Raw genomic sequence first — 55438 nt, forward strand, 5'->3', positions numbered from 1 at the left:
TTTACGAGTATGGGCGTTGGAACGCCCGTCCCCGCCTCGCGGAGGAGGTCGTCTATCCTGTAACGGTAGAGGCCGCGCTTGTCGGGGTAAAGCTTGGCCCGGACGCGGTTGTGTATCTCCCGTATCCTGCCGATGGCCTCCCTGATGTCGTCCTTCGTTCCCTGGACGTTTATCTTGAGGCCGTTGAGCTTGGCGTGGACGTAGATGAACGCGGGGAGGCGAAGCCTTCCTATCTCCCTCAGGAGTTCCTCCTTCTCCCTCTCGTCGTGAACGTGAATCGTTATTACCCTCTTCGCCCTTGCCATGCTCACACCTTCAGCTTCCGGTATAGGGAGGAGAGCTTTCTCGTCTCGACGTGGCCACAGCGGGGACATATCAACCGCTCGCCGCGCCGAACCAGCGCCGTTCTGCACCTCGAGCAGAGGGCGTAGACGACCCCCAGATCTGGCCCCTTGGTCGAGAGCTGTATGGGGCTCTTCTCGTTGGCTATGACCCTGGCCCGGACCACGTCTCCCACCCTGAACTCGTTTGACATGTTCTCGACGTAGCCCTCCCTGACCTGGGAGACGTGAATGCCGGCGAGCTTTGAGGTGGCTATCTCCCTGTCGTTCCTCCCCTCTATCTTAACGAGCTGGACTATGGCCGTCTGGGGCTTGACCTCTATGACCTTGGCGATTACTACATCCCCCACCTGCGGGAGGGGAGGCGTGTCCGTTACGGGCTCAACCCTGATTTCCATCCGCCCGGGGTCGATCCTTACCCTGCCCGCCCTTATGGCGTAGAGCTCTCCGTTCTCCTCCTTAACTCCCTCGCCGGGGAAGTACTCCTCGATGACACCGAGATGGTCTCCCGGAAGAACGAGATCGCCGTCTTTCACGCCTTTCTTATCATCCATCCTTCCACCTCCATGAGAGTTCCAGCTCTGATTTTTTAAGCCTTTGCCATCGGGGAGGATTTATAAAGGATGGGGAAAAGTTTTAGTGATTCCAATTGAGCCCACGGTGGTGGTTAGGATGAGAATGCTTCTGATACACAGCGACTATTTGGAGTACGAGGTCAGGGATAAGGCCATCAAGAACCCCGAACCGATAAACGAGGAGCAAAGGAAGGGCCGCCTCGATGAGGTTCTGGCGGTCTTTGCGAGCGTCGAGAAGGTCGACGAGGTCAACCCCGATGAGGTCGTCGAGAAGGCCCTCGCGGAAATAAAGGACGTCGCGGGTCAGGTTAAGGCCGAGAGGGTCTTCGTATACCCCTTCGCCCACCTCAGCAGCGACCTGGCGAAGCCCGACGTTGCCCTCGATGTCCTCAGGAAGCTCGAGGAGAGGCTTAAGGAGGAGGGTTTCGAGGTCAGGCGCGCCCCCTTCGGCTACTACAAGGCCTTCAGGCTGAGCTGCAAGGGGCACCCTCTGGCGGAGCTCAGCAGGACGGTGGTTCCCGAGGGCGAGGTGAACAAGGAGGAGCGCAACGTGGCCCTCGAGAAGGAAGAGGAGCTTAAGAGCTACTGGTACGTCCTCACGCCCGAGGGCGAGCTCATCGACGTGGAGAAGTTCGACTTCACGGGGCATGAGAACCTCAGGAAGTTCGCCAACTACGAGATAAGCAAGAACAGGGTGGCCGATAGGGAGCCGCCCCACGTTAAGCTGATGCTCGAGCACGAGCTGGTGGATTACGAACCCGGAAGCGACGCCGGAAACCTCAGGTACTATCCGAAGGGCAGGCTCATCAAGGGTCTCCTCGAGCAGTACGTCACCGAGAAGGTCGTCGAGTACGGGGCGATGGAGGTCGAGACGCCGATAATGTACGACTTCGAGCACCCGGCCCTCGAGAAGTACCTCAACAGGTTCCCGGCGAGGCAGTACGTCGTCAAGAGCGGCGACAAGAAGTTCTTCCTGCGCTTCGCCGCCTGCTTTGGCCAGTTCCTCATAAAGAAGGACGCCACGATAAGCTACCGCAACCTGCCTCTCAGGATGTACGAGCTCACGCGCTACTCCTTCAGGAGGGAGAAGAGCGGCGAGCTGTCCGGGCTGAGGAGGCTCAGGGCCTTCACGATGCCCGATATGCACACCGTCGCCAGAGACCTCAAGCAGGCCATGGACGAGTTCAAGAAGCAGTACAAGCTCAGCATGGAGGTTCTAAAGGGAGTCGGGCTAACGCCCGAGGACTACGAGGTGGCGATACGCTTCACGAGGGACTTCTGGGAGGAGCACGGGGACTTCATCGTCGAGCTGGCCAAGATAATCGGCAAGCCCGTCCTCGTGGAGATGTGGGACCAGAGGTTCTTCTACTTCATACTGAAGTTCGAGTTCAACTTCGTGGACAACCTCGACAAGGCCGCCGCGCTGAGCACCGTCCAGATAGACGTCGAGAACGCCGAGAGGTTCGGCATAACCTACTACGACGAGGAAGGGAAGGAGAGGTACCCGCTCATCCTCCACTGCTCGCCGAGCGGTGCCATAGAGCGGGTTATGTACGCGATACTCGAGAAGCAGGCGAAGCTCCAGGCCAGGGGGGTTAAACCAGCCTTCCCGCTCTGGCTCAGCCCGATACAGGTTAGGGTGATCCCGGTCAGCGACGAGGTCCTCGACTACGCGCTCTACGTTGCAGGAAAACTTGAGGGGGCGAAGATAAGGGTCGACGTGGACGACACCGGCGACAGGCTCAACAAGAAGATAAGGAAGGCCGAGAAGGAGTGGATTCCCTACATAATCGTCGTCGGCAGGAATGAAAAAGAGGGGGACACGATAACCGTCAGGAGGAGGAGCGACGGGAAGCAGGTAGAGATGAGGCTCGAGGACCTCGTAAGGGAGATAAGGTCCCAGACGGAGGGGTTCCCCTACAGGGCAAGGCCCCTGCCGCTTCTCCTGTCGAGGAGGCCGAAGTTCAGGGGTTGAGCTCTCTCATCTTCCGTATTTTAAGTTTTTCCACGCCCTTCTCCTTTGTAACGCGGAACGAGTACGTCTCGGGTTCAAAGTCCTCGTAGGGGGCGGATATCAGGTACAGGGTCTCCTTGAGACCGTTCTCCTCCAGCCAGGACCTGGCGACGATTACGTAGTCGCTCACCCCCGAGGCCCACGCCACGAACCTCTCCGAGACGACGTCCCGGTTTATCGACTGCGCCAGTACCGAATCCGGGAGTTCCTGACTTTTGGAAGCGAGGGTCTGGTTGAGGAGCCTGAGGGTGCTCTCCTCACCGAGGAGGAGCGAAACTCCATCGAGCGTGTGGATCAGTCTGAAAACTGGTCTTCCCTCCATAAACTCCCGTAGATGAGTGAAGTAAATCCGGTCTATCTTCGGGTTGAGGGTCTCCGGCTCGACATTGTCCAGGTAGAATACGTTCGGGAGGGGTTTCTTTGACCCGTACCTTGTACCGAAGAGGTCTATAATCGCAAGGTTTCCGTTCTCCAGTTCCCTCTCCACGTCGAGGCCAACCGTGCCGGCTTTCCTCATGAAAAGGCTCAACGGTCCCGAGTAGTTGGACACGATGGCAAAGTAACCCCTTTCAACCGCATGCCTGAGGAGAAGGAGGGGGATCCTCCACGCGGAAGAATAGGCATCGTAGATGATGCTTATGGTGGAACCCGGGAGGTACTCCCCTCGGAAGAGGTCGAGGATGTTCTTCTCCATTCATATCCCTCCCGGAGTTGGGGGAATGGGTGGCTCACCCGTTCTGGTTAGCCGTAACTTTTGTAAACATTGTTACGGTTAACCTTCCCTCCTCAGGCTTCATTGGAGGGCTTTCGGGGGGAACGGAAACTCCCCACATCTTCCGTTTCCAGCCCCCATTCGGGCTTAAAACCCCACATATCGGGGACATCAACAGTTAAACACGGAGCTATTTAAAGTTTTTTTGAAAAACAAAAATATTCAAATGTTGTGACAGTTACTATTTAGAGAACAGCCCCCTTCACGCCCTCTTTTATCTCGTTGAGGAAGTCCTTCGCCTCCTCGCTGAACTCCTTCAGGGGTACCTCCCTGCCGGACGTATCGTAGACCTTCCCGTCCTGGAAGTTTATCTCGAAGACCTCGTAGCGTTCCTCGCTCTGCTCGTAATGCTTTATCCCGTGTCCCTTAAGGTGTGTCTCGAGGCTCTCGACGTCAACGTACTTCCCGCACTTGGGGCACCTGTAGAACTGCCAGAACACGTAGTCCTGTCCCGCGAGCATGTTGTTCTTTACGTGCTCGAGGAAGGCCCCACCGAGGTACTCGTAGAAGTCCTCCTGAATCAGCCTTCCATCACCCTCGACCACCCTGAACCCGCTCCAGATGATGTGGTCGTTTATGTCCGCGAGCGTCGTCTTGAGGTAGCGGTAGGTGAGGATGAAAACCCCGTTGTGAACCAGGAAGACGCTCCTATCGGGAACGGCTATTATCCTGATGCCATCGCCGTTACCGTTCTCGGCCATCTCCCTGGCGTGCTCCCTGTTATCCGCGACCTCTATGATAACCTTCACGTTGCTCTTCTTGTGAACACCGATTATGCTCTCTCCCGTGATCTCCCAGTGGTAATCGTCTATGTACCTCACCTGGGCGTAGACCTTTTTGATCCTTGGACTCAGCTCACCGTAGGTCATTAATCACCACCGTTGGAAAAATCGCGCCCAACGTTAATAAGTTTAGCGAAAAATTTTAAAACGGGTCCTCAACGGTGAGGCCGGAGAGTCAGGAGAATGGACGCTACCTTCCGAAACGTCTCCCCCTCTTCTGGTACTCGCGGATTATCCTCAGAAAGTCGATCTTTCGGAACTCTGGGAAATAAACGTCAACGAAGAAGAGTTCGCTGTAGGCTATCTGATACAGGAGAAAGTTGCTTATCCTAACCTCGCCCCCGGTTCTTATGACGATGTCCGGGTCGGGCATTTTGGGGTAGTAGAGGTACCTCTTCACGAGGTCCTCGTCCACATCTTCCGGTCTGATCCTCCCGGCCAGGGCGTCCCTGACGATGTCCCTGACGGCATCGGTTATCTCGCTCCTTCCTCCGTAGGCCAGGGCTATGTTGAGGACGTAGTCCCCGTACTTCCTCGTGACCCTCTCCGCCTCTTCCGCGGCCTTCCTCACGTTCTCCGGGAGCATCTCCTTCCTCCCGAGAACGTTGACCCTGATTCTGTACCTGTGAACCCTCTCGTCCTTTACCAGCTCCCTGAACTTCTCCTCGAAGAGGTTCATGAGGGCCCTCACTTCCTCGGGGGTCCTCCTGAAGTTCTCCGTGGAGAAGGCGTAAACGGTGAGCGTCCTTATCCCGAGCTCCCGGCACCACTCGAGTATCTCCTCGAGCTTCCGGGACCCAAAGAGATGGCCGTACCACGGCGGTTTCTCCATCTTCCGCGCCCATCTCCTGTTCCCGTCCATTATTATGGCGACGTGCCTCGGAATGCTCCCCGACTTAACCTTATCCAGGAGGTAGTCCTCGTAGAGGTCGTAAACGGGCTTGAATAAAATACGGGGGACGTGGGAGACGAGACGGAAAATCATTCCCATCACTCAATTTTCTTCCTGCTCGAGGCGTGCATCTGAGCGAGCCTGATGTATATCTCGGCGTTCTCTTTCGTCCAGGCTATCTCTTCCTCGCTTAACTGCCTGACGACCCTGCCCGGAACGCCAACGACGAGGCTGTAGTCGGGTATCTCCTTACCGGGCGGGACGAGAGCCCCGGCGCCGATTATGACGTGGTTGCCTATCTTAGCCCCGTCGAGTACGACCGCGCCCATGCCGATGATGGTGTAGTCCCCTATCCTCGCCCCGTGGACGACGGCGTTGTGGCCGATGGTGACGTACTTACCGATTATCGTTGGCATGTTGTCGGAGGTGTGTACGCTGACGTTGTCCTGGACGTTCGAGCCCTCTCCGACGTAGATCTGCTCTATATCGCCCCTAAGAACGGCGCTCGGCCAGACGCTCGTCTTCGCCTCGAGGACGACGTCGCCTATGACCGAGGCTGTCTCGTCTATGAAAGCGGTCTCGTGAACCTTGGGCCTCTTCCCGGCCAGTTCGTAAATCGCCATCTCCATCACCGGGCTTAAATCTTTGGCATGGCTTATAAACCTAACCGGGTAACTTGGGGTGAGGGAGTCCCATGAAGTACCGGAGGGGAGCGAGCGCTGAGAGGGAGCTCATAAGGATGCTCGAGAAGGCGGGCTTCGCGGTGGTGCGCTCCGCCGGGAGCAAAAAAGTGGACATCGTGGCGGGCAACGGGAGGGTATACCTCTGCGTAGAGGTCAAGAGTACCCGCTCGGAGAGACTGTACTTCAGCGAGGAGGACTACGAGAAGCTCGTCTCCTTCTCGGAGAGGTTCGGCGCGAAACCCGTCATAGCTGTGAAGTTCGTGAACAACGGCTGGCGCTTCTTCCTCCCGGAGGACCTCGAGAAGGGCGGCAAAAACTATAAGCTTGGTCTGCAGACTAAGAACTACCTCACGTTTGACGAGGTCATCGGGAGGCAGAGGTCCCTGCAAGGGGTGATAAAGGGTGAAGCTTAGAGGTTTATTGCTGATAATCCTACTGATTCCGATTCTCCTTCCGCGGGTTAGCGCCCAGTCGCCGCTCGTAATCGTTCCGCTCAACGATGAGTTCTCAGGGGTTCCCGGTGATACGATAGTGATCCCGTTCCAGCTCAGGAACCTGGGGAACGAGACGGTATCCAACGTCACGGTCTACGTTACGGGCCCGACGAAGGGCTTTCTCTACGGGAGCAGGGTCATCCGGGAACCCATTGAACCCAACGGCACGATCTCGGAAAAGATATCCATCAAGATCCTCAACGTCAACCCCGGGGAGTACAACCTGACCCTGGTGGCCAGGGCGGGCTCGAGCTATTCCGAGGCCAAGATAAAAGTGCACGTCAAGACCTTCGTTGATTACACGCTCAGGGTGGACGTTAACGACGAGTACATCTACGGTAACAACGTCACGATACCCCTGAGGGTAACGTCCAGGGCGAACGCCGTCATCATCGGCAGACTGGGGTACACGCTCTCACGCGATGGAACCGTCCTGGAAAGGTTCGCCACGACGATCTACCTGAGGCCGGGGGAGAGCTGGGTTAAGGAGCTTAGACTAACGAAGCCCGAGGTCGGCAATTACTCCGTTTACTTCTGGGCCAACTTCGGGGGTGTTTTCAAGAGCAAAACCGCGGAGTTCAGGGTTTACCAGAGAAACCTGGGATACGACGCTTACTTCGAGAACGGGGCCATATACGTCCGCGTTTACGACGAGAAGGGCAGAGGGGTGTCTAATATTTCCGTGAAGATAAACGGGGTGTCCTTTAAGACGGACGACGATGGAACGGTCTCCTATCTCGTCGACGAACCCGGAACCTACGAGCTTGTCCTGAACCTCGACGGGAAGGTGGCGAGAACCCTCATAGATGTCAAAAAGCTCTTTTTGAGCGCGACCCAGGAAAACGAGACCCTCCTCGTTAGAGTGGTGGACTCGGCGGGGAAGCCGGTTCCAAACGTAACCGTGACCGCCTCCGGCCCCCTCGGAAAGGATTACTCAACGACGAACCCCTCGGGTATCGCGGAGGTGAACCTCGAGAAAACCGGCTACGGAACGTTAATGCTCCGTGCCGAAAGCAGCATGTACATAGGAGGAGAAACCACCGTCAGGGTGTCCCCACCGGTCAAACCAACGACCACCTCCTCAACTACCACGCCCACGAACATCCCCTCCGTAACCCCGACGACTCCAGAAAAACCCCCAAAGAACTACGGGCCGCTGGCGGCGATACTGCTGGTATCCGGTCTCCTGTTAGCCGGGACGTCCTACGCCGCCTTCTTCCGGCCGATAGTCCGGGAGGAGATGCTCGAGGGATACTACTTCGTCAAGGTCAAAGCTCCGAGGCTCGTGGGCATAGACGGGTTCAGGTTCGAGAGGGCCGTCAACGCGGTGGGGGTGAGGGCGACCAAAGGAAAGGCGGAGGTAAAGGATGGAGCAGTTGTCTGGGAGATAGAGCACCTCGATCCAGAGGAGGAGGCTTACCTCCAGGTCATCCTGGGCTGATACGGTTTTCTTTCCCTTCGTAAACCTTATTAAGTAATGCAAACACATTCAGATGGAAATCTAAAGGAGGCGAAAGCCATGGTGGACGTTGAACTGCTCAGAAAGGTTGTTGAGGCCCCGGGCGTCTCCGGGTACGAGTTCCTTGGAATAAGGGACGTCGTTATCGAGGCCCTGAAGGACTACGTCGATGAGGTCAAGGTTGACAAACTCGGCAACGTCATCGCGCACAAGAAGGGCAAGGGGCCGAGGGTGATGATCGCGGCCCACATGGACAAGATAGGCCTCATGGTGAACCACATCGACAACGACGGTTACCTTCACATCGTTCCGATAGGCGGTGTTGACCCCAGAACGCTCGTCGCCCAGAGGATAAGGTTCTTCACCGAGAAGGGCGAGCGCTTCGGCGTTGTTGGCCACATACCACCCCACCTCCAGAAGCCGGAGGACAGGAAGAAGGCCGCCGACTGGGACACCGTCGTCGTGGACGTCGGTGCCGATAGCAGGGAGGAAGCGGAGGAGATGGGCTTCCGCGTTGGGACCATCGGAGAGTACGCTCCAGCCTTCGTTCAGCTCAACGAGAACAGGATCGCCACGCCCTACCTCGACGACAGGGTCTGCCTCTACACCATGATAGAGGCGGCGAAGACTGTTGAGAACCACGAGGCGGACATCTACTTCGTCGCCTCGGTCCAGGAGGAGGTCGGGCTCCGCGGCGCGAGGGTCGCGAGCTACGCCATCGACCCTGAGATAGGTATTGCCATGGACGTCACCTTCGCCAAGCAGGTCGGCGACAAGGGCAAGATAGTGCCAAAGCTCGGCGGCGGGCCGGTCATGGACGTCGGGCCGAACATAAACCCGAAGCTCAGGGCCTTCGCGGATGAGGTGGCAAAGAAGTACGGGATCCCGCTCCAGGTCGAGGCTTCACCGAGGCCGACCGGAACGGACGCCAACATCATGCAGATAAACCGCGAGGGCGTTGCCACTGCCGTTCTCAGCGTTCCGATACGCTACATGCACAGCCAGGTCGAGACCGCCGATTTAAGGGACATCGACATGACCATCAAACTCGCCAGGCACCTCCTCGAAGAGCTTAAGGAGATGGACCTCACCCCGTGAGGAACCCTTCCCTTTCTTCGTTCTTTCTCTCCCGTGCTTTTCTTTCAGGGATAAAAGGAAAGATTTATCTTTTCCAAGGTCAATGTACTCCAGGAGGTTAGCCGATGATAGAGGTTGAGGTTAAGGGATACGCGGACGATGGCGTTTTTGAACGCGTCAGAGAGAAGTTTGAGTTGATAAGAAAGGAATACCACGAGGACACATACTTCAGGCATCCGTGCCGCGATTTTGCGGAGACCGACGAGGCCCTCAGGATAAGGGTAAAGCGCTTTGACGGCCATTTTGAGGCGTTTCTAACCTACAAGGGGCCAAAGATGGATACGAACTCAAAAACCCGCAAGGAAATAGAGGTTCCCATAAGCGACCCCGACAGACACGCGGAGATACTGAGGAGCCTTGGGTTCGAGGAGGTTCTCACAATTGAGAAGACGCGGGAGAAGTACTACGTGGACAAGGGGATAGTGATAGACCTCGACGATGTGGAGGGGCTCGGGAAGTTCGTGGAGGTAGAATGCCTAACCGAGAGGAGCGACATCGTCGAGGAGACCGTGAAAAAGCTCAGGGAAATCCTCGAGTCCCTGGGCGTTAAGAAGTTCGAGAGGCGCTCGTATCTGGAGCTGGCGATGGGGAAGGAGGTGTAGCATGGGGAGGCTGGACGAGTTCTTTAAATCACTGAAAGGCCAAGGGAAAAGGTCCGAACTTGAGGCACTCGAGGACATCGAAAGCGCCCTGGGGATGGGCGATATTGAACGGGCCCTCGAACTCACCGAAGAACTCGAGAGCGAGCCCAACCTGTTCCTCGCCCTGAGAATGATCATGCGCTCCATGAGGGAAAAGCTCCAGGGGGCAGGAGAAAAGGAGGACTCCGGCGAACCGGAGAGAATGAGGGCGAGTTTGAAGGAACTCATACCCCTGGTGAACTCGCTCTCCAATCCGCGTTACAGAGCGCTGCTGCTTGGAGATCTCGCCGTTCTGTTCTATCTTTTGAACGATGAGTTCAACGGAGACCTGGCCGTGAAAACGGCGATAAACCTCGCCGGAGACCGCGCGGATATAATCCGGGACGTGTTGATGATCCTCATAAATTCGAACCTCCTTAAGAAGGCCGGATACGCCATGAAGCTGGTTCGCGACCCCGAGAAGCTCGACGTCGTTCTTGCCCATCTGGCGGAGATCTTCTACCGTGAAGGGGACGTTGAGAAGGTCGCCCCCATCCTCGATCACATATCCAGCCCCTTCCACAGAGCGATGGCGCTCTATTACATGGCCCAGATAGAGAGCGAAAGGGACAGGGATACGGCCCTGAAGATACTAACGGCGGCGTTCAAGGTGGCGGAGAAGATAGAGGATCCCGAGACGCGGTTTGAGGTTATGCTCAAGCTCTACGACCTCAAGAATTCCCTGCTCGGCCAGTCCCTCAGCCTGAAGGACCTCCTATCCGGGAAAGAAGCTCCTCCTCAGTGAAGGCGGGGCTTTCGATAATTCCCCTTTTCCTGAGCTCGTGGGAGATCTCGAGGCTCGCCGGCAGTTTTATCCCGAGCTTCCTCAGGGTCTCGGCTTCCTCAGCAACTTCCCGCGGGGTGCCCTCGAGGACGATTCCCCCATCGTCCATGACCAGGATCCTGTCCGCAAAGCGGAATACGTAGTCCGTGTGGTGCTCAACCAGGACAACGGTCATCCCGTGCTCCTTTCTGAGGAGGGACACCAGACCCAGAACCTCCCTCTTCCCAACGGGATCCAGCTGGCTGGTGGGCTCATCCAGGACCAGAATCGCGGGTCTCATCGCCAGAACCGCCGCTATGGCCAGCCTCTGCTGCTGACCGCCGCTGAGGTTGGGTGGAAACTCCTTCTCGAGCCCCCTCAACCCCGTCACCTCCAGCGCCCAGCGGAGACGCCGGAGTATCTCGTTCCTGTCCAGACCGAGGTTCTCGAGCCCGAAGGCCACCTCCTCCTCGACCGTCATGTTGAAGAGCTGGCTCTCCGGGTTCTGGAGGACGAGACCGACCACCGTTGGGAGCTTTGAGACTGGCGTTTCTTTGGTGTTGTACTCCTCCCCGGTTCTTGGATCCCTTATCACGACATCGCCCGAGAACTCCCCCTTTATCGAGTTCGGGATTATCCCGTTGAGGGCGAGACAGAGCGTTGACTTCCCGCTTCCGCTCGGGCCGATCACTCCCAGCAGCTCCCCCTTCTTCACCTCAAAGCTCACGTCCTTCAATGAATAACTCCTGGCCCTCCGGTATTTGAAGCTGAGGTTCTCAACGCTGATGACCTTCATCTCCTCCTCACCATCCTGGGTGCCAGGAAGAAGACGCTTATTATGAAGACGAGGGTCGAGAAGATCTCCAGCCTTCCTATCCACATGTGGAGTATCAGGAGCACCTTCATGTCGAGGGGTAATGCGGGGGAGGTTATGCCCACGCTGAGCCCCACGTTGCCCTGGGCGGAGGCTATCTCAAAGAAGGAATCCGTGAGGTTCGTTCCCAGCCTTATCATCGTGTAGACCGTGCCTATGAGGAGGAAGGCGAAGTACGTCATGGTGAAGCTCATGACCTCCTGGACGTCCTCCTCGCTGAACACGTAGTTGCCCACCTTCCGCTTTATGACCGCTCCCTTGGGCAGGATGGCGCTCTGGAGGGTCCACTTCAGGCTCTCGTACATAAGGGTAACGCGTATCAGCTTTATACCGCCGGCGGTACTTCCGGCGCCGCCACCTATCACCATGAGGATCCCCAGGAGGAACTTGGAAAGCTCAGGATATTTGCTTAGGTCAGCGATTTCGAAACCGGTACAGGTTATCGCCGAGACTGAATGGAAGATCGCCTGCCTAAGTGCAGTTCCAACGCCGTCCCCGACCTGGGTGAGATTGAAGGCCATCAGCGCTATGACCGGAAGCAGAAAGAAGAACATGTACCTGACCTGAACGTCCTGGAAAAATGGCTTGAGGCGCTTTTCCTTGAAGAGGCGGTAGTGAACCGTGAAGTTCACAGCACCCATTATCATCAGGAATATCGTAACAGCCTCTATCGCGGTGCTATGGAAGTAGCCGATGCTGAGGTCGTGACTGCTCATGCCACCCGTGCCAAGGCCCGTCATGGTGTGCACAACGGCGTCGAACATCGACATGCCGTTGATGTAGTACAGGTAGATGCCCACGAGCGTTAGGGCGAGGTATATCTGGAATATGACCTTCGCCGTGTTGACCATGTTGGGGAGTATCCTCTCACTCCTCGCCTCCGCCCGGTAGAGCCTCGCGGCGGCGACGCCCGGACGGATAAGGACGGTCAGCGCGACTAACACTATGCCTATCCCACCGAGCCACTGCATCCAGGCCCGCCAGAAGAGGATTATACGGGGATAGCTCTCGAGGTGGCTCATCATGGTGAGACCCGTTCCCGTCCAGGCGCTCATGCTCTCGAACCATGAGTCTGTGAATGACATCCTGGCTATGCCCATGAAAGGAACAACGCTTATGAGCGAGGCGAGGAGCCAGGTGAAGGCCGCGGCTATCATGGCCTGTCTCAGGTTGACGTCTTCTATTTTTCCCATGTGCCTCGCCAGCCACGCCCCGAGGAGAATCGAGAAAACGCCCGGAGCCACAAAATAATACACGTAGCTTATTTCATCCGGGTAGAACCATATGAGCAGGATCGGGAAAAGGTAGGCGATTCCAACGCCCTGCAGGATCGCCCCTATGAGATTTTTAACCACGAACACATCGTCCGAGACGTTAACGTACTTCCTGAGCTCTAACATGGGCCCACCGTAGTGGTGGTACCCGTACCCAATAAAAGGTTTTTCATGGAGCGGAAGGTTTAAGGGGGAGTGGGGCCTTCTTATCCCGGTGATAGAAAGTGGACGGAAGGGATGCCCTCGTAAAGGCGGGGGAGATAGCAAGGCAGGTAAAGAAGGAAGTTTCAGGCATGATAAAACCAGGAGCGAAACTCTACGATATCGCCGAGTTCGTGGAGAAGCGTATAGTTGAACTGGGCGGAAAACCCGCGTTTCCCTGCAACCTCTCCCTAAACGAGATAGCGGCTCATTACACCCCCTACAAAGGCGACGGGACGGTTCTGAGGGAGGGTGATTACCTGAAGCTCGACCTTGGCGTTCACATCGACGGGTACATAGCCGACACGGCGCTGACCTTCAGGGTCGGGATGGAGGAAGATGAACTGATGGTCGCATCGAAGGAGGCCCTCGAGAACGCCATTAGCGTGATACGCGCCGGCGTTAAGATCAGCGAGATTGGAAAGGTCATAGAGGAGACGATAAGGGGCCACGGCTTTAACCCGATAGTCAACCTCAGCGGTCACAAGATAGAGCGCTACAAGCTCCACGCAGGGATAAGCATACCGAACATCTACCGCCCCAACGACAGCTACGTGCTGAAGGAGGGGGACGTGATAGCGATAGAGCCCTTCGCGACCACCGGAGCGGGGCAGGTCATAGAGGTTCCCCCAGCTTTGATATTCATGTACGTCCGCGACAGGCCCGTGAGGATGGCCCAGGCGAGGAGATTGCTCATGCACGTAAAGAGGGAGTACAACACCCTCCCCTTTGCCTACCGCTGGCTCCAGGGGGTCATGAACGAGGGAGGACTTAAGATCGCGCTGGCCCAGCTCGAGAGGGCCGGGGCGATATACGGCTACAAGATACTCAGGGAGGTCCGCGGTGGACTGGTGAGCCAGTTCGAGCACACGGTTATAGTCGAGAAGGATGGGGCTTACGTGACCACGTGAGTTCTGTTTTCATGTCCCATCCATTTATTCCTCCATAGAAGATTCTGCAGATCGAGGACCCACGGGTTTTCTCGTGGTATTCAACAGGAAGAACGAATCCGATGGAATCGTAAATGTTGGGGAAGGAGGAGAGAACCCTTTCGGGCCCGGCAGTCTGGCGCCGGGGCAGGGATTTGAACCCTGGTGGGTAAAACCCACGGGATCTCGAGTCCCGCGCCTTCCCAGGCTAGGCTACCCCGGCGCGGTTGGAGGTTCTCGCCAGGGTTTTATAAATCTTTCCGCGAAAAATTTATTAACCATGGTTAACTAAAATTGTCGTGGTTGCAAAAGTTTAAATCCCCGGCCGCCCTAATAGTAAGTGAAGGGAGGTGGCAGAGATGGTCGGTATTCTCGTGCAGGAAGTTATGACCGACAGGTTCCAGAAAATAGACATCGACGCCCCGCTTTCTGAGGCGATCGGAATCTTTGAGAAGGAAGACCCCGACCTGATTCTGGTCTTCGATGGAAACCTGTACAAGGGGGTTCTGACGCAGGATCTGATAGTGCGCTCCCACCTTAAGTGGGACCCAACCCGGGCCAAGGTCAGGGACGTTTACAAGACCGCTCCGGTTATCAAGCCCGATGAGGACCTCAGCAAGGCCGCCAAGCTCATGATGGAGGTTGATCTGCGCTCCCTCCCCGTCGGGGAGAGCAAGGCTGAAATCATCGGGGTTATAAACGATATGGAGTTGCTGAGGAGGATAACCCAGGAGGAGTTCGGGAAGAGGAAGGTCGAGGAGTTCATGACGAAGGACGTCATAACCCTTAGGCCTGAAGACACCGTCGCGAAGGCGTTCGCAACCATGCGCGACAACGCAATATCGAGGATACCGGTGGTCAACGAGGAGGGCAAGCTCGAGGGCCTCGTGACCCTGCACGACCTCATCATAAGGTTCATCAAGCCCCGTTTCAGGGCCCAGTACGGCGAGATCTCGGGTGAGAAGATACCCCCCTTCAGCATGCCGCTGCGTGACGTCATGATGCGGGGTGTTATCACCATATCCCCGGAAGCCACCCTCAGGGAGGCCGTTGACACCATGATGGAGAACAACATCGACGGTCTTATAGTCGTCGACGAGAACAACCGCGTCAAGGGTGTTCTCACCGTCAAGGACATGCTGCTCCCGATATCGAGAATGGTCGAGAAGGAGGCCCGCTTCTACCTCCAGCTGGGCGGTGACGCCTCAGTGCTCAGCGACTTCACCAGGGAGAGAATAATAGAGGATGTGAAACGCTTCGTCGACGGCTACGAGGAGCTCCTCGGACAGGAGGGGATAATCTACCTTTACATAAGGCGCTTCAACGAGCGCTTCAGGGGGGTTCACCTCTACCAGGCGAGGATGCGCGTCGTAACCGACAGGGGGATTTTCGTGGCGACCGGGGAAACGTGGGGTGCAATACAGGCCGTTCACGATGCCCTGCGGGCCATTGAGAAGCAGATACTCCAGAAGGCGGAGCTTGAGAAGGACACCCGCTACTACAAGCGCTTCCTCGAGAGGATGGGGTTGGATTGAGGGGGATCACTCCCCCCGAAATTCTCTCTCCAGGATTTTTCTCTGTGCCGGATCTAACGTGCTTGGATCCGTGACGAGTATCACCGTCCCGTTGGCAACGAGCACGCGGTCCTTCACGTTCAGGAGGAACTTCATGGTTCTCTCAAAGCCGTTCTCTATGATCAGGTACTCCACGGCGTCTATGTACAGAACGCGGTAACCGCTCTCCACGGCCTTGGTTATCAAATCGGTTAGTATTCCTATCTTGGTTGGGCTGATGGCGTATATCCTTGGGGAGTCGTGGATCTCCCCCTCCGCGACCCGTGTAATCCAGAACACCAGCGCATTTGGGTTCAGCCTGTTTCGAATATCGCCCAGGTCCCCCCTCGTTATCGCAAGGAGGTTCGGAAGTTCCTCGATATTCCCAAACTCCTTAACTACAGCACCCCTCGAAGGATAGAGAAAGGTTCCGGGAGGTATTGGCCCCGGTAACATGGCATTGGGGCCCGCCGGGGAGATGAGGATGAAGACGAACTTAAGCGCGCCCACCGCCGCGATCAGTCTGAACAGAGCACCCAGTGAGAATCCTATCGGGACGAACCAGTCAACGTTCCTGGTCACCGGGTAGGTGAAGTTCAGGAGACCCAGGAGTATCAGTCCCCACGGGAAGAGCGAGTCTACACCGCTGGTCGATATCTCTCCCTCCATCAGAATCCAACCGAAGTACACGAGGGCGAAACTATACGAGAAGATCGGAAACGACGATTCCACGGCGAAGTCATCGTGAAAGAGATTAGCCGCCACCAGGAACAGCCACACGTAGGAAGCCGCCAGGAACACCGAGATGTACACGACGTGCTTGAGCTTGCTCGTGGTGTATTTGAGGTGAAGGGCTCCCCATATGAGGAGGGCCGCTATGAAGAAGTTAGGTATCTGAGAGGCGACCCTGTACGCCGCGGGGGCCATGTTAATACCGAGTGGAGTAAAGATGTAGCTCTCAACGTCCAGGGCGTTTATGAAGAACGCCGTGCTCAGCAGGACCCCGCCCTTGTCCCGGGTTTTGTAGGCCTTGTAGGCAACGGCGATGAACAGGGCCCATCGGGACAGGAAGTTGGTGACCGAAACTACGGTTCCCAGATTCATCTCTTCATCACCTTCTTTTCCTGTTTAACGACCACGAGGCTCCCGCTCGGAACGTTTCTATCCACCACGACCCCAGGCCCGATGAACGAGTTGCTCCCTATCTTCCTTCCCGGGTAGATGCTGACGTTTATGCCAACCTTCACGTTGTGGCCGATTATGGCCCCGAGCTTTCTCCTCCCCGAGTCCTCGAGCTTGCCCTTGACCTCGACCCTCACAGAACCTTTGTCGTGCCTCAGGTTCGCCGTGATCGTCCCGGCGCCGAGGTTGGTATCCTCCCCGATTATCGAGTCACCAACGTAGTTCAGGTGGGGGGCGTTGCTGTGGTCCATTATTATCGAGTTCTTGACCTCGACGGCGTTGCCAACGTGGCAGTCGTCGCCGATGCTCGTGTACGGCCTTATGAAGCAGTTGGGGCCTATGCGGGAGTTCCTGCCTATCTTAACGGGCCCGATTATGTAGGCCCCGCTCCTCACGACGGTTCCCTCGCCGATCTCCACGGGGGGGACTATCGTGGCGCCCTCCTCGACGATGCCCCTGATGTCGTGTTTCAGTTTGTTCTTCAGGAGGTACTCGTTCAGCTCGAGCAGGTTCCACGGCCTCCCGACATCGTTCCAGTAACCCGAATAGATCGCGTAAGCCACCCTTTTTCCTTTTCTTATCATAAGGTTTATCGTGTCCGTTATCTCGTACTCCCCGCGTTCGCTGATCGCGGTCTTTTGAAGGAACTCGAAGACGTCCGGTTTGAATATGTAGAGCCCGAGGTTCGCGTAACCCGGGACGTTTCCAGGCTTTTCTCTCACCGCGGAGACGAGGTTCCCCTGAACCTCAACCTTACCGAAGTGGCCCAGGTCATCGAACTCCTTGACGAGAAGGGCCGCGTCCGCCTTCTCCCGCCTGAAAGCTGCCAGGAGTTCCTTCACTCCCTCCATCTCGAAGTAGATATCGCCGTTAGCAACCATGAACTCCTCCCCGTCTATAAGTTCCCTGGCCGACTCTATGGCCTTGGCGGTGCCTTCGCCCGGTAACTGGTCAACGTAGGTTATCGGCTTGCCGTTGAACTCGTCCCCCAGGCCTCGGATGAGCTTCTCCTTCTCGTAGCGGACCACCACAACGAACTCGTCCACGAAGGGGTCGAGGTTCTCCAGCACGTACTCGATTATCGGCCTGTTGGCCACTTTGAGCATGACCTTTGGTCTATCGTCCGTCAGGGGGCGAAGCCTTTCCCCTTTTCCAGCGGCGAGTACAACACCCTTCACAGGATCACCTCCAGCAGGTAGACTATTACGGGTATCAAACCAAAGACCGCGATGAAAGTCCTATCCCCAAGGGCGTCCACGACCCGTAGCAGACCTTCCATCGTAAGTATGCTCGTCACGAACGCCGTCAGGAAAGCGGTAAAGAGCAGTGAAACAGGAAGCGCCGGGACCCATCCGCTCACAAAGGCGAGCTTCACGATGAAATAAACGGGGGCTATGAGGAAGCTCAGTTCGAGGGCTCTTTTTGATGGAAGACCGGTGGCGATCAGGCCGAGGAACACGAACCCGCTCCTCGAGAAACCGTTCACCACGGAGATCCCCTGGAGCAGCCCGGAGATTATCGAGTCCAGGATCGTCGCATCGTCCTTTTCCTCTCCCATCCTCTCCCGGGTTTTCCTTAGAACGGGCCGAAAACGGTCCAGGGAGAGGGCAAGCAGAAGGATCAGCAATCCGGCGATTGCGTTGATGAGGTCAGTGAACGTTGAGCCGGTGAAGTCCTTCAGACTGGTGAGCAGGGGGTAACCGATCAGGATCGTAAAAACGGTGGCGTAGAGGAGGTACCTCATGTCCGAGTTCAGGGTCCCGGTCAGGGCCCTCTGGGAGCCGAGTGAGAGTCTCCTCCAGAAGTAGAAGAGGGGAGCGAAGGCCACACCGAGGTACGCCGGAACGAGATAATCGAGGTAAGCCGGGGTTATAACCCCAAGAAGTTTCATTATCGAATATCCTTCCGGACTGATGGGGAACCACGAGGAGAGCGCCACAACGAGGCCCGATACCAGAGGGGCCACGTATTCACCGATGCTAAACATGGGGACCACACAAGGGTTTTAATCCCTGGAAAAATAAACTTTTCGAGGGAACGCCATGAGGCTCACCGTAATCTACGAAAACCATGCGGGCTTCAAAAAGGGTCTCCTCGGTGGAAAACCCATCAAAGCCCTCATCGGCGGGTTCCACCTGAGGGGAACTGGCAAAGAAGTTCTGGACGATGTCGTTGAGAGAATCGATGCGGAGAGGCTCTACGCCGGCCACTGCACCGGGCTCGACCCTTACGCGTACCTGAAATGGAGACTCGGCGATAGGCTGGAGGCGCTTCACGTCGGAAAGACCATCGAGCTTTAGCGAACCTTTAAATACCGGGCGGAAAAGCTAAGCACCGCGAGAAAACGAGAGGTGAGAGAGATGAAGAACCCCTTCGAGAAGATGCCGACCGTGCTTACCGCTGACGAGCTCATCGACAAGGCCTTCAGGAGGGCCGAGAAGGCCGCCTCGGCCGCAACGCCAAAAGGCGGTCCGAGGGCCAAGGCGAGGGAGAGGGAGGAACTCCGCGTAAGGACGGTCTCAAACGTTGTGAGGGACAACCTCAGGAAGCTCCTCGACAGGACGCCGGGGGTCTCAGAGCTGCCGGCCTTTTACCGCGAGCTGGTCGATACGCTCGTCGATAGGGACCAGTTCCACCGCTCCCTTGGGAGGGTAAACTGGGCGGTGAAGACGATAAGGAAGCTGGAGCAGAGGCACGTGGAGAAGATACGCTACTCCCGCGATCCGGAGGAGATGGCGAGGCTGAGGAGGGCCTTCTACGGCCGCGTCGCGGACGTTCTCCACGACATATCGGACGACCTCGAGTACCTCAACAGGGCGAGGAACGTCCTGAAGGACCTGCCCGTCGTCGACCTCGAGCTCCCGACGGTGGTTATAGCCGGTCACCCCAACGTGGGCAAGAGCACGCTCTTACGCGCCCTGACCAACGCAAAGCCGGAGGTGGCGAGCTATCCCTTCACCACGAGGGGAATAAACGTCGGCCAGTTCGAGGAGCACTACCTCAGGTATCAGGTCATAGACACCCCCGGTCTGCTCGACAGGCCGCTGAGCGAGAGGAACGAGGTCGAGAGGCAGGCGATTTTAGCTTTGAAGCACCTCGGGAAGGTCATCGTCTACGTCTTCGATCCGAGCGAGTACTGCGGCTACCCGATAGAAGAACAGAGGCACCTCTTCGAGGAGATCCACCGTGAGTTCGGCGGGTTCCCCTTCCTCGTCGTCCTCAACAAGGTGGACGTAGCGGACGAGGAGAAGATCAAGGCCCTGGAGGAGTTCATCAGGGAGAAGGGTCTCGAGCCCCTGAGGGTGTCTGCGCTGAACGGAGATGGACTCGACGAACTCAGGAGGAGGGTAATAGAGCTGGTAAGGCCGATGGTCGAGGAGCGGGCGAGGCAACTGATGGAGGACGAGCTCAGGAAGTACAGGGAGGAGCTCGAGCTCTGAGGCCCCACATCGTCCCCGCTCAGGCTCCATACCCTCTCTTTTCTGGAGTCTCTCTCGGAAGACGGGACCGTTCACAAGAAGCGGACCGGATGTTATGCCCAAAATTTTAAGAAACCGCGTTTAAAGATGAGTCCAAAAGGAGAAGAGGTTCAGGCGTTCTCCTCCTTTATGAGAACCGCGTTGACGACGCCGTCCTGGCCGGGCCTCGAGGTGACTATCGCCCTACCCGCCTCGGTCTCGATTATGGCGCCCTTGGTGATGATGTCCCTCCTGACGTACTGCCTGTTGGCCGGGTTCTCAACGACACCGAGTACCTTGACCTTCCTGCCCTTGCCGTTCTCGAAGACGTTGGCGTAGATGGCCTCGATGAGCCTGACCTTTCTGTTCCCGCCGTAGGTTCTTATGATCTTCTTCTTTTCCTTCTCCTCACCGACCCTCGTGAAGGCCGGTTCCCTTCCGAGCTCCCTCTTCCTCTTCTTCCTTGCGAGGATGATCCTTCCACCTGAAGGCTTCTTGAGTGACCTTCCCTGCCAGATAGCCATTCGTCTCACCTCATAAGCTCAATGCTCAACCTATCGCCACTTTGGGGGGTTCGTTTATAAGCTTTTCTGGAAGGATTTTTAAATCCACGCCCTCATTACTCTATCAGGTGGTGGCATGGGAGCGATAGACGCGTTCACGAGGACGTTCTCGATTGTTATTGAAAACAAGAGGCTCTACCTCCTGGCTCTCATCATGAGCCTCGTTCTGGCCCCCATCGGGGCTTACCTGATTCCCAGCGATTTAAGCGGTAGCGTAACCCAGGGGCACAACGTGAGCTCGACCCGGAACGGGAGCGTCATAATCGAGGAGTACGGGACTTCCCTCGGCGGAGAGGAGATGAAGGACTTCGTGGAGCTTCTGGAGGGACTTGCGGTTTACTTCGTCATCGCCCTCATCCTCGGGGCCGTCTTCGAGTACGGGGTCACGAAGGGGATCCTGCTGGGACTTGGCGGTGAGGGGTACTCCCTCGGCGACCTTTTGGTGGAGGGTGTGAAGCACTCGCCCGCCGTCATCCTGATAAACCTCGTCTACGGCCTTGTGATGCTGGCCTTCGTGGGCATCGCGGCCATCCCGATGGTTATAGGAGCCTTCCTAATGCCCACGGGGGCGGTCCTCATCTTCCTCGGCCTGCCCCTGATGCTCGTTGTGGTGTTCTTCACCACCGGCCTCTCCTCCCTCGCGGTTCCCCTCTACGTGGACAGGGGAAAGGTGGGGGCCGCGTTCGAGGCCTTCGGACTGGCCTTCAACAACTTCCTCTCCACGGCCGGCTTCGGGTTTCTGCTCGGAATCGGGGTCATGGCGATAGCCATCGTGGTCGGCCCGGTAGCCTTCGTGGCCCAGACGATCTTCCCGGGGAACGTGGCACTCTACGCCTCGGCCCTCCTTCAGGCGCCCTTCGACGCCCTGATGTACCTCTTCATCTGGGCCGGTGGGGTGGCGTTTTACAGGGAACTGGGGAGAATGGAGGAACTGAAAAAAGCGGACGAAGAGCTAAAAGAACTGGGGATAGAGCTTTAATCCCCGTACTTTTTCTCCTTCGCTGCCTTTACGAGCCCCCTGAAGACGGGGGCCGGGTTCATCGGCCTGGACTTGAACTCCGGGTGGAACTGGGTCGCTATGAAGTACCTCTTCTCAGGGAGTTCGAGTATCTCCATCCTCCTCCCGTCGTCCCCCGCCACGCCGCTGAAGACGAGACCGGCGTTCTCGAACTCTCCGATGTACTCCGGGTTAACCTCCCAGCGATGCCTGTGGCGCTCGTAGATTAGCTCCCTTCCGTAGAGTTTCATCGCGAGGGTTCCGGGCCTTATCCTAACGGGGTAGGCGCCAAGGCGCATCGTCCCCCCGAGCTTATCGAGGTTCTTCTGCTCGGGCATTAGGTCAACGACTGGATGGGGCGTCTCGGGGTCTATCTCCGTTGAGTGGGCCTTGCTCAGCCCGAGGACGTTGCGCGCGAACTCGACGACGGTAAGCTGAAACCCGAAGCATATCCCCAGGAAAGGAACGTCGTTCTCCCTCGCGTACCTGACCGCCATCATCTTGCCCTCGGTTCCGCGCGCCCCGAAACCGCCGGGGACTATTATGCCGTCCACCCCTTCAAGGGGCTTCGTTCCCTTTTTCTCCAGCTCCTCGGCCTCTATCCAGCGTAGCCTCACCTTCACGCCGTTGGCAACGCTGGAGTGTTTGAGGGCCTCCCTTATGCTCAGGTAGGAATCGGCGAGTTTCACGTACTTGCCCACGATGGCGATCTCAACCGTTTCCTCGAGCGATTTGTAGGTCTCCACCATCTTCCGCCACTCGTCGAGCCCCGGCTCCCTCCCCGGAAGGCCGAGCCTTTTCGTCAGGTAATCTGCGAGACCCTCCCTCTCGAGCATGAGCGGAACCTCGTAAGTATCTTCGACGTCGTACGCGCTTATGACGGCCTCGGGCGGGACGTTGGTGAAGAGGCTTATCTTTCTCCTCGCACCCTCCTCGAGAGGCTCTTCTGAACGGGCCACTATCGCGTCGGGCTGAATTCCGAGGGAGCGGAGCTCCTTAACGCTGTGCTGGGTCGGCTTAGTCTTCTGCTCGCCCACGACCCTGAGCTTCGGTACGTATGTTACGTGGACGAAGGCGACGTTGTCCCTGCCCTCCTCGAGCTGCATCTGGCGGGCGGCCTCGAGGAAGGGCATGCTCTCGATATCGCCGACGGTTCCCCCTATCTCCACCACGACGACGTCGTGTTCCCTCGCTATTCCCCTTATGCGCTCCTTTATCTCGTTGGTAACGTGGGGTATGACCTGGACGGTCGCCCCGAGGTAGTCGCCTCTTCTCTCCTTCTCTATGACGGCGGAGTAAACCTTACCGGTAGTTATGTTGTGGTCGAAGGTTAAGCTGGTATCGAGAAAGCGCTCGTAGTTGCCGAGGTCGAGGTCAACCTCCCCGCCGTCGTCGAGGACGAAGACCTCACCGTGCTGGTAGGGGTTCATCGTCCCCGCGTCGTAGTTGAGGTAGGGGTCGATTTTGATGTTCGTGGTTCTGAAACCGCGGGCCTTCAGGAGCATCCCGAGGGAAGCGCTCGTTATACCCTTTCCGAGACCGCTAACGACACCACCCGTGACGAAGATGAACTTTGTCATGGCAAAACCTCCACCGGTTATGGGGTTGGTTGATTGGTGGGTGCTTAAAAGTTTTGTCGAGAGTGAGAAACCCTTAAAAGCTCCACACTGATACTACCATGGGTGTGATTATGGATACTGTTGAGGTGAACCTGGTAGATACACTAAGAAATCAGAAATTCATCTCCCTGCTTCTTCTGGCACTGCTGGTTACCTACGTCCTGCCGTTCCCGTTCATGACGAACTTTTTCCACGATTACTCCAGGGTTAAAGAGCTCAGGGACGATATGATAAAGGAGCATAACGCGATTGTCTGCCACAGGGTCCTCGAGACGGACCCGGACTTCTTCAGCTCACAGGGGATGAAGTGCAATGATAAGTACTACCGACCGGATGAGGAGACCGTTAGCACGGGCGAACTCCTCGTCTACGCGGACACCTATGGGAAGTACCTGGAGGCAAAGAGAGAGCTCCGGAGGGATTTGCCGGGGTTGAAAGTCTTCGCGATTCTCGTTTTCCTCCTCTCCCTCTGGTTTGGCTATTCTCTGATAGACCTGACCGTTAAAGTGAGCAGTGGGTATGAGGGGGGACTTCTCGGGCCACTTCTCGCGGGTCTCCACTCGCTTCCCGCTCTGGTGGCATCGGAGGCGCTGGTCTTCGCCGCGATGTTTGTTCTTCTGACAGTATTCGCGGTGCCGATAGCACTTTTTGGCCCCGTCGGAGTACTTGTAGCGGGATTCATAGTTTCTCCCGCCTTTACTCTCGTGATTCCCGCATACTACTTCGCGAGGAGGGTATTCCCCATCGGGGAGATATGGCGGGTGGCCAGAGGCAATCCCGGGGGTTATCTCTCTCTGGGGCTTGGACTATCGGTCGTTGAGATCCTGACGGTCGTGGCCATGGGATACACCTTGTCCATCGGTCTCGGCGTCCTCTTCCTTGTTATCCTCGCTGCAGGGGCTTTACACTACCTACTTGGAAGTCTCGGCTCACTCTGGGTCTATCTCGGGCATTCCCCCTGAATAAACGCGGAAAAGCTCAGTCCAGCTCAACCCCGTTCCCATCTTCCTCCTCGGTGAGCTCCCTTATCTCATAGACCTTGAGGGGAACCTTCTTGAGGGCCTTTCCGATGACGGCCTTGGCTATCCTTTCGGCGTGCTCGACGGTCTGGGCGTTGTAGACCTTTATCGTCAGGTACATCCCGACCAGGCCTACGGAACCCACCACGAAGGCGCTCTCGAAGTGGGCCCCGCAGACGGGGCACTGGGAGTAGCCTATCTCGACCCTCACGAAGTCGAGCTTCTCCTTGTTGAGGGCCTTGGCGACCTTGCTCACGGCGACGTTTATCGCGTCCTCGCTCGTCTCGACGTCCCTCACGATAATCGGTGCCTCCAAAACGACCACGTAGTCTCCCATAGCTCCCACCTCAACCGAAGGCGAACAGCCTGTCGTCCTCTCCCCTGAAAACCCCCAGCCTTACGCCAGCATCTATAAAACCGTGGGCGTAGTTGAGCGCGGCGAAGGCGGTGACGTAATCACCCCTCTCGTAGTAGTACCTCGCGTCCTCAAAATAGCTCCTCGCCATGGTCAGGAAATCGTCCGCAACGCCCCTCAGAAGGCTCTTCTCGTGGACGGCTATCTCAAGGGTCTCCAGCGCTTCGGCGGTGATTTTAAAGTACTTCTGGAGCTTTTCCTCGGTTATCTCCCGTCCCACCGGTCTCGCCTCAGGGTTGGTTACGGGGGAGTCTTATAAACCTTATCCCGCCCCCGGGCTCTCACCCTTTAGGGATTTTTAGAAAAAGCTTGACCAACGGCCTTTCCCAAAAGGCTGGTGAAAAATATCCCTTCTTTTAAAAAGTTGGAGCGTGATGGTGTGCGTTCTAAAGTTAGGGAATGAAAGGAGGATTAACGTTAAGACCTGCTATTAAACTGGTTTCACTTTTGTTCTGGCGCCCTTCGGGGGTTTGAGAGTACAGAGAGATAAGGGGGCGGAGCCCCCTTGTCTTTCGTTATGGCGGGCCCGGCGGGATTCGAACCCGCGACTACCGGCTCCGAAGGCCGGCGCCATATCCCCTAGGCCACGGGCCCTCGGAAGTGTTTTAAGCTGGGGTAAAATAAAGCTTGCGGTGATTTAGATGATGCTGCCGGACTGGAAGATCAGGGAGGAGATTCTAATCGAGCCTTTTAACGAGGAGTCCCTTCAGCCCGCGGGATACGACCTGCGCGTTGGGAGGGAAGCCTACATAAACGGAGAACTGATCGACGTTGAAACCGCCGGAGGAATATCGCTCCCGCCGAAAACGTACGCCCTCGTTCTGACCCTCGAGCGGGTTAAACTCCCCGTGGATGTAATGGGTGACATGAAGCTCAGGAGCAGTCTCGCCAGGGAGGGGTTAATAGGCTCGTTCGCTTGGGTTGACCCAGGCTGGGACGGTAACCTCACCCTCGCCATCTACAACGCATCTGATAAACCCATCGAGCTCGCCTACAGGGAGCGCTTCGTGCAGATGGCCTTCGTTCGGCTGGAGGGGCCCCCCAGGAACCCCTACCAGGGGACATATCAGGGAAGCCAGCATCTTGCACTCTCGAAGAGGAAGAGAAAATAACCATTCCCCAAACCCTTTTATCTTTTTCAAGGCGTATCACGGCAGGGTAATGTAGCTTGAGGCCCATCGCGGGTTCATGACCAAGTTGCAATTTATATTGCGGGCCTATTTTGAATAGGAGGCACCACCCGGGTACGGCCCCCCTTACCATGTCTGACCGTTAATCCTTTATCTATCCTCTCGAATGCCGACGAAAATAGGTTTCTCAATAAGTCGATGGAACTCAAGGGCGAACGGGCCGTCTAATCGACGCAAATGGCCCCATTTACCGAAAGGTTTATATACCTCCAATTCCCTAAAAAATACCGAAAAACCCTTCCTGGAGGTGTTGTGAATGGCTGAGTTGCCGATTGCCCCGATTGACAGGCTTATAAGGAAGGCTGGCGCCGAGAGGGTCAGTGAGGAGGCCGCCAAGGTTCTCGCCGAGTACCTTGAGGAGTACGCCATCGAGCTCAGCCGCAGGGCCAAGGACTACGCCATGCACGCCGGCAGAAAGACCGTTAAAGCCGAGGACATCAAGCTCGCCATCAAAGAGTGAACGCCCTTCTCTTCTTGATTTTTGTATCATCAGATTTTTAAGCGATCTCTTCTAACGCCGGTACATGCCCGAGATAGCAGTCAGGATGACAAAGCGTAACCACAACGCCTTCGTTCATCTACTCGGTGCCCTCGAGAGTCAGGGCTTCGACCTGAGCGAACTTCTGATAACCAGGGATTTTCGGGAGATACTCCAGGCGAAACCAAAGGTCGTCCTCTACTCCTTCCTCACGGAGGAGGTATGGGGCCCCCTGACGGAGGAGGTGAAACTGCTGAAGGAGAGGGGGGCTCTTCTCATTGCCGGAGGCTACCACGCAATAGCGATGCCCAAACATACCCTCAACCGGCTCGGTTTTGATATAGCCGTTATCGGGGAGGGAGAGGAGGTCCTCTACCGCCTCTTGACCACGCTCAAGAAGGCCCGTTATCGGATCACGAAGGAACTCCTCAACATCAGGGGGCTGGCCTTCCACCTCAACGGCGACTTCGTCTTCACGGGCTTCGCCAGGGTTGAGGACTTCTGGCGCTTTCCCCCATACCCCGAGAGCGTTCGTCTCATCTCCCCGATAGAGATAAGCCGCGGGTGTCCCTTCGGCTGCTACTACTGCCAGACCCCCTACATCAAGGGCTTCAGGATGAGGCACAGGCCGATAGACCAGATAGTCAGGTACTCGCGCAGGATGCGGGACATGCGCTACATAACCCCAAACGCCTTCGCCTACGGGAGTCCCGGGGCTATTCTGAGGCTCGACAAGCTTGAGGCCCTCCTCAAGGCCCTCCAGCCACTGAGGAAGGAAGGTAGAAGGCTCTTCTACGGCACGTTCCCGAGCGAAGTTCGACCGGAGTTCGTCCTCCCGGAGACGCTTGAACTCCTCGTGGACTACGCGGACAACAGGAGACTGGCCATCGGGGCGCAGAGCGGGGACGACGCCATGTTGAAGGCCATGCACAGGATCCACAGGGTTGAACACGTCCAGCGGGCGATTGAGTACATGCTCGAGTACGGCTTCGAGCCCGTGGTGGACTTCATCGTCGGTCTGCCAAACGAAACGGAGGAGAGTCAGGAGAAGAGCATCGAGCTTATGAAGTGGGTGATATCAAAGGGCGGAAGGGTTCGGGCGCACTACTTCATGCCCCTTCCAGGAACGCCATGGGCGCGTTGCAAACCGAGTCCCCTTAGTGATGAGATGAAGCGCTTTCTGGGGAGGATGGCGGCGAAGGGTAAAATAGAGGGCTCCTGGGGCAACCAGATCGAACTCTCGAGGAAGCTCCAGAGACTCATCGAGGAGTTCTACGAGGAGCCGATGAGTCACACGGTACCGGTTCGCAGCGTGTGCTGATATAGGCAGGAACCCGTCAAAAATGGTCCAATAAACTTATAACCCCCCGCTTTGGTTACCTAAATGACGGCGATATGTACGCCGAAAACTATAAAAGATTCCTGGAGCTTATAGATAAACTGCGAGAGTTTGAGGGAGCCCTCATTGTGGAGGGCCCGCGAGACGAGGTGGCTCTGAGGAATCTGGGGGTCAGAGCGGAGATAATAAGGCTCTCACGCCTCCCGTTAACGGAAGTTGCGCTCATCGCGTCATCCCATAAAGAGGTCATGATACTTACCGACTTCGACAGAAAGGGCGAGGAACTCGCGGGAAAGCTCCTCCGTTATCTGGAGGGTTATCCCTGCAGGGTTGATTCAGAGACGCGCAGGGAGCTCAAGAGGATAGCGAAGAAGGACATTAAGGGGATTGAAGAACTCTACGGTCTTTACCTTAAGGTCGTCTCCGTTTCTGGCCCCCACTTGGAGGGGATTCGATGAAGAGGAAGAAGACAGTGTTGCATCATATTTTGGCCGAAAAGGGGAAGTTTGAAAAACGGAAAGAGGGTGATGGTATGTCAGCCAAAGATGAGTTTGGAACCACCAAATACGTAATCTACGCGGAGTTTGAAGCGAACGGAATCGTTGAAAGGCCAGACGTCGTCGGTGCAATCTTCGGCCAGACCGAAGGCCTTCTCGGTGATGATCTCGATTTGAGGGAACTTCAAAAGACCGGAAGGATCGGGAGGATAAGGGTTGAGGTTCACACCAAGGCCGGAAAGACCTACGGAACGATAACCGTTCCATCGAGCCTCGACAGGGTCGAGACGGCCATACTCGCGGCGGCCCTCGAGACAATCGACCGCGTTGGGCCCGCCGAGGCCAGTATAAAGGTTCTCCGCATCGAGGACGTCCGCGCCACCAAGAGGAAGTACATCATAGAGAGGGCCAAGGAGATACTCGAGGGGCTCATGGAGCAGGAGATACCCGAGACGCAGGAGCTTACGGAGGAGGTCAAGAAGGCGGTCAGGGCGAAGGAGCTGATAGAGTACGGCCCCGAGAAGCTCCCGGCCGGCCCACACGTGCCGTTCTCCGACTCAATAATCGTCGTCGAGGGGAGGGCCGACGTCCTCAACCTGCTCAAGCACGGCATAAAGAACGCCATAGCCGTCGAGGGAACCTCCGTTCCCGAGACCATAATAAAGCTCAGCAAGGAGAGGATAGTCACCGCCTTCACCGACGGCGACCGCGGCGGGGAGCTCATCCTCAAGGAGCTCCTTCAGGTTGCGGACGTTGACTACGTTGCCCGGGCCCCGGAGGGCAAAGAGGTCGAGGAACTCACAAAGAAGGAGATAGTGAAGTCCCTCAGGAGCAAGGTTCCGGCGGAGCAGGTCATAACCGAGATATTCTACAAGGGAAGGAACTTCTACGATGTCATCCGGGAGAAGGAGAGGGAAAAGAAAAAGGAAGAGCACGCTGAGGTCAAATCGCACGCGCCTGCCTCCACTCAGGTTCAACACGCGGTAAAGGCAAAGGAAAGGAAGCCGCAATCTGAACTCCAAAGTGAGGAGCGTATCATCAAGCCAATAGGAGGGTCAAAATCGGGTGAGTTCCACGGGTTCGAAGAGTTCATAGAGAGGGTCAAGACCTCCAACGAGTCAACGGCGCTCCTCCTCGATAAGGACAGAAGGGTCATCGCTGAGATACCCGTCAGGGAGCTCACCAACAGGCTCAGGGAGCGCAAGGACGTCCACGCCGTCGTGTTCAACGGCGTTATAACCCAGCGCCTCATAGACACCGTCAGCGAGAGCGGTGTTAAGTACCTCGTTGGCGCAAGGAAGTACAACGTCGTCAGGAGGCCGATAAACCTCAAGATAGTCACCTTCGCGGAGTAACTCCGCACCTTTTCTCCATTCTTAACAAGGCTTGGGACTAACTTTATAACCACTTCCGCCCTTCCCTCCCCGGTGGGGAGAATGAACGTGGAGGAACTCGTACTGAAGTACGCGCTCATGAACGCTTACGCCCACGGCGGTAAAGCCAATCCCAAGGCGGTTATCGGGAAGGTTCTGGGCGAAAACCCCGGGCTCAGACCAAAGGCGAAGGAGATAATTCCCCTCGTGAACGAAATCGTTGAGCGGGTCAACGGCATGAACCTCGAGGAGCAGGAGGCCAGGCTGAGGGAGGTTTACCCTGAGTTTTTCGAGGAGAAGAAGACCAGGAAAGGGGAGAAAAAAGGCCTTCCGCCCCTTCCCAAAGCCGAGAAGGGAAAGGTCGTTACCCGTTTCGCCCCCAATCCCGACGGTGCCTTCCACCTGGGCAACGCGAGGGCCGCCATCCTGAGCCACGAATACGCGAGGCTCTACGGCGGAAAGTTCATACTCCGCTTCGATGACACTGATCCGAAGGTCAAGAGGCCGGAACCGGTGTTCTACGACTGGATAATCGAGGACCTAAAATGGCTCGGCTTCAGGATAGACGAGGTGCACATCGCCAGCGATAGACTGGAGCTGTACTACAGATACGCGGAGGAGCTAATAAAGGCCGGAAAGGCCTACGTCTGCACCTGCAAGCCCGAGGAGTTCAGGGAGTTTCGCGACAGGGGCATCGCCTGCCCCCACAGGGACGAGCCCGTTGAGGTTCAGCTCGAGCGCTGGAGGAAAATGCTAAACGGGGAGTACAGGGAGGGAGAGGCCGTCGTCAGGATAAAGACCGACCTGAAGCACCCGAATCCCGCCGTCCGGGACTGGCCCGCTTTAAGAATAATCGACGACCCCAACCACCCGAGGACGGGCAACAGATACCGCGTCTGGCCGCTCTACAACTTCGCCTCCGCGATAGACGACCACGAGCTCGGCGTCACCCACATCTTCCGCGGCCAGGAGCACGCCGAGAACGAAACGAGACAGCGCTACGTCTACGACTACCTCGGCTGGGAATACCCCGTCACGGTTCACCACGGGAGGCTCAGCATAGAGGGCGTGGTGCTCAGCAAGTCCAAGACGAGGAAGGGTATTCAGGAGGGCAAGTACCTCGGCTGGGACGACCCGAGGCTGGGAACCATCCGCGCGCTGAGGAGGCGCGGCATAAGGCCCGAGGCGATAAGGGAGCTCATCGTAGGGGTCGGCCTCAAGAGGAGCGACACCACCGTGAGCTGGGACAACCTCGCGGCGATAAACAGGCGCATCATCGAACCCATAGCCAACAGGTACTTCTTCGTGGCGGACCCTGTGCCCATGTACGTGGAGGGCTACGATGGGGAGTTCATCGCGGAGGTACCGCTCCATCCGGACCACCCGGAGAGGGGCGTCAGGAAGCTTAAATTTGAGCCAGGGAAACCGATCTATGTCTCCAGGGACGATATGGAACTGTTCAAGCCGGGCTCCTTCGTCCGCCTGAAGGACCTGTTCAACGTCGAGGTAATCGAGGCGGGTGAAGGGGGAATAAAGGCAAGGTTCCATAGCGTCGATTACGAGGTGGCCCGGGAGAACCGCTGGAGGATGGTCCACTGGGTCACCGAAGGAAAACCCTGCGAGGTCCTCGTTCCCGAGGGGGATGAGCTGGTAATAAGGAGGGGGCTTCTGGAGAGCGACGCAGAAGTGAGGGTCGACGACGTGGTTCAGTTCGAGCGCTTCGGCTTCGTCAGGATAGACGAAGTTGGGGAGAAGGTCGTGGCGGTGTTCGCCCACAGGTGAGGATCGTTTGAGCTACCAATTCCAATTCTATTCTTTTCGTTTAACCCTTAAAAGTCCCATAAAATCAAGAGACGGCAAGAAAAAAGAAATAGTGAAAGAGGTCAGGCTTCCTCCGGCCGTGCGGGGAGCAGGGCATCCCCAACGAGGCCAAAGCCAACGATGATTATTGCGAGCAACGCAGAGGCTATGTAAATTCCGCCTGCCTTGAAGGTCGTTATCAGGGCGTAGAGGCCGCCCAGCACGAATAGCAGGGCCGCGAGTACTCCTGCACCCATTGCCATCGGGGTTCTCTCCCTCGAGGCCAGAACCGGCCAGAGCTCGTACAATGACGTGAAGAATATTGAAACAGTTACCGCCTTGAGGGCCATATCCGCTATTGAGGGCGGGGAATCAAGGATTCCAATGGCGAGCGCGGTTCCTATAAGGTATGTTGCCGCCCTGTTCCTCCCCGTTTTGAGCATTGACTGGATTATCTGGAGTCCCACCTCCGAAGCGGGGAGGAGACTGGTGAGTCCCGCAAAGAATATGGACGTCGCTATCAGGATGAGCAAAACCGGATAGTCTTTGAGGATGGTGGGCAACGCCCCCATGAACGCGATAGCCCCTTCATCCCCGCCGTAGACGTACTCCAGAAGCCTATCGGGGGTTGAGGGAGCCACGGCGTAAACAAGTATGAGGGTCGAGAGAAGCCCGACGATGAACTGTAGAAGTATCCCCGTCCCGACTATCAGCCTTGGGTTGAACCTCTCGTTGAGGAAGCTCCCTATCATCAGGTAGAAGGCGAACCCAAGGCCAACCCCGTATCCTGCCCTCAGCGCGGCGTCCCTGATCATGTCCAGGCTCGGAGAAGTCCTTGCGACGAGCATGTGTTTGGCCATTCCAAGGAACGTGGCGTTCTCGGGGATCTGGATCTTGAAGGCTATTGCCGTCACTATAACGGCAACGACGAGGAACAGAGAGCCAACGGCCATTATGGCGAAGGACTTCTCCTTGGCGCGTGTGAGAACCAGGAATATCAGTGCAAACATCAGCAACTTCGCGATTAACCTGCCCACGGTTCCGGTTCCGACGAAGGGGGCCAACAGGCTGAGCATCGTGTTGGCGGTGTAATAGGACAGGAAGAGGATCACGATGGTAAGTATGGCGACTATCATCGCCCTCCTCTGGATGAGCTTGTGGTAGAGCTCAACGAAGTAATACCCCGATTTCATCACCGTCTCCGTCTCCAGTATGGCCACGTACGCAAACAGCGCCAGGAACAGCACGTGCACTATCAGCCCCGTGAGACCGTACTCAAGCCAGAACTGCGGGAAGAGGCCCAGGGTTCCTACTCCGGTGGCGAAACCCGCCACCAAGAAGATCATGTAGACCGTCCACTTTTTAATCTCCTCCATTATCCTCACCCCCAGCTGGATTTTACGTACCCCATTGGTGCACAACGGTTAAAAGGGTAACTCTCCATTCCGTAATGTATCCAAGATGGGTTGAATCCCCAAGTTTTATCACCGGGTTTGCAGAGACCATAAAATAGTAAAAAGTTACGGGGAAGAGGGTGGATCGAGGTTAACCCACCTGATCAGGCCGAGGAGGAACCTGTGGGGAAGCTTCTCGTGGTGCGGGTAAACCCTGAGCGCGTAGTGCCAGCACGGGTCGCCGAGGTGCCTCAGCACCGTTCCCTCGTAGGTGTAGAGCCACCTGTCCTCATCAAGCCTTTTTGGATGCCTCAGCTCGATGATGTGAGGGTTCTCGATATAGTAACCCTCTGCCTTCACCCCGTAGTAGAGCTCCACCTTTACATCCTCCGGCTCCAGCCCATCGAGGTACAGCGTGACGTCAAGGCCACTTCCGTCGTCCCTCAAGTTGATGTTCTCTATCTTCACCTTGCCCCAGGACGCGGTAACGCGGTCCTTCCACGCGGCTATCTCCTTAGTACCCCTGTAGTTCTCCCTCGTCAGCCAGATGTGGTTGCTCATCGCCTTGGAGTAGAAACGGTCCATGTACTCCTTAACCATCCTGTGGGTGCTGAAGCGAGGGGCTATGCTCTTGATGCTCTCCTTCATCATGTATATCCATCTCTCGCGGTTGGAGTAGTAGGTGGGGATTATCTCCTTCTCGAGGAGGTCGTAGAGAGCTTGAGCATCCTTCGCATCGTCGGCCTCGGTTTCGGGTTCGGTCGTTTCATCGCCGATGACCCAGCCGTTCTTGCCGTTGTAGCCCTCGACCCACCAGCCGTCGTAGATGCTCGCGTTGAGGACGCCGTTGAGTCCCGCCTTCATGCCGCTCGTTCCACTCGCCTCCATCGGCCTCCTCGGGTTGTTGAGCCACACATCAACCCCGGCCACCATGAACCTCGCGCTACCCATGTCGTAGTTCTCCAGAACGAATATCCTGCCCCTGAACTCCGGCATCTGGCTGACCTCGTAGACCCGCCTGAGGAACTCCTTTCCGGCCTCGTCCATCGGGTGCGCCTTTCCACCGAAGACGAGATAGACGGGCCTTTCGGGGTTGTTTAGGATCCTCTTCAGCCTCTCAAGGTCCGTGAAGAGGAGGGTGGCCCGCTTGTATGTTGCGAAACGCCTGGCGAAACCGATTATAAGAGCGTTCTCGTCCATCTCGGGCAGGGGGTCATCGATTCCAAGGCGCTCGTTCCGCCTCAGGACCTTTCTCCTGAGGAGCTCTATGAACCCCCTCTTCGCCTCGAGGTGCGCCTCCCAGAGTTCCTCGTCGGGAATCCTCTCAACGGCGTACCAGATGCCTTCGATGTTGGTGTGTTCCCTCCAGACCTTTCCGAGGTAGCGGTCAAAGAGCTTCCTCATCTCGTTGTGAACCCACGTCATGGTGTGGATTCCGTTGGTTATGCCCTCGATCGGTATCTCGTCGAGCGGAACCTCCGGCCAGAGGTCCTTCCACATCCTCTTGCTGACCTCCGCGTGGAGTTTGCTCACGCCGTTAACGTAGCTCGACGTCCTGATGGCGAGGAGGGTCATGTTCAACTGGTCGCCTTCCCTCCCGAGTTCCAGAAGTTCTTCCCTTCCCTCGAGGAACCTGGAGAGACGTTTCTTTACCTCCTCAATCGGGAACCTGTCGTGACCAGCTGGAACGGGCGTGTGGGTGGTGAAGACCGTGGTTCCCCTGACGAGGCTGAGGGCCTCGGTGAAGGTCAGCCCCTCCTCCATGTACCAGATCATCCTCTGGAGGTTCGCGAAGGCGGGGTGCCCCTCGTTGAGGTGGACAACCCCGGGCTCTATCCCGAGGGCCTTGAGCAGTCTCATGCCGCCGATTCCGAGGAGTATCTCCTGCTTTATCCTCTTGTCCATCTCCGCGTTGTAGAGGTAGTCGCACACCGTCCTGTCCTCAGGCCTGTTCTCGGGCACGTCCGTGTCGAGGAGGTATATCCTCACCCTGCCAACGATGACCTCGAAGGCCCTCGCGTAGACGATTCTATCCTCTACGGGAACCTCCACCAGCAGGGGCCTTCCGTCCCTTCCGAGGACGGGCTTGATGGGCATCTCCTCCGGTTTGTACTCCGGAAAAACCTCCCTCTGCCTTCCATCTTTGTCTATCTCCTGCCTGAAGTAGCCGTGCTTGTAGAGGAGGCCTACGGCTATGAAGGGCAGTCCGAGGTCGCTCGCGGTCTTAACGTGGTCCCCGGCGAGGATTCCCAGGCCGCCGGAGTAGATGGGCAGGCTCCGGCTTATCCCGTACTCCATGCACAGGTACACTATGGGCTTGTCCCACTTGGGGTAATTCGTGGAGAACCACGTAGAGGAGGGGTTCATGTAGGCCTCGAACTGGTCCATAACGAGCTCGTATAGGTTCATGAAGTTGTCGTCCCTGAGGAGCTCGCGGAAGCGGCTCCGGGGAACGTCAAGGATGAGTTTAACGGGGTTCTTGTGCTCCATCCAGAGCTCGGGGTCGATGTACTCCCAGAGCTTCGTGGCACGTCTGTTCCAGCTCCACCAGTAGTTGTAGGCAAGCTCCGCCAGGTCCTTCAGCGGATGGGGAAGCTTCTCCCTGATTACATCCTGGGTATTGAAAACCTCTGCCATGGCAATCACCCGTGTATCATTATGGGTGATACGTGTTCGGGGTCGACCTTAAAAAGCCTGCCGCTCGGCGTTTGACGAAAAAGAGATGAAAAGAGGGGTTCACCCCTCGAGGGCGAAGGGGCTTATGTAGTCCCCGTACCTCTCCCTCGCCTCAAGGAGACGCCTCCTCTCCTCCTCAAGGACCTCGAAGAGCTCCCCGGGGACGTCCTTAACCTGCTCGCGGTATATCCTCTCTATCCGCTCTATCTTGGCGAGCAGCTCCGGAACCCGTATCGTGAACTGCTTCTCGTAGTCCTCCCTCGTGTACTCCTTGTTGAGAACCTCCCTGAAGAGTCTCCTCAGGTCCTCGTACTTCGGGATGTAACCGATGGGCGTTTCTATCGCGTCGACGTCCCCGTGAACCCTGAGCTCCATCCACTTGAGCCAGACGCCCTTGTCGAGCTTGCGGTTGAGCCAGTTGCCCTCCTCGTCGCGGAGGAAGTAGTTGACCGCGAATATCTTCGGTGCCTTCCTGAGCTTTTCGCCGAAGCGTAGGTAGTTCTCTATGTACTCACCGAGGTGGACGCTCATGAAGTCGAGTATGGCCATGGCGTTGAACTGCCTGACGCCCTCCCTGCCGAGCGTCGCGGCCGTCGTCTCGCTCTCGAGCGAGGCCCCCATTGTGATAACGCCGTGCTTCCAGTCGAAGGACTCCCTGACCGGTGGCCAGGTGTCCCTGTCGCGGCCGCCGAATATCATTCCGCCGAGCTCGACGCCGCATGGAGCTTCGAGGGCCTCCATGTCCACGTTCGGGAAGTGCTCGAGGCTAACCGTGAAGCGGGCGTTCTTGTGACTGGGCGGTATCTCGTTCCCTTCAGCGTCCCTCTTGCCCCTCCACCATTTTCCGCTGTGGTTCTCTCCCTCGTCCGGTATCTCCACGCCCATATCGTTCCAGTAGGGCTTCCCGTCCTTGACGAGGACGTTGGAGAAGATTATCTCGACCGGGGAGTGGAGGACCTTCCAGATGATGGGGTCGTCCTCCGGGTTGACGCCCTGGATTATACCGAAGACGCCCTTCTCAACGTTAGCCGCCCTCGCGACGCCGTTGAAGGGGACTATGAAGCTCAAATCGTCGCCGACTATGTTCTCCCAGCTTATCATGGCGGTGGAGGTCTTCCCGCACATGCTCGGGTAGGCCCCCGTGAAGTACGTCTTCCTGCCGTTGGGGCCGTTGACGCGCATCAGGAACATGTGCTCGCTCAGCCAGCCCTCCCTAACCGCCTTGGCTATCGTCAGCCTGAACGCTGGCTTCTTGAGTCCTATTGTGTTCCCGCCGTACTGGGTGTTGACGGAGTAAACGGTCTCCTCCTGAAGGTCTATGTAAATCCGCCTCTTATCGAGGTTCTTGCTGGTCTTCCTCTCGTCGAGCTCCCCTGCCGAGTGGACGAAGCGGAAGAAGTCCGCGTTTCTCCCAAGGCGTTTGAACTCCTCGTAACCCTTCCTGTAGAGGATGAACTCGGAGTGGGCCACGTAGGCGGAATCGGTTAGCTGGACGGCCGGAATCGTGAAAACCGAGTTCCTCGGTCCGAGGACGAAGAAGCACACGAAGAGCTCCTTGCCCTTCATTATTCCCTTCATGAGCTCCCTTATCTCCCTCAGTCCCTCCTCCCTGTCCTTCGTGTTCAGGAAGGGGATCTCCTTTCCACCGGGAACGAGGATCCTCGTGTTGGCCTTGTCCCTCGCCTGGTCGTAGTAGTTGTCGTAGTGGACGGTGTGGTTAGGTGTCTCCAAAGGCTTCTCCTCGCCGTAATAGAGGGCCTTCCAGCGGACGTAGTTCTCGTCCCCCTCACCGTCGGTGCACACGAAGACCCTATCCGGCTCGAGCCACTCTATCCACCCCGCCAGAAACTCGTGGAGTTTGGGGTTATCTATCGCCCTTATCTTTTCGAACTGCTCCCTATCGAGGAGTTTTTCAAGCCTCTCGAGGGCGTTCATAACATCGCCTCCGATGGGAGTTGGTCTCACTCTTAAAAATCCTTTGTCGTCCTGACCGGCGCAAATTGAAACATCGACCGCTGGTCGTCATAGTTAAAGCAATTTAATCCACCATATTGCCAAAATGACGGCCCAAGGAAATCCCGTGATTGTTGAGCGACGTTTCTTCATCCCTGCGCAAAGTATATTAACCGGTGGTGATATACTACGATGGTGCGCGTAATGAAGGCGGTGGTTCTTGCAGGTGGCAGGGGCACGAGGCTCCTTCCGCTGACTGTCTACAGGCCAAAGCCGATGATACCCTTCTTCAACAGGCCGCTGATGGAGTACATCGTTCAGAAACTTGCCGAGACCGGCGTCGATGAGATATACGTTCTTGTCGGATACCTGAAGGAGCGCATAATGGAGTACTTCGGGGACGGGAGCAAATGGGGGCTCGAGATCCACTACTCGGACAAGGACAACGTGAAGCTCGGCACGGCGGGGGCCACCAAGAAGGTAGCGAGGGAAATGGACGAGGCGTTCTTCGTCGTCTCAAGCGACGTGCTCACGAACCTTGACTTAAAGGCCCTCTATGACTACCACCACGAGAAAAAGGCCCTCGCGACGGTAGCCCTATCGGAGGTGGACGACCCAACACAATACGGCATTGCGATAATCAACGAAGACGGCAGGATCCTCCGCTTCAAGGAGAAGCCAAAGCCGGAGGAGGCCTTCAGCAACCTCGTCAACGCGGGCATCTACGTCTTCGAGCCCGAGGCCTTTGACCTGGTTCCGAAGGGAAAGAACTTCGACTTCTCCAGGGACCTCTTCCCCCGGATGCTCGAGAACGATCTGCCCCTCTACGGGTTTCCGTTCAGCGAGTACTGGAACGACGTCGGGAGACCATCGAGCTACCTTCAGGCTATAGAGGACGTCTTCCTCGGCAGGTTGCACCTACCGGGCCTCAGAACGGAGGGCCTCAAGGGCAACCTCGAGTACGGGGGAGCGCTCGTGACGGGAAAACGTTGCATACTGAGGAAACCCGAGATAAGGGGCTTCGCCGTTCTCGGCGATGAGGTGGAAATCGGCAGAAACGTTAAAATAGAACGTTCGGTGATATTCTCGGGGGCGGTCATAGGGGAGGGCACCGAGATCAAGGAGGCCATAATAGGGGAAAACGTCCGCATCGGCAGGGGTGTCCTCGTACAGCCGGGTAGCGTTATAGGCGACAACACGCTCATCGAGGACTTCAGCAAGATAGGCTCCAACGTTAAGATATGGGTGGAGTCAAGGATAGGTGGGGAGAGTATAATACTCCCGGATTGAGGTGGTGGAGATGGAAGTGTACCATTCCCAGAGTTTCAACCCCGAAGAACTCGCCCTCCTTGGAAGGGCGATAGGAACGATATCCCACGGAACGATAATAGTTGGAAGGGATGGCAGGGCCATATCCAGGTACGGAAAGCGTGCCATGGTAGTTGGAATAGTCAGCACGGGCTCAACCATAATGGACGTCCGTCTGATTCCGCTTATAGCGCTGAAGGACTTCGCCATGAGGAAGGGTCTCCCGCTGGCGTACGTCTACTACCACGGTGGGGTCAGGGTTTACGTGAGCGGGCTCGACACCGAGGAGATCGACGCCATACTGCAGAGCAGGAACTTCATAGAGGCCCAGCCCAACGACATCGGCGCGACGGTCTATTACCCGAACGCCCTCGACGACTTCCTCCACGAGGTCTTCAAGCACTACAACTTCCGGGTTGAGGGCAAGGCCCTGGTTGACGCCATGAACACCCCTGCAGTGCTCTTCTTCCCGCGTATGAGCGACCACTTCGGCTTCGAAACCGAGCTGATAAACGACATGATGACGAGCTACATCCCGCCGAAGCCCAAGGAGGTCTTCCTCCACAAGCTCGGGAAGGGCGACTACGACTTCGGACTGCGCTTCAGGCCCGATGGCATCGTCGAGTTCTACCGGGAGGGTGAGGAACTCGAGTTCGGTAGCGTGTGGAAGCTCCTCGACCACATGAAGAAGAGTCTTTGAACCGTTTACCCTTTTTACATATCGGAATCCCCGGGAGAAAAGGGTTAAAAGGGGCGATCCCAATCCTCGTTCGTTTTGGGGGTGGCATCTGTGGGAGCGTTCATAGTCATGGAAGGCATCGATGGCGCGGGTAAATCAACGCAGGCAAGGCTTTTGGCGAAGTGGTTCGAGGATAAGGGTTACGAAGTGATCCTTACGAAAGAGCCAACCGATACAGCCTTTGGGAAGCTGATAAGGAGGCTCGTTCTAACGGGTGGTAAAGAGGGAATAATCGACGGTTCAAGGATAAGCCACGAGGCGGAGGCACTTCTGTTCGCCGCCGACAGGGCGGAGCACGTTGCGAAGCTCATAAAACCTTCCCTCGAGGCGGGTAAAATCGTCATATCCGATCGCTACTTCTACTCGTCCCTCGCTTACCAGTGGGCCCGGGGCCTCGACCTCGAGTGGTTGATCGACTTGAATCGTTTCGCCGTTCGGCCGGACATCGTGATCCTCCTCGACCTACCAGTCAAGGAGAGCATGAAGCGCATCAACGGGAGGAGCATAAAGAGCGAGTTCGATAAAATAGCGGAGCTCCAGAGGAGGGTGCGCGAGAACTACCTCAAGCTGGCGGAGCGCTTCCCGGAGATGAGGATAGTGAACGCCCTCGCGAGCGTCGAGGACATCCACAACGACATAGTTGCGCTGGTCGAGCACGAGCTCTTCAAGGATTAGGGGTCGGCCAGTGCCAGTCTCTTCATCAAGCTCCGACCGGTAAACGCTCTTCATCCCCCCTCCATCCTCGGCGGACCCTTTTTAAAACCTTGGCATCGACTTCCTCCGGCCGATGACGAGCGTTAGCCACGCTGAGCGGTGAGGAGAAGAGGGTTAGCCGAGGCCGTTCTCGTGATTCAAAGGTGAAAAGAAAGCAGATCGAATAAAAGGGTATCACAGAAACCTCCCGAGGAACTCCCCGACCTTCCTTTTCCACTCCTCGGGGTGGAGCTTCAGCGTCCTGACGTGGGGGGCGTCCGTCACCCAGAGCTCGACGTTCCCGTTTACGCTCCTGTTCCGCTCGTAGAACTCCCTCACTTCCTCCACCTTCACGAGGGGGTCTTTCTCGCCGGCTATCAGGAGGAGGGGCTTCCGCACCCTATCCGCGTACTCAACCATGTTCAGCTCCTTCGCCCCGCTGAAGAGCTTCGTGAATGGCTTGACGAAGTTGTAGAGCCCCTCGGGAAGGCTGGCGAAGTACCTCAGTCCCCTCGCGCCGGTTCTGTCGAGGTAGATCGGAGGGCTGTCGGCCACTCCACAGCAGACCCCCTCGATCTCCGCGAGGGAGCGTATCGTGACTACCGCCCCCATGGAGAACCCGACGAGAGCGACCCTACGTGCCTTTTCCGGGTGGTTCTCCATCAGCCATTTAACGGCCGCCTTGACGTCGAGGAGCTCCTTCTCGCCAACCGTCGTGTACTTCCCCTCGCTCTCGCCGTGTCCCCTGAAGTCGAAGGCCAGGACGTTGTAACCCTCGTTGAGGAGGAACTCCGTCGTCTGTTTCATGTAAACGTCGTCCCACCTGCTCCTCGTGTAGCCGTGGAGCGGAAGAACGGTTTTATCACTTCCTCCCTCTATCCACCAGCCCCTGAGCTTAAGACCCTCCTCCGTTGTGAACTCGACGTTCTCGTAGTCAAAGCCGAGGTCCTTTGGCGTCCAGTCACCGACGAAGCGCTCCGGCTTGGTCATCTTGTAAGCCACGAAGGCCGAAAAGCCGAGGAAGGCCAGGAAAAGCAACAGGATTACGACGAGTATAATCCAGATGATGGCCATCATCACTCACCTCGTTCAAAATCCACCTTAATGAAAAAGAAATAAAAAGTATTTAACCCTTCTCCGCGTTCCCCTCGACGTCGAGGTTCTTCATGTACCATATCATCGGCATCGCCAGGAGGACGAGCAGGGCCCCTATGGGGAAGAGCACCCTGTAGTTCCCACCGGCGAGGTCGACTATCGCACCGCCTATGACCCCCGCGAGCAGGACCGGAAGCGAGCGGGTGGCCTCGAAGAAGCCGTAGTAGCGCCCGGTGAAAGCTTCCTTCTGGAATTTTGTGAGCAGGTCGCCGATTACCGGGTAGGACGCCGCCATGAGAACTCCCCACCCGATTCCTGCCACCCCGAGGGCGATGACTATCTGGGTCTGGGTCGTTATGAACCATCCCCAGAGCTGGGGAATCGCAAATATCAGGCCGCCGAGGATTATGCTCAGGCGTCTTCCGAGTTTATCGTAGATTATGCCCCCAGGCAGGGCACCGATGAGGACCGTGACGTTGAAGAGGGCCATGAGGTAGAGACCGAGCGAGGTAACGGCCTTCACGTTCTCCTCCGTGGCCGAACCGTGGAGTATGTAGGCCAGTATGCCGTAGAGGAAGATGCCTATGAACTCGAAGCTCATCCACCATAGGGTCTGGGCGGTGTAGAACTTGAGGAAGTCCCTCTTCTCCACTATGCTCCGGAGGTACGCCCCCAGATTCTCGTTTTCCTCTATTTCGGGAGCTTTTGGTTCCTTAACGATGAAGTACACGAAGAGGGCCGCCCCGATAAGGAAGAGGGCGGTTACGAGGAAGGGTATCCTGAGGTAGGGGGTCTGCGCCAGGGCCTTTATTCCCTCGCTCTCCCCGGTCTCGGCCACGGCCTTCGCTATAAGAAAGCCCGCGAGGCCGAAGAGGAAGAGGTTACCCGCCCACTCGAGCAGGGTTATCACGCCGCTCGCCTTCCCCCTCTGCCCGCTCTCCACGGTGTCGGGCATCAGGGCCCTGTACTGGGCGGTGTAAAGGTGCATCGACAGGTAGAAGAAACCGAGGGTCAACGCAAACCCCCAGAGGGGCACCCCCATCGCGTAACCGGTGTATATCATCAGCGCCGCGATTCCAGCCAAGAGACCCCCGGCCATTATGAACGGCCGCCTCCTCCCGTGCCTCGATTTGAGGGTATCGCTGTAATAGCCCAGGAGCGGCGGCACGAACAGACCTATGAAGCCCTCCATGGCCAGTATGGTTCCCTTAACAAACGCCGAACCGGTGTAACTGGAGAGCAACGGGAAGGAGAGTCCCTTGTTGAGGGCCCAGCCGACACTCCTGCTGAAGCCCAGAAGGGCGAGACCGAGAACAACACCCCAGCTGAATCCCTTTCGCTCCAAAGGTACCACCTCCATTATTTGTGTGTCTATGTCCAGGAGAGTTTTAACGTTTTGGTATACGTTCCAGAGCTAAAAAATGAAAGGTTCAGTCCATGTCGGGGACGTAGTCGAGCGCATCACCGCGGTACCTGACGACGTCGCCCCTCCTGACGAACTGCATGGCTATCGCCGCCAGGATGAAGAACGTTACCGCGAAGGGTAACAGCGTCCTGTAGCCGATGAGGTCGAGGAAGGCTCCGGCCAGCGGTGGCGCAACGAGGTTGGCCGCCTGGCTGAAGAAGTAGTAGAGTCCCGTGTAACCGCCGAGCTTCTCCTCCGTGGTCATGTCAACGACCATGGGCAGGGAGTTCACGTTCACCATGGCCCATCCCAGGCCCCCCACAAAGAAGAGCCCCATGAAGGTCATCACTACGGGGTCGGTTAGGGAGCTGGAGCCGGGCTTCTGGCTCTCCCCGACGAGGTAGGCCCCTATCAGTATGACCACCACCAGCATGAGTCCGAGCGTTATCGTCCTCCTCCTGCCGAGCCTTGCGCCGATGAAGCCCGCGGGAATCGCGAATATCATGAAGCTGAGGGAGAAGGTGCCGAGCATGAAGGCACCGGTGCTCTCCTCGATGCCGAGGTGGTACTTGGCGTAGCTCGTGAAGAACGTCTCCAGCGAGTTGAACGCTATGAACCAGAAGAATATCGCGAGGAGTATGGCCAGTAAACTCCGCTCGTGGCTCGCGAAGACGTCCTTGAGGTTCTCTTTGAGCTCTCCGAAGCTCTTGTGGGACGTCTCCGAGAGGAGTTTCTTTATCTTGACCTTCTCACCCGGAACGCGGTACTCCTCGGGCTCGGGGACGAAGAGGACGACGAGCAGGTTGGCGAGGAGCATCACCGCCGCACCGAGGTAGAAGGGGTAGGCGTAGTTGATGTCGTAGAGGACCTTACCGCCGAAGTAGGCTAAAAGGGCCCCAAGGCCGCCCATGAAGTTGATTATACCGTTGGCCTGGCTCCTCTTCTCGCTCGGGGTTATGTCGGGCATGAAGGCGATTACCGGGGAGCGGAAGAGGGCCATGAAGAAGTTCATGAAGATTATCGTGCCCATAAAGAGGGCGAGGTTCTCGTGTGCCCTTGAAACCGGTATTAGCGCGAACATTATCGCAGCGGAGGGTGCACCGAGGAGTATGTAGGGCTTTCTGCGCCCCAGCCTCGTCCGCGTCATATCGCTCAGCGCACCTAAGAACGGGAGCAGGAGAACCGCGAAGAGGTTGTCTATCGTCATGATGAAACCGGTCACGGTCTTGCTGAGGTGGAACGTGTCCTGCAGGAATATCGGTATGTAAGCGTTGTAGAGGGCCCATATTATGCTTATTCCGAAGAACCCAAAACCGAGGATGAATATCCTTGAATATTTGAACTCCAACCCGTTCACCCCCATCCCGTAGTGGGTTTTATCAACGGGAAGAATAGCCGGACGAAACTTTTAAGGCTTGTGAGTTCATTTCTGAGCGGTTGAACATATGACAACTATGAACAGTGGACGGCCGGTAATCCTCGGGCACAGGGGGTTCAGGGGCCCCATCGAGAACACCCCGACCGCTTTCAGGCGCGCCCTCCGCTACGCGGACGGGATAGAGTTCGACGTTAGGGTTACGGGCGACGGGAAGGTTGTGATCCACCACGACGATACCTTTTGGTCGAATGGTTCGCGGTACAGGTTAAGGGACCTGAGCATTGCGGAGCTGAAGAGGCTACACCCGCTCGGGAGCATGGTCCCGACGATGGAGAGGGTTCTGAAGGAGTTTTCAGGTGCCCTATTCGATGTGGACGTCAAGGAGCCCGAGGCCGTCGAAGGTGCCCTCAAAATCGTGGAAAGACAGGGGGCAACCGAACGGGCGGTTTTCTCGGCCGACGACCCCGGGATAACTAAAACCCTCCTCAGGGAGTGCCCCGACTGCAGGGTCGGTTTCTCCGTAATCGGTTACCCCTCCGTTCCTTGGATAGCACGGTTCAGGGGCCTCCACTCGATTCACGTTCCCATCGATGCGGTCTCCTACGTCGGTTACCGGCCGCTGGTGGTTCTTCTGCGGGCCCTTCGGAAACGCGGCCTGAGGATCTACCTGTGGAACTACATGATGGACGAGCTGACATGGGTTCCGAGGTTTTTGCCCTCTGTCGATGTCGTTATCTCCGACGACCCGGCGAGGCTGAGGAAAACTTTTTACGCCGGCGGTGTATCCGGAAGGGGCGATGCACATGTGGGAGAGGGATAGGGTTATCGTCCTCGGACACAGGGGTTACATGAGCCACTACCCTGAGAACAGCCTTCTGGCTTTTAGGAAGGCCATTGAAGCAGGAGCGGATGGAATCGAGCTGGACGTCTGGCTCACGCGGGACGGGGAAGTAGTCGTCATGCACGACGAGACCATAGACCGGACGAGCAACATGAGTGGAAAGATAAAGGAGATGACGCTGGAGGAGCTTAAGGGGGCCGACATCGGGATGGGCGAGAGGATCCCGACCCTCGAGGAGGTCTTCGAGGCCCTTCCCAAGGATGCGCTCGTCAACGTCGAGATCAAGGACCCGGATGCGGTTGAGAGGGTCGCCGAAATCGTGGCCTCCAGCAACCCGGAGAGGGTGATGGTGTCCTCCTTCAACTTGGACGCGCTCAGGGAGTACAGGAAGCAGGACGATACCACCAGGATGGGCCTCCTCATAGAGCGCGAGGAAGTCGTTCCGATGGTTCCTAAGCTGAAGGAGGAGCTCAACCTCTGGTCGATAAACGTTCCGGTTGAGGCCATCTACATGCTCGGGCTCGAGAAGACCATTGGGGCCCTCCAATGGGCGCGCTCCATTGGGCTTAAGGTCGTCCTCTGGTCGGGGAACGACGCCCTCTTTTACAGGGACGACAACCTGGCCAAACTCAAGGGCCTCTTCGAGGGGGTCATAACCGGCGACGTCGAAAATATGGTGGACTACCTCAAAGGCCTTGGACTGAGGTAAAACCTTTTAAGGTTCTTTTCTTTACTTCTTCTGGTGTGAGTATGCGCTGGCGTCCGCTCCTTGTTGCCATCGGGAACCTCTATCCTGACGGGCTCGTTTACGTTCTCGACGGTTGGAAAGTTCAAAGCGCCTCGAACTTCTGGAGGAATATCCTGAGGTCTGTCTTGAACGGCTCCTTCGCGCGCTCTATCTCCTCGTTGAGGAGCTGAACGAAGTTCTCCTCGTCCGTTGACTCATCCCAGAGGCGTTTTACGATGTTTTCGAGCTTCTCGTAGTATTCAACGTAGGGTCTCGCCTCGAAGAGGGCCTCCTCCAGTTTCACATCCCATCCCCCCTTTTGAACCAGTAGTACCAGAAGCGGGACGCGTCCTCCAGCTGACCGAGTATCAGGAACTGGCGGAGTATAGCGGTGTTGATGAGTATCAGAAGTATCAGGATGATGTTGTATGCGGGAACCGCTGTGCTAAGGAACGCGAAGTAGTCCCAGGTTATGTGGAGCAGCATCGCGAGGCTGAAGTAAGGCACGAGTGAATACGCCCTCCCCTCGGCCTTCAAACCGTAGCCAACGCCGATTATGGCGCTCCAAGTCGCGTGGGCGAAGGGGGTGAGGAAAGCACGCACAACCGTCACGGCAACGCCGTATCCCATACCGTAAAGGAAGTTCTCGGTGGTGGCGAACCCAAGGCCGGCGGCGACGCCGTAGACGAGGCCGTCCATTATACCGTCCATCTGTCCCGCCTTGAAGGGCCAGGCTATCGCCAGCGCTTTTGCCGGCTCCTCAACGAGTCCCGCCACGAGCGCGACGTAAAAAGCGGTCAGCGGGAGAATTGGCTTCACTATGCCGCCGAGGGTGAGGAAGCTTTCAAGGAGATAAGCGATTCCAACGGAGAGAGTCCCTCCGAGCACGAACGTCCCAACAACGTACCTCCTCGGCTCGGGCTCGTATTTGTCGGCGTGGTAAAAGTACCACAGTATAATCAGGGCCGGAGCGTATGCGAAGAACAGCAAAACGCTTAGCACGTCCATTGATCACTTCACCAAAGAAAATTGGGGTTGAAGATTTAAAGGTTTAGCATTCGCTGAACAGTTCCTCCATGTCAAGTCCCTGGCCCTCCAGATAGCTCACGAGAGGCTGAGGGGGCTCGACGGAGGCCGAATTGATGCCGCTTATTTCTATTTTAATCTCGTCAACCCAGCGTTCATTGTCCTTCGTGTAGTACGCCCTTTGAAGTATCTCAACAGGGATTAGATCCCGGGTCAGCTTTACCGTCACGGTGCCGCTGTAGTCTTTTTCGGTTCTCCCTTCACTCCAGAGGGTGTGGTTAACGGTGATGAGGTAGTAGTCCCCTTCGGCTGTTACCGTTGCGTTTTCGAGGGGAAAGCCCCTCCAGAGGTTATCAAGGAGGGTGGAGTTAAGTTCGGGACCCTTTCCTTTTTCATAACACGAGAACTGCCAGTTCACGAGACCGCTCCTGTTGGTCAGCGTGACGAATCCCGCCTTAGTCGTGTAGTAGTATACTTCATAGACCAGCTTTCCGGTCCTACTGGCGACGGTGATCGAGGATTTCATCTCGTTTTTCTTATCTATGGCGACTTTGGAATGGAGCGCTGCGGTAAGGTTGGTCCCGTTGTAGGTCTTGATGTCCATGACGTATTCATAGCTTTCTATTCCGGCAACCGCACTCTCAAGCTGCCCTTTCGTAAAAGGCAGGCTTCTGGTCGTGGTTGTCGTCGGGCTATTTCCACCCCCGCTTCCGCCACCGGAGATACACCCTGACACCAGGACCGTGAGAACGAGAAGCACGCCGATGATTCCCATGTATCCCTTTCTCATTATACCACCCGGAGGTAGTTGGGCTCCCGGTATTAAAAGGTTGGCATCAGATAGAACTTAAAGCCCTGCTCAGGTCTCTTAACCTACCAAAATCGAGAAGTTCCTGATCAACGGGAACCAGAACCCGCGCGCTGGCGGGATCGTACTCACGAAGGAACGGCGATACTATCTCCCTTAGAACGTCGTTCCCGTAGGCCCACGGACTGAAGGCCGGGAGAACCACCAGTTCCTCACCCATCAGGAAGACCGGAACCTTGACAATGGCCCCAACCTCGTCCCTGAGCCTTATCGCGGGATGCTCGTGGCCGATTATGAAGCGCTCCCCCTCCACGAGCTTATGACCGTGGACCAGCTTCCATCCTTTTAATTCGAGCTCATCGACGACCTCAACGCCCAGTTCCCTCAACCAGAGCGTCCCGACGTCGTGGTTGCCCCGGACGAGGACGATCTCCTCGACCATCGGCGAGACCTCCTCCACGAAGGCCCTGAGTTCCTCCTTCTCGCGCCACTCCGGGACGAAGGAGTGCTTGAGGTCGCCGTCGATTACCAGTCTCTTCGGTCTCTCCGCCCTCAGGAGTTTCTTCAGGTTCGCGACGACCTCGTGGAAAACCCTCGGGAGGTAAAAACCTTCCCTCGCCATGCTGACCTCGTAGCCGAGGTGGAGGTCCGCTACGACGAGCGCGTTTCCAAGTCTGAGCGCCTTTCCGGGGAGGGGTACCGGTTTCATGTGCTCGAGTTCGAGGTTCAGCTTTTAAGTTTTGTTAGGGTAACCGAAAGGGTTTTAAATCTGCCACCAAGTAGACAACGGTGAGTAAAAATGCCCTACCTTGGTTTCGCGAGGAGCCCCCACGGGCCGGTTAAAACGTACGAACTCGTGCTGGACGAACTCAGGAGGAGGGGTTTCTCCATAAGGTTCTCGAAGCACCACTGGGCCGGCGATTTGCCCTTCGGCTTGATAATGGCCGAAACGGACAGGGGGGACGTCGCCGTGAGGTGGGCCCTTGGAAAGGAGTTCAAACTGGAACTTGAGGAAGTGGATAGGGAGACGTACGACGAGTTCGTCGAGGACACCCTCGAGTACACCAACGCAGACTCCGATTAGCCTCTCTTCACCCTCTCTATGACGTCGAAAAGGCTCCACAGGTCCCGTATCACGTGCAGGCGGGGAATCAGAGCGAGCCGCTCACGGTTCTTCTCGACGAACCTCGCGCTGAAGGGGAAGTAGTACCAGACGTACTCCGTGTTCTCGTCGCCGTGGCCCACGAAGCGCCAGGGCTTGTCGTCCACCCAGATGAACGTGTCGTTCCCGTATTTGCTCCGGACGAGGTCAAAGGCCTCCGCTATCGTCATCTCCCTCCCGAAAACGATGACGTCGTCGAAGAGGTCGTAGATGCCCATCATCTTGAGCCTCTTAACCTTCATTCCATCTATGAAGTCCTCGGCCGAGAAGGAGATTACCGTGTGGCCCTCCTCCCTAAGCTTCCTCAGGAGCTCGGGGGCATCGTCTATCGGTTTGCTGAGCCTCGCCCTCTCCTCGAACCAGGCCTCGAAGAACTTCGTCCTCAGGAAGAAGGGGGGCCTTGACGTCTTCCTGTGGCTTCCAAAGGTTGGTCTCTCGAAGTAGTTCTCGATCCCCGTTAGGGCCTTCGCCCAGAGCCCCTTGAGGGGTAGCCAGGGGTAACGCTTCTTCAGAGCCCTGAGGAAGGCCTCCTCGATGCACGAATAGGTGTCGGCCAGCGTTCCGTCGAAGTCGAAGGCGATTATCATGGCGATCCCACCCTAAGTGTCCTGGCGGCCTTTAAACTTTTACCACGGCACAAAGCATATATGGGTTGGACCCTAACATTCAACGAGCATCTTAAAGTTTAGAGGGTGATGGGTATGGGAAAACACTACATACCGAACTCCGCCGATAGGGAGGAGATGCTAAAAGAAATGGGGCTCTCCTCCATCGAAGAGCTCTTTTCGGACGTTCCCAAGGGGATGGTTAAGGAGTTCAACCTGCCCGAGGGAAAGAGCGAGTACGAGGTCTTTCTCGAGCTCAACGAGGTCCTCTCCAAGAACCGAACAGTCCTCGAGATGCCCAGCTTCCTTGGAGCGGGCACGTACTTCCACTACGTTCCGGCGCACGTTAGGTACCTCATCGAGAGGAGCGAGTTCCTCACCGCCTACACTCCCTACCAGCCGGAGATAAGTCAGGGAATGCTCCAGGCGCTCTTCGAGTACCAGAGCCTCATAGCCGAACTCGTGGGCCTGCCGATAGTTAACTCCTCGATGTACGACTGGGGAACGGCCATGGCCGAGGCGGCCCTGATGAGCGCCCGCGTAACAAAGAGAAATAAGTTCGTGGTGCCGAGACACCTCAGCCCGGAGAAGAGGCGGATCCTCGGAACGTACACGACGGGCCCCGGGCTCGAGGTCGTGGAGGTTCCGTGGAACGAGAGGGGTCAGATGGATCTCGAGAAGCTTAAGGAAGCGGTCGAGGGCGCGGCCGGCGTCTACGTCGAGGTTCCCAACTTCTTCGGCCTACTCGAGGAGGACGTCAGGGAGATAGGGGAGATTGCCCACGAGGCCGGGGCGCTGTTCGTAGTTGGCGTCGACCCGACGATACTCGGCATCGTCGAGGCCCCGGGAGAGCTCGGCGCCGATGTGGTCGTCGGCGAGGCCGCCTACTTCGGCAACCCCATGAACTTCGGAGGACCGAGGGCTGGAATCTTCGCGACGAGGAACGACAGGAAACTCGTCCGCCAGATGCCCGGAAGGATAATAGGCATGACCAGGACCGCCGACGGAGAGAGGGCCTTCGTGATGACCCTCCAGACGAGGGAACAACACATCCGCAGGGCGAAGGCCACCTCCAACATCTGCTCGAACGAGGCCCTCGTGGCCGTCGCGGCCGCGATTCACCTGGCCACCCTCGGGCCGAAGGGACTGAGGGAGCTCGGTGAGACGGTACTAAAGAACACCGCCTACCTCAAGAAACGTCTTAGTGAGATCGCGGAGGTTCCCTTTGAGGGCGTTAACTTCAAGGACGTCCTCCTGAGGTTCGAAAAGCCCTACGGGAAGATACACGAGGCCCTTTTGGAGAGAAACATCCACGGCGGCTACTACGTGGGAGAACACTTCCCGGAGCTCGGCGAGAGCGCCCTGTTCGCCGCCACGGAGACTACGAAGAAGGAATGGATCGATGCGCTCGTAGAGGCCCTGAAGGAGGTGGCCTGAATGTTCCGCCAGGCTAAGTGGGACGAACCCCTTATCTTCGAGCTCTCCCGCGCGGGGAGGGTCGGCTACACACTTCCGAAGCCGATCGAGGACGTTGAAGTTGAAATTCCAGAGAAGCTGAGGAGGAAGAGCCCGCTCGACCTTCCGGAGCTGAGCGAGCCCGAGGTGGTGAGGCACTACACGCGCCTTAGCGAGATGAACTACGGCGTCGACAGCGGCATCTACCCGCTCGGCTCCTGCACCATGAAGTACAACCCCAAGATAAACGAGGAGATGGCCAATCATCCCGGCGTTGCCTACGTCCACCCCTACCAGGATGAGAGAACCGTTCAGGGAGCGCTTAAGGTGATGTGGGAACTGGAGCAATGGCTCAAGGAGATAACCGGGATGGACCGCTTCACCCTCCAGCCGGCCGCGGGTGCCAACGGGGAGTTCACGGGCGTTTCAATAATAAGGGCCTACCACATCGACAGGGGCGACACGGAGAGGACGGAGATGCTCGTTCCCGATTCCGCCCACGGAACGAACCCGGCGAGTGCCGCGATGGCCGGCTTCAAGGTCGTCGAGATACCCTCGAACGAGAACGGGACCGTTGACCTTGAGGCCCTCGAGAGCGCGGTGAGCGAGAGAACCGCGGGTTTGATGCTCACCAACCCCAACACCCTCGGCATCTTCGAGGACGAGATACTCGAGATAGCGAGGATAGTCCACGAGGCCGGCGGCCTCCTCTACTACGACGGGGCAAACCTGAACGGAATCCTCGGCAAGGTTCGGCCCGGCGACATGGGCTTCGACGTCGTCCACCTTAACCTCCACAAGACCTTCTCGACGCCCCACGGCGGCGGCGGTCCCGGAAGCGGGCCCGTTGGCGTTAAGGACTTCCTCAAGGACTACCTCCCGGTGCCCCTCGTGGGCTACGACGAGGAGAACGACCGCTACTACCTCGACTACGACGTCCCCAAGAGCATAGGAAAGGTGAAGGAGCTCTACGGCAACTTCGCGGTTATGGTCAGGGCGTTGACCTACCTCAAGGTTATGGGGGCCGACGGGCTCAGGGAGGCCAGTGAAGTTGCTGTTCTCAACGCCAACTACATCGCCAAAAAGCTCAAGGGGACAAAAGGTTACGAGTTGCCTCACAAGGAGCTCAGGAAGCACGAGGTCGTGTTCTCCGCGGAGCCTATGAAGAGGGAGACGGGCGTAAAGGCCCTTGACGTGGCGAAGAGACTGCTCGACTTCGGCCTTCACGCGCCGACGATATACTTCCCGCTGATAGTCCATGAGGCCCTCATGATAGAGCCCACGGAGACAGTCAGCAGAGAGGAGCTCGACGCCTACGTAGAGGCTCTGAGGAGGATAAGTGACGAGGCATACAGCAACCCCGAGATCGTTAAGGCCGCCCCCCACAACACCGCCGTGAGGAGGGTGGACGACGTCATAGCCGCCAAGAGGCCGATAATAACGTGGCGTATGTACAGGGAGCTGGGGGAGAAGGGGGATATTGATATTTGAGGGGGTTATACCCCTCCCCCACGTTTTTAATGCGCTGTTAAAAGGCATTCAATCGTCAAAAGCACGTTAACGGCGAATTCAAGATTAACCCTTTTAGAAGCAAACACGCCTCAAAATCACCCAAAAAGAGAATCACAACCTTTTGATCAACTTTTTCCAAAAGTTTGAACGGGCTGTTGGTGTGGAGCCCCGGGCGGGATTTGAACCCGCGACCGGCGGATTACAAGTCCGCCGCCCCACCAAGCTAGGCTACCGGGGCACGCTTTTAAGGAGACCGAACGGAAATATAAAGTTTTCTCTCAGATCTCGCCACCGTAAATTTTATAAATCCCCCGGTATTCCCTACATTGGGTCGTGCCGCCGTAGCTTAGTCGGTAGAGCGCCGGACTGTTAATCCGGCGGTCCCCGGTTCGAGTCCGGGCGGCGGCGCCACCAGAGGGCCCGTAGCTCAGCCTGGTCAGAGCGCGCGGCTCATAACCGCGTGGTCGGGGGTTCGAAGCCCCCCGGGCCCACCATATCAACCCTTTCTTGCGAAAGCGTTGACGGAAAAGGATGATTCTTTTTTCAAGGAACAGTTTAAGGGTGTTTGCTAAAGATAAAGACTGCTCTTGGGTTTTGAATTCACTCTTCTTAAGAAAGCTTTTATGGTGGGGTTTGCTCTTGAATAGCGCTCCGAAGGGGCGCGAAAGACTGTAAACCCCTTGAATTTGCTCCTTTTTCGTCGTGCACTACGGGGATGTAAGAAGAAAAGGGATTGGACGTCCGCCCGGGGGCGGACAAAAGAAAGGGGGTTCAACCGAAGAGGGCGCCGAGACCTGCGAGGGCCTCCTCCTCGCTGGCCTCCTCTTCCTCTTCTTCCTCCTCTTCCTGGGCCTCCTCGGCCGGAGCCTCAGCGGCCGGAGCGGCGGCAACGGCCACCGGAGCGGCAACCGGCATGGCGGCCTTCTCGATGACCTCGTCGATGTTGACGCCCTCAAGGGCGGCAACGAGGGCCTTTATCCTTGCCTCGTCGGGGCTAACACCGGCGGCCTCAAGGACAGCCTTAAGGTTCTCCTCCGTTATCTCCTTACCAGCGGCGTGGAGCAGCAGAGCGGCATACACGTACTCCATTTTTCGCACCTCCAATCATCTTCATTTTCATCCATTTCACACGTTTGGGGATACGAGGGAAACGGAAAGTTCAGCCGAAGAGCGCGCCCAGTCCCGCGAGCGCGTCCTCCTCGGAAGCTTCCTCCTCTTCCTCTTCTTCCTCCTCAGCCTCCTCAACTTTCTCCTCCTGAGGCTGAGCGGCAACGGCTATTTGTGCCTGCTGGTTTAAAAGCTCTTTGGTCTTCTCGTCGAGCAGCTCCTCGGGCAACTGCTGTGCTATGAGCAGGACGGTTCTGATGGCCCTGCCGAAGATGTCCTCAACCGTCTCCGGTGTGATGTATCCGGCCTCAACGGCAACGTTCTTGGCTCCAAGGAACGCCTTCTGGATGATGGCCTCGATGGTCTGGCTCGTCGGATAGGCCGTGTTGACGGACAGGTTGAAGGCGTGCATGTACGCCTGCTGGAGCATGTTGATGTACTCGCTCTCGTCTATCGCGAGGACGTCCGGCGTGTAGACGATCCCGTCCTCGTAGGCCGCGAGCAGGTTGAGACCGACCTCGAGCGGCTCTATGCCGAGGGCGTTTAGTATCCTGGCTAACTGGTCGGTTATGACCTCGCCGGCCTTGAGGACGGTGTAGTCCTTCTGGATGCTGACCTTACCCTTCTCTATCCTCGCGGGTATGCCAAGGGCCTGCATCTCACCGACGAGTGGACCGGGTGAGATTGAAGTTGGGCCCGCCGGGATCACAACGTCCCTGGGAACCGCGACACCGGCCTTCGCAGGAGCGGGGGTCTTGCTCTCCTCAAGGAGTTTGTAGAGCTTGAAGGGGTTCATCTCGGTGGCGAGGATTCCAGCCCCTCCCTGGATGTGGTCGATGAGCTTTTCGAGGTCGGGGTTGTTGAGTTCCTGGGCGGCCCTCCTTATGGCGAGCTCTATGAGGGTGTTCCTGCTGACCCTGAGGAGCGCCTTTCCGCGGAGCTTCTCACGCATCTTGCTCAGTGGATAGGCCGGGACGTTGGCAACGTCAACGAGCGCTATCACTGGGTGGCTCTTGATGATGTTGACGAGCTCTTCAACCTCCTTCTTCTTCCACTCGGCTACGTGGGCCATCTCCCTCACCTCTCCACCTTAACTGCCGGCCCCATGGTGGTCTTGATGTACACTGACTTCACCTGGTTCTCGCCGCGCTCCAGCTTGTTGACGATGGCGTTGAGAACCGCCTCGGCGTTTTCGGCCAGTTTCTCGTCGTCCATGTCCTCGGTTCCTATCCTGGCGTGAACGACGGGGTTGTTCTTGAGCTGCAACCTGACGGTCTTCTTGAGCCTGGCGACTATGGGTTCGAGGTTGGTCATGGTCGGTGGAACCACCTGTGGCATCTTGTTCCTCGGACCCAGGTAGCGACCGAGGTACCTACCGATCTTCGGCATCAGCGGTGCGGCCGCTATGAAGAAGTCGTAGTTCTTCGCCAGTTTCCTTGCCTGCCTTGGGTTCTTGGCGAGTTCTTCGAGTTGCTCTCCACTAATCACATCGAGCCCGAGCTTTTTAGCCGCCTCGGCAACGGCACCATCAGCGATGACCGCGATCTTGGGCTCCTTCCCACGACCGTGGGGCAGCACAACCTCGAGCTTGAACCTGTTCTCCGGCTTGCGGAGGTCTATATCCTTGAGGTTGACTGCCATCTCGACGGTCTGTGTGAAGTTGCGCGGCTTAGCCCGGGCCTTCGCCTCCTTCACCGCTTCCACGAATCTCTGCTTTTCAAAGGCCATTCGAAGCCCTCCATTCCTTTTTGATTTGAGCAACGAAAAGTCAAAGATGCGTAAAAGGAGGGATTTTTAAACTTTTCCCTCACTCCTCTTTTGCGAAAATCTCGTCGTAAACGCCCTCGTCAATCTCCTTCTGGACTTCCCTGGGGTCTTTGCCCTCGACGGTGACGCCCATGCTGAGGGCGGTGCCGATGACCTCCTTCGCCGCGGCCTTGAGGTCAGCGGCGAGCATCTGGTCCGCCTTGGCCTTCGCTATTCTGATGACCTGCTCCATGGTTAGGTTTCCAACGGGGCTGTGAACCGGTTCACTGGAACCCTTGGGAACGCCGAGCTCTTTCTTGATGAGCTGGCTAACCGGTGGAACACCAACCTCTATCTCGAAGGTCTTCTTTTTGGGATCCGTAACGATGATCTTGACGGGAACCTGCATGCCCGCGAAGTCCTTCGTGGCCTTGTTTATCTCGTCGACGACCTGC

The 55438-nt window shown here is 57.0% G+C and carries 56 protein-coding genes and 5 tRNA genes (2 of these 61 cut by a window edge); 28 read left to right on the top strand and 33 right to left on the bottom strand.

The features are described 5' to 3' along the window. Both A3L02_RS09580 and A3L02_RS09585 read right to left on the bottom strand, forming a co-directional pair. On the bottom strand, positions 1–305 hold the 5' portion of the coding sequence (locus tag A3L02_RS09580) for a DUF2067 family protein (protein ID WP_088863698.1). It extends 328 nt beyond the left edge of the window; the window shows 305 of its 633 coding nt (coding positions 1–305); the start codon lies at positions 303–305; its stop codon lies beyond the left edge, outside the window. Between the two features lie 2 nt (positions 306–307). Then, positions 308–895 (bottom strand): exosome complex RNA-binding protein Csl4, encoded by a 588-nt coding sequence (locus A3L02_RS09585; RefSeq protein ID WP_088863699.1) that lies wholly within the window; start codon positions 893–895, stop codon positions 308–310. A gap of 118 nt (positions 896–1013) precedes the next feature. Here A3L02_RS09585 and A3L02_RS09590 point away from each other — a divergent pair, with 118 nt between their 5' ends. Continuing rightward, positions 1014–2891, top strand: coding sequence for a threonine--tRNA ligase (locus A3L02_RS09590; RefSeq protein ID WP_088863700.1), 1878 nt, complete (start codon positions 1014–1016; stop codon positions 2889–2891). On the opposite strand, the gene A3L02_RS09595 is transcribed toward A3L02_RS09590, so the two are convergent. The 4 genes from A3L02_RS09595 to A3L02_RS09610 form a co-directional block, all read right to left on the bottom strand. Further along, positions 2881–3624 carry a hypothetical protein gene (locus A3L02_RS09595; RefSeq protein ID WP_088863701.1) on the bottom strand — a complete coding sequence of 248 codons (744 nt, stop codon included), beginning with the start codon at positions 3622–3624 and terminating at the stop codon, positions 2881–2883. The two genes, A3L02_RS09590 and A3L02_RS09595, sit on opposite strands and share 11 nt — an antisense overlap. A gap of 263 nt (positions 3625–3887) precedes the next feature. Next, on the bottom strand, positions 3888–4571 hold the full coding sequence (locus A3L02_RS09600) for a TBP-interacting protein (protein WP_088863702.1): 684 nt from the start codon (positions 4569–4571) through the stop codon (positions 3888–3890). Positions 4572–4674: 103 nt separating this feature from the next. Then, positions 4675–5469, bottom strand: coding sequence for a polyprenyl diphosphate synthase (gene uppS, locus A3L02_RS09605; protein ID WP_088863703.1), 795 nt, complete (start codon positions 5467–5469; stop codon positions 4675–4677). 5 nt (positions 5470–5474) lie between these two features. Beyond that, on the bottom strand, positions 5475–5999 hold the full coding sequence (locus A3L02_RS09610) for a gamma carbonic anhydrase family protein (RefSeq protein ID WP_088863704.1): 525 nt from the start codon (positions 5997–5999) through the stop codon (positions 5475–5477). Positions 6000–6070: 71 nt separating this feature from the next. Between A3L02_RS09610 and hjc the strand changes: the two genes are divergently transcribed. The 5 genes from hjc to A3L02_RS09635 all read left to right on the top strand — a co-directional run bounded on the left by hjc (position 6071) and on the right by A3L02_RS09635 (position 10574). Next, positions 6071–6472, top strand: coding sequence for a Holliday junction resolvase Hjc (gene hjc, locus A3L02_RS09615; RefSeq protein ID WP_088863705.1), 402 nt, complete (start codon positions 6071–6073; stop codon positions 6470–6472). Next, entirely contained in the window at positions 6462–7994 is a 1533-nt protein-coding gene (locus A3L02_RS09620) for a COG1470 family protein (RefSeq protein WP_088863706.1), read from the top strand. The genes hjc and A3L02_RS09620 overlap by 11 nt, the downstream gene beginning before the upstream one ends. A 78-nt stretch (positions 7995–8072) precedes the next feature. Beyond that, a complete protein-coding gene (locus A3L02_RS09625) occupies positions 8073–9110 on the top strand; it encodes a lysyl aminopeptidase (protein WP_088863707.1) in 1038 nt (345 codons plus the stop codon). A gap of 104 nt (positions 9111–9214) precedes the next feature. Beyond that, complete coding sequence (cyaB, locus tag A3L02_RS09630) at positions 9215–9751, top strand: class IV adenylate cyclase (protein WP_088863708.1); 537 nt, start codon at positions 9215–9217, stop codon at positions 9749–9751. Position 9752: 1 nt separating this feature from the next. Continuing rightward, on the top strand, positions 9753–10574 hold the full coding sequence (locus A3L02_RS09635; RefSeq protein ID WP_088863709.1) for a hypothetical protein: 822 nt from the start codon (positions 9753–9755) through the stop codon (positions 10572–10574). Here the strand turns inward: A3L02_RS09635 and A3L02_RS09640 are convergent. Both A3L02_RS09640 and A3L02_RS09645 read right to left on the bottom strand, forming a co-directional pair. Further along, complete coding sequence (locus tag A3L02_RS09640) at positions 10528–11388, bottom strand: ATP-binding cassette domain-containing protein (protein WP_088863710.1); 861 nt, start codon at positions 11386–11388, stop codon at positions 10528–10530. The genes A3L02_RS09635 and A3L02_RS09640 overlap by 47 nt on opposite strands. Continuing rightward, complete coding sequence (locus A3L02_RS09645; protein ID WP_088863711.1) at positions 11385–12866, bottom strand: TrkH family potassium uptake protein; 1482 nt, start codon at positions 12864–12866, stop codon at positions 11385–11387. Before A3L02_RS09645 ends, A3L02_RS09640 begins: the two co-directional genes overlap by 4 nt. Before the next feature lie 98 nt (positions 12867–12964). Here A3L02_RS09645 and map point away from each other — a divergent pair, with 98 nt between their 5' ends. Further along, positions 12965–13852 (top strand): type II methionyl aminopeptidase, encoded by an 888-nt coding sequence (gene map / locus A3L02_RS09650; protein WP_088863712.1) that lies wholly within the window; start codon positions 12965–12967, stop codon positions 13850–13852. Between the two features lie 155 nt (positions 13853–14007). On the opposite strand, the gene A3L02_RS09655 is transcribed toward map, so the two are convergent. Further along, positions 14008–14093, bottom strand: a tRNA-Ser gene (locus tag A3L02_RS09655). Positions 14094–14229: 136 nt separating this feature from the next. Between A3L02_RS09655 and A3L02_RS09660 the strand changes: the two genes are divergently transcribed. Next, entirely contained in the window at positions 14230–15405 is a 1176-nt protein-coding gene (locus tag A3L02_RS09660) for a CBS domain-containing protein (RefSeq protein WP_088863713.1), read from the top strand. Between the two features lie 6 nt (positions 15406–15411). Here the strand turns inward: A3L02_RS09660 and A3L02_RS09665 are convergent, their stop codons facing one another. From A3L02_RS09665 to A3L02_RS09675, 3 genes are read right to left on the bottom strand one after another with little or no spacing between them, the layout of a single operon-like run. Then, positions 15412–16527, bottom strand: a complete 1116-nt coding sequence (locus A3L02_RS09665; protein ID WP_088863714.1) for a DUF835 domain-containing protein — start codon at positions 16525–16527, stop codon at positions 15412–15414. Continuing rightward, on the bottom strand, positions 16524–17783 hold the full coding sequence (glmU, locus tag A3L02_RS09670; protein ID WP_088863715.1) for a bifunctional sugar-1-phosphate nucleotidylyltransferase/acetyltransferase: 1260 nt from the start codon (positions 17781–17783) through the stop codon (positions 16524–16526). The genes A3L02_RS09665 and glmU overlap by 4 nt, the downstream gene beginning before the upstream one ends. Continuing rightward, positions 17780–18592 (bottom strand): undecaprenyl-diphosphate phosphatase, encoded by an 813-nt coding sequence (locus tag A3L02_RS09675; protein WP_088863716.1) that lies wholly within the window; start codon positions 18590–18592, stop codon positions 17780–17782. Before A3L02_RS09675 ends, glmU begins: the two co-directional genes overlap by 4 nt. Positions 18593–18647: 55 nt before the next feature. On the opposite strand from A3L02_RS09675, the gene A3L02_RS09680 reads away from it, so the two are divergent. Both A3L02_RS09680 and A3L02_RS09685 read left to right on the top strand, forming a co-directional pair. Further along, on the top strand, positions 18648–18905 hold the full coding sequence (locus A3L02_RS09680) for an MBL fold metallo-hydrolase (protein WP_054834226.1): 258 nt from the start codon (positions 18648–18650) through the stop codon (positions 18903–18905). Between the two features lie 60 nt (positions 18906–18965). Continuing rightward, the gene (locus A3L02_RS09685; RefSeq protein ID WP_088863717.1) at positions 18966–20045 is read left to right on the top strand and encodes an NOG1 family protein; all 1080 of its coding nucleotides are present in this window, start codon (positions 18966–18968) and stop codon (positions 20043–20045) included. 149 nt (positions 20046–20194) lie between these two features. On the opposite strand, the gene A3L02_RS09690 is transcribed toward A3L02_RS09685, so the two are convergent. Beyond that, positions 20195–20587, bottom strand: coding sequence for a 30S ribosomal protein S8e (locus A3L02_RS09690; RefSeq protein ID WP_088863718.1), 393 nt, complete (start codon positions 20585–20587; stop codon positions 20195–20197). A 115-nt stretch (positions 20588–20702) separates the two neighbouring features. Here A3L02_RS09690 and A3L02_RS09695 point away from each other — a divergent pair, with 115 nt between their 5' ends. Beyond that, positions 20703–21605 (top strand): hypothetical protein, encoded by a 903-nt coding sequence (locus tag A3L02_RS09695; RefSeq protein ID WP_088863719.1) that lies wholly within the window; start codon positions 20703–20705, stop codon positions 21603–21605. On the opposite strand, the gene pyrG is transcribed toward A3L02_RS09695, so the two are convergent. Next, entirely contained in the window at positions 21602–23203 is a 1602-nt protein-coding gene (gene pyrG / locus A3L02_RS09700) for a glutamine hydrolyzing CTP synthase (RefSeq protein ID WP_088863720.1), read from the bottom strand. The two genes, A3L02_RS09695 and pyrG, sit on opposite strands and share 4 nt — an antisense overlap. A gap of 104 nt (positions 23204–23307) precedes the next feature. Between pyrG and A3L02_RS09705 the strand changes: the two genes are divergently transcribed. Beyond that, positions 23308–24204: a hypothetical protein gene (locus A3L02_RS09705; protein ID WP_204247195.1), complete on the top strand. Its 897-nt coding sequence runs from the start codon at positions 23308–23310 to the stop codon at positions 24202–24204. Between the two features lie 16 nt (positions 24205–24220). On the opposite strand, the gene A3L02_RS09710 is transcribed toward A3L02_RS09705, so the two are convergent. From A3L02_RS09710 to A3L02_RS09720, 3 genes are all read right to left on the bottom strand, one after another. Continuing rightward, positions 24221–24598 (bottom strand): DUF555 domain-containing protein, encoded by a 378-nt coding sequence (locus A3L02_RS09710; protein WP_088863722.1) that lies wholly within the window; start codon positions 24596–24598, stop codon positions 24221–24223. 10 nt (positions 24599–24608) lie between these two features. Then, positions 24609–24896, bottom strand: a complete 288-nt coding sequence (locus tag A3L02_RS09715) for a DUF357 domain-containing protein (RefSeq protein WP_088863723.1) — start codon at positions 24894–24896, stop codon at positions 24609–24611. 298 nt (positions 24897–25194) lie between these two features. Then, a tRNA-Arg gene (locus tag A3L02_RS09720) sits at positions 25195–25270 on the bottom strand. Between the two features lie 47 nt (positions 25271–25317). Between A3L02_RS09720 and dcd the strand changes: the two genes are divergently transcribed. The 6 genes from dcd (at position 25318) to A3L02_RS09750 (ending at position 31335) form a co-directional block, all read left to right on the top strand. Next, a complete protein-coding gene (gene dcd, locus A3L02_RS09725; protein WP_088863724.1) occupies positions 25318–25788 on the top strand; it encodes a dCTP deaminase in 471 nt (156 codons plus the stop codon). Between the two features lie 334 nt (positions 25789–26122). After that, complete coding sequence (gene hpkA, locus A3L02_RS09730) at positions 26123–26326, top strand: archaeal histone HpkA (protein ID WP_088863725.1); 204 nt, start codon at positions 26123–26125, stop codon at positions 26324–26326. Positions 26327–26390: 64 nt separating this feature from the next. Further along, a complete protein-coding gene (locus A3L02_RS09735) occupies positions 26391–27665 on the top strand; it encodes a TIGR04013 family B12-binding domain/radical SAM domain-containing protein (RefSeq protein WP_088863726.1) in 1275 nt (424 codons plus the stop codon). A 74-nt stretch (positions 27666–27739) separates the two neighbouring features. Then, positions 27740–28141, top strand: coding sequence for a toprim domain-containing protein (locus tag A3L02_RS09740; protein WP_088863727.1), 402 nt, complete (start codon positions 27740–27742; stop codon positions 28139–28141). Next, a complete protein-coding gene (gene dnaG / locus A3L02_RS09745) occupies positions 28138–29535 on the top strand; it encodes a DNA primase DnaG (RefSeq protein ID WP_088863728.1) in 1398 nt (465 codons plus the stop codon). Before A3L02_RS09740 ends, dnaG begins: the two co-directional genes overlap by 4 nt. 81 nt (positions 29536–29616) lie before the next feature. After that, the gene (locus A3L02_RS09750) at positions 29617–31335 is read left to right on the top strand and encodes a glutamate--tRNA ligase (protein ID WP_088863729.1); all 1719 of its coding nucleotides are present in this window, start codon (positions 29617–29619) and stop codon (positions 31333–31335) included. Positions 31336–31436: 101 nt separating this feature from the next. Here A3L02_RS09750 and A3L02_RS09755 read toward each other — a convergent pair whose 3' ends face one another. From A3L02_RS09755 to A3L02_RS09765, 3 genes are all read right to left on the bottom strand, one after another. Further along, positions 31437–32729 carry a sodium-dependent transporter gene (locus A3L02_RS09755; protein ID WP_088863730.1) on the bottom strand — a complete coding sequence of 431 codons (1293 nt, stop codon included), beginning with the start codon at positions 32727–32729 and terminating at the stop codon, positions 31437–31439. A gap of 144 nt (positions 32730–32873) precedes the next feature. After that, positions 32874–35384, bottom strand: a complete 2511-nt coding sequence (malP, locus tag A3L02_RS09760) for a maltodextrin phosphorylase (protein ID WP_088863731.1) — start codon at positions 35382–35384, stop codon at positions 32874–32876. Between the two features lie 99 nt (positions 35385–35483). Further along, positions 35484–37358, bottom strand: coding sequence for a phosphoenolpyruvate carboxykinase (GTP) (locus A3L02_RS09765; protein WP_088863732.1), 1875 nt, complete (start codon positions 37356–37358; stop codon positions 35484–35486). Positions 37359–37580: 222 nt separating this feature from the next. On the opposite strand from A3L02_RS09765, the gene A3L02_RS09770 reads away from it, so the two are divergent. The 3 genes from A3L02_RS09770 (at position 37581) to tmk (ending at position 40098) form a co-directional block, all read left to right on the top strand. Further along, a complete protein-coding gene (locus A3L02_RS09770; protein ID WP_088863881.1) occupies positions 37581–38666 on the top strand; it encodes a sugar phosphate nucleotidyltransferase in 1086 nt (361 codons plus the stop codon). A 10-nt stretch (positions 38667–38676) separates the two neighbouring features. Continuing rightward, positions 38677–39384: a phosphohexomutase domain-containing protein gene (locus A3L02_RS09775; protein ID WP_088863733.1), complete on the top strand. Its 708-nt coding sequence runs from the start codon at positions 38677–38679 to the stop codon at positions 39382–39384. A gap of 90 nt (positions 39385–39474) precedes the next feature. Then, a complete protein-coding gene (gene tmk / locus A3L02_RS09780) occupies positions 39475–40098 on the top strand; it encodes a dTMP kinase (RefSeq protein ID WP_088863734.1) in 624 nt (207 codons plus the stop codon). A 213-nt stretch (positions 40099–40311) separates the two neighbouring features. Here the strand turns inward: tmk and A3L02_RS09785 are convergent, their stop codons facing one another. The 3 genes from A3L02_RS09785 to A3L02_RS09795 form a co-directional block, all read right to left on the bottom strand. Further along, the gene (locus A3L02_RS09785) at positions 40312–41190 is read right to left on the bottom strand and encodes an alpha/beta hydrolase (protein ID WP_204247196.1); all 879 of its coding nucleotides are present in this window, start codon (positions 41188–41190) and stop codon (positions 40312–40314) included. Between the two features lie 52 nt (positions 41191–41242). After that, positions 41243–42556 (bottom strand): MFS transporter, encoded by a 1314-nt coding sequence (locus tag A3L02_RS09790; protein WP_088863735.1) that lies wholly within the window; start codon positions 42554–42556, stop codon positions 41243–41245. An 85-nt stretch (positions 42557–42641) separates the two neighbouring features. After that, positions 42642–43964, bottom strand: a complete 1323-nt coding sequence (locus tag A3L02_RS09795) for an SLC45 family MFS transporter (RefSeq protein ID WP_088863736.1) — start codon at positions 43962–43964, stop codon at positions 42642–42644. A 97-nt stretch (positions 43965–44061) separates the two neighbouring features. Here A3L02_RS09795 and A3L02_RS09800 point away from each other — a divergent pair, with 97 nt between their 5' ends. Next, positions 44062–44814, top strand: coding sequence for a glycerophosphodiester phosphodiesterase family protein (locus tag A3L02_RS09800; protein ID WP_088863737.1), 753 nt, complete (start codon positions 44062–44064; stop codon positions 44812–44814). Continuing rightward, on the top strand, positions 44798–45544 hold the full coding sequence (locus tag A3L02_RS09805) for a glycerophosphodiester phosphodiesterase family protein (protein ID WP_088863738.1): 747 nt from the start codon (positions 44798–44800) through the stop codon (positions 45542–45544). The genes A3L02_RS09800 and A3L02_RS09805 overlap by 17 nt, the downstream gene beginning before the upstream one ends. A gap of 121 nt (positions 45545–45665) precedes the next feature. On the opposite strand, the gene A3L02_RS09810 is transcribed toward A3L02_RS09805, so the two are convergent. From A3L02_RS09810 to A3L02_RS09825, 4 genes are read right to left on the bottom strand one after another with little or no spacing between them, the layout of a single operon-like run. Continuing rightward, positions 45666–45866 carry a hypothetical protein gene (locus A3L02_RS09810; RefSeq protein WP_237268604.1) on the bottom strand — a complete coding sequence of 67 codons (201 nt, stop codon included), beginning with the start codon at positions 45864–45866 and terminating at the stop codon, positions 45666–45668. Continuing rightward, complete coding sequence (locus tag A3L02_RS09815; protein WP_088863739.1) at positions 45863–46570, bottom strand: PrsW family intramembrane metalloprotease; 708 nt, start codon at positions 46568–46570, stop codon at positions 45863–45865. Before A3L02_RS09815 ends, A3L02_RS09810 begins: the two co-directional genes overlap by 4 nt. A 43-nt stretch (positions 46571–46613) precedes the next feature. After that, entirely contained in the window at positions 46614–47378 is a 765-nt protein-coding gene (locus tag A3L02_RS09820) for a hypothetical protein (protein WP_088863740.1), read from the bottom strand. Positions 47379–47424: 46 nt separating this feature from the next. Continuing rightward, positions 47425–48105: a metallophosphoesterase gene (locus A3L02_RS09825; RefSeq protein WP_088863741.1), complete on the bottom strand. Its 681-nt coding sequence runs from the start codon at positions 48103–48105 to the stop codon at positions 47425–47427. A 90-nt stretch (positions 48106–48195) separates the two neighbouring features. Here A3L02_RS09825 and A3L02_RS09830 point away from each other — a divergent pair, with 90 nt between their 5' ends. Beyond that, positions 48196–48480, top strand: a complete 285-nt coding sequence (locus tag A3L02_RS09830) for a hypothetical protein (protein WP_088863742.1) — start codon at positions 48196–48198, stop codon at positions 48478–48480. Here the strand turns inward: A3L02_RS09830 and A3L02_RS09835 are convergent. Beyond that, positions 48477–49145: an HAD family hydrolase gene (locus A3L02_RS09835; protein WP_088863743.1), complete on the bottom strand. Its 669-nt coding sequence runs from the start codon at positions 49143–49145 to the stop codon at positions 48477–48479. The two genes, A3L02_RS09830 and A3L02_RS09835, sit on opposite strands and share 4 nt — an antisense overlap. Before the next feature lie 114 nt (positions 49146–49259). On the opposite strand from A3L02_RS09835, the gene gcvPA reads away from it, so the two are divergent. Both gcvPA and gcvPB read left to right on the top strand, forming a co-directional pair. Further along, on the top strand, positions 49260–50600 hold the full coding sequence (gene gcvPA, locus A3L02_RS09840; protein WP_088863744.1) for an aminomethyl-transferring glycine dehydrogenase subunit GcvPA: 1341 nt from the start codon (positions 49260–49262) through the stop codon (positions 50598–50600). After that, the gene (gene gcvPB / locus A3L02_RS09845) at positions 50601–52109 is read left to right on the top strand and encodes an aminomethyl-transferring glycine dehydrogenase subunit GcvPB (protein WP_088863745.1); all 1509 of its coding nucleotides are present in this window, start codon (positions 50601–50603) and stop codon (positions 52107–52109) included. A gap of 182 nt (positions 52110–52291) precedes the next feature. On the opposite strand, the gene A3L02_RS09850 is transcribed toward gcvPB, so the two are convergent. After that, positions 52292–52368: transfer RNA gene (locus tag A3L02_RS09850), tRNA-Thr, on the bottom strand. A gap of 97 nt (positions 52369–52465) precedes the next feature. Here A3L02_RS09850 and A3L02_RS09855 point away from each other — a divergent pair. Both A3L02_RS09855 and A3L02_RS09860 read left to right on the top strand, forming a co-directional pair. Next, positions 52466–52541 (top strand) — tRNA-Asn (locus A3L02_RS09855). A gap of 5 nt (positions 52542–52546) precedes the next feature. Next, positions 52547–52624 (top strand) — tRNA-Ile (locus A3L02_RS09860). Positions 52625–52901: 277 nt separating this feature from the next. Here the strand turns inward: A3L02_RS09860 and rpl12p are convergent. The 4 genes from rpl12p to A3L02_RS09880 all read right to left on the bottom strand — a co-directional run. Further along, a complete protein-coding gene (gene rpl12p / locus A3L02_RS09865; protein WP_088863746.1) occupies positions 52902–53219 on the bottom strand; it encodes a 50S ribosomal protein P1 in 318 nt (105 codons plus the stop codon). A gap of 70 nt (positions 53220–53289) precedes the next feature. Continuing rightward, complete coding sequence (locus tag A3L02_RS09870) at positions 53290–54309, bottom strand: 50S ribosomal protein L10 (protein ID WP_088863883.1); 1020 nt, start codon at positions 54307–54309, stop codon at positions 53290–53292. Positions 54310–54314: 5 nt separating this feature from the next. Then, the gene (locus tag A3L02_RS09875; protein ID WP_088863747.1) at positions 54315–54965 is read right to left on the bottom strand and encodes a 50S ribosomal protein L1; all 651 of its coding nucleotides are present in this window, start codon (positions 54963–54965) and stop codon (positions 54315–54317) included. A 79-nt stretch (positions 54966–55044) separates the two neighbouring features. Further along, a protein-coding gene (locus A3L02_RS09880; RefSeq protein WP_054834491.1) for a 50S ribosomal protein L11 crosses the window boundary here: on the bottom strand, positions 55045–55438 show its 3' portion. It continues 95 nt past the right edge of the window; the window shows 394 of its 489 coding nt (coding positions 96–489); the start codon falls outside the window, past its right edge; its stop codon occupies positions 55045–55047.

The sequence above is a fragment of the Thermococcus celer Vu 13 = JCM 8558 genome (assembly GCF_002214365.1).
In the GTDB taxonomy this organism is placed as follows: domain Archaea; phylum Methanobacteriota_B; class Thermococci; order Thermococcales; family Thermococcaceae; genus Thermococcus; species Thermococcus celer.

Coding starts and splice junctions, on each gene's coding strand:
- dcd (WP_088863724.1), top strand. CDS start 25,318: ATGATGCTGCCGGACTGGAAGATCAGGGAGGAGATTCTAATCGAGCCT.
- A3L02_RS09835 (WP_088863743.1), bottom strand. CDS start 49,145: ATGATAATCGCCTTCGACTTCGACGGAACGCTGGCCGACACCTATTCG.
- hjc (WP_088863705.1), top strand. CDS start 6,071: ATGAAGTACCGGAGGGGAGCGAGCGCTGAGAGGGAGCTCATAAGGATG.
- A3L02_RS09755 (WP_088863730.1), bottom strand. CDS start 32,729: ATGGAGGAGATTAAAAAGTGGACGGTCTACATGATCTTCTTGGTGGCG.
- A3L02_RS09800 (WP_088863737.1), top strand. CDS start 44,062: ATGACAACTATGAACAGTGGACGGCCGGTAATCCTCGGGCACAGGGGG.
- A3L02_RS09815 (WP_088863739.1), bottom strand. CDS start 46,570: ATGGACGTGCTAAGCGTTTTGCTGTTCTTCGCATACGCTCCGGCCCTG.
- A3L02_RS09875 (WP_088863747.1), bottom strand. CDS start 54,965: ATGGCCTTTGAAAAGCAGAGATTCGTGGAAGCGGTGAAGGAGGCGAAG.
- rpl12p (WP_088863746.1), bottom strand. CDS start 53,219: ATGGAGTACGTGTATGCCGCTCTGCTGCTCCACGCCGCTGGTAAGGAG.
- A3L02_RS09765 (WP_088863732.1), bottom strand. CDS start 37,358: ATGAACGCCCTCGAGAGGCTTGAAAAACTCCTCGATAGGGAGCAGTTC.
- A3L02_RS09690 (WP_088863718.1), bottom strand. CDS start 20,587: ATGGCTATCTGGCAGGGAAGGTCACTCAAGAAGCCTTCAGGTGGAAGG.
- A3L02_RS09635 (WP_088863709.1), top strand. CDS start 9,753: ATGGGGAGGCTGGACGAGTTCTTTAAATCACTGAAAGGCCAAGGGAAA.
- A3L02_RS09830 (WP_088863742.1), top strand. CDS start 48,196: ATGCCCTACCTTGGTTTCGCGAGGAGCCCCCACGGGCCGGTTAAAACG.
- A3L02_RS09785 (WP_204247196.1), bottom strand. CDS start 41,190: ATGGCCATCATCTGGATTATACTCGTCGTAATCCTGTTGCTTTTCCTG.
- hpkA (WP_088863725.1), top strand. CDS start 26,123: ATGGCTGAGTTGCCGATTGCCCCGATTGACAGGCTTATAAGGAAGGCT.
- A3L02_RS09675 (WP_088863716.1), bottom strand. CDS start 18,592: ATGTTTAGCATCGGTGAATACGTGGCCCCTCTGGTATCGGGCCTCGTT.
- A3L02_RS09805 (WP_088863738.1), top strand. CDS start 44,798: ATGTGGGAGAGGGATAGGGTTATCGTCCTCGGACACAGGGGTTACATG.
- A3L02_RS09820 (WP_088863740.1), bottom strand. CDS start 47,378: ATGAGAAAGGGATACATGGGAATCATCGGCGTGCTTCTCGTTCTCACG.
- A3L02_RS09680 (WP_054834226.1), top strand. CDS start 18,648: ATGAGGCTCACCGTAATCTACGAAAACCATGCGGGCTTCAAAAAGGGT.
- gcvPB (WP_088863745.1), top strand. CDS start 50,601: ATGTTCCGCCAGGCTAAGTGGGACGAACCCCTTATCTTCGAGCTCTCC.
- gcvPA (WP_088863744.1), top strand. CDS start 49,260: ATGGGAAAACACTACATACCGAACTCCGCCGATAGGGAGGAGATGCTA.
- A3L02_RS09685 (WP_088863717.1), top strand. CDS start 18,966: ATGAAGAACCCCTTCGAGAAGATGCCGACCGTGCTTACCGCTGACGAG.
- A3L02_RS09645 (WP_088863711.1), bottom strand. CDS start 12,866: ATGTTAGAGCTCAGGAAGTACGTTAACGTCTCGGACGATGTGTTCGTG.
- A3L02_RS09590 (WP_088863700.1), top strand. CDS start 1,014: ATGAGAATGCTTCTGATACACAGCGACTATTTGGAGTACGAGGTCAGG.
- A3L02_RS09600 (WP_088863702.1), bottom strand. CDS start 4,571: ATGACCTACGGTGAGCTGAGTCCAAGGATCAAAAAGGTCTACGCCCAG.
- A3L02_RS09585 (WP_088863699.1), bottom strand. CDS start 895: ATGGATGATAAGAAAGGCGTGAAAGACGGCGATCTCGTTCTTCCGGGA.
- A3L02_RS09750 (WP_088863729.1), top strand. CDS start 29,617: ATGAACGTGGAGGAACTCGTACTGAAGTACGCGCTCATGAACGCTTAC.
- A3L02_RS09710 (WP_088863722.1), bottom strand. CDS start 24,598: ATGGGAGACTACGTGGTCGTTTTGGAGGCACCGATTATCGTGAGGGAC.
- malP (WP_088863731.1), bottom strand. CDS start 35,384: ATGGCAGAGGTTTTCAATACCCAGGATGTAATCAGGGAGAAGCTTCCC.
- A3L02_RS09740 (WP_088863727.1), top strand. CDS start 27,740: ATGTACGCCGAAAACTATAAAAGATTCCTGGAGCTTATAGATAAACTG.
- A3L02_RS09610 (WP_088863704.1), bottom strand. CDS start 5,999: ATGGCGATTTACGAACTGGCCGGGAAGAGGCCCAAGGTTCACGAGACC.
- A3L02_RS09625 (WP_088863707.1), top strand. CDS start 8,073: ATGGTGGACGTTGAACTGCTCAGAAAGGTTGTTGAGGCCCCGGGCGTC.
- A3L02_RS09870 (WP_088863883.1), bottom strand. CDS start 54,309: ATGGCCCACGTAGCCGAGTGGAAGAAGAAGGAGGTTGAAGAGCTCGTC.
- pyrG (WP_088863720.1), bottom strand. CDS start 23,203: ATGACAAAGTTCATCTTCGTCACGGGTGGTGTCGTTAGCGGTCTCGGA.
- A3L02_RS09825 (WP_088863741.1), bottom strand. CDS start 48,105: ATGAAACCGGTACCCCTCCCCGGAAAGGCGCTCAGACTTGGAAACGCG.
- A3L02_RS09770 (WP_088863881.1), top strand. CDS start 37,581: ATGAAGGCGGTGGTTCTTGCAGGTGGCAGGGGCACGAGGCTCCTTCCG.
- A3L02_RS09660 (WP_088863713.1), top strand. CDS start 14,230: ATGGTCGGTATTCTCGTGCAGGAAGTTATGACCGACAGGTTCCAGAAA.
- A3L02_RS09665 (WP_088863714.1), bottom strand. CDS start 16,527: ATGAATCTGGGAACCGTAGTTTCGGTCACCAACTTCCTGTCCCGATGG.
- A3L02_RS09640 (WP_088863710.1), bottom strand. CDS start 11,388: ATGAAGGTCATCAGCGTTGAGAACCTCAGCTTCAAATACCGGAGGGCC.
- A3L02_RS09695 (WP_088863719.1), top strand. CDS start 20,703: ATGGGAGCGATAGACGCGTTCACGAGGACGTTCTCGATTGTTATTGAA.
- A3L02_RS09775 (WP_088863733.1), top strand. CDS start 38,677: ATGGAAGTGTACCATTCCCAGAGTTTCAACCCCGAAGAACTCGCCCTC.
- A3L02_RS09735 (WP_088863726.1), top strand. CDS start 26,391: ATGCCCGAGATAGCAGTCAGGATGACAAAGCGTAACCACAACGCCTTC.
- A3L02_RS09595 (WP_088863701.1), bottom strand. CDS start 3,624: ATGGAGAAGAACATCCTCGACCTCTTCCGAGGGGAGTACCTCCCGGGT.
- uppS (WP_088863703.1), bottom strand. CDS start 5,469: ATGATTTTCCGTCTCGTCTCCCACGTCCCCCGTATTTTATTCAAGCCC.
- dnaG (WP_088863728.1), top strand. CDS start 28,138: ATGAAGAGGAAGAAGACAGTGTTGCATCATATTTTGGCCGAAAAGGGG.
- cyaB (WP_088863708.1), top strand. CDS start 9,215: ATGATAGAGGTTGAGGTTAAGGGATACGCGGACGATGGCGTTTTTGAA.